The following is a 57671-nucleotide window of genomic DNA, read 5'->3' on the forward strand; positions in this document are numbered from 1 at the left end:
CCCACGACATCGTCACGATGCTCGAGCGCGAATGCGCAGAGGCCGGTGTCCGCATCATCCTCGGCGCCAAAGCCATCTCCGTCGAGCGTACCGACCATCTCGAGGTTCATACCCCGGAGGCAGTCTTTCAATCCGAGTCCGTAGTCGTAGCCACCGGGGGCCTCTCCATCCCGAAGATGGGCGCAACCGCATCCGGCTACACACTGGCCGAGCAGTTTGGTCTACGCATCGTACCGTGCAGACCGGGCCTCGTCCCCCTCGTCTTCAGCGCCGAGGATCGCGAACAGTGGTGCGACCTGGCAGGTGTTTCAGCCGAGGTGGTCGCTCAAGCGGGAGCCCGCCACCGACAGGGAAGCTTCCGCGAAAAGATGTTGATCACACATCGCGGGCTGAGCGGACCAGCGATCCTGCAGACATCGTCGTACTGGCAGCCGGGCGAGACCATGACTGTAGACCTCGCGCCAGATCTGAACGTCCTTGCCCCATTGCTGGCAAGAAACGCGCGAAGAGATGCCTCCGCAGCGGCGAATGCGATGCGCACGGTCTTGCCGGCCCGCATGGCAGAGCGATGGGTTGTGCTCCACGAGCCAGTCGACTGGACAAACGCATCCTTAGCCCAGATGGAACAGCATATCCATGAATGGCACCTGACTCCCGCCGGCACCGAAGGTTATGCCAAGGCCGAGGTCACCGTGGGTGGCGTGAATACCGCAGAACTGGACGCAAAGACAATGCAGAGCCGCAAGGTACCTGGCCTTTATTTTATTGGCGAGGTCGTCGATGTAACCGGATGGCTGGGAGGCTACAACTTCCAATGGGCATGGGCCTCTGGAGTAAGCGCCGGACAGTCAGCCTGAACATGTACAGCATCGAAGCCCTACGATTCACTGAACGATCAGCGTGAGATTGACACTTCGCGTCAAGCCAGCGCTCGTCGCCGTCGTTACGACAGTGTAAGTCCCCGCCGTCGTCACCGGGCCTGACGGGCCGCCCGGATTCGATCCACTCGTTAAAGGAATCTCCCGTCCCACACCGCAACCGCTCGCAGCAAGCAGGAAACAAAGCAGAGCAAAACCGGCCACACTTGAGCGGCGCGCTGGACGCAGCACCAGCAAACCAAGCGGGAACAAAGTCGCAAATAAAATAACGTCCGAGCGATTGATGAAAGGACGGCTGGACAAAGCAGAGGCTACGCCAGTCAACACGGTTACAGAAACGGTAGTCGTACTACCAAGTGGAATGCTGGAAGGCGTGACATTACAGGTCGAGTTTGCGGGCATTCCCGCGCAGGTGAAAGTTACCGTGCCGGAGACATTGGACGCCGAACTGAGCAGCAATGGAAAGACAGCATTCTGACCACTTGTGATACTGACGCTGGTGATCCCATTGGTGGTGAGCGCAAAGTCCACACCCGGTCCGGTAAGCGAGAGTGTCTGAGGCGAGTTACCCGCGCTATCTGTCACCATAAGCGATCCAGTACGCGGCCCACCAACTGTCGGCGCAAAGGCGATCTGCAACACGCAAGCAGCATCAGGCGCAACGTTTGCTCCGCAGGTGCTGCTATTCGGCAAAATCACAAAGTCTCCGGTAAGCGAGATGCCTTGTATCGAGAGCGGAGCGCCAACATTGTTGGTCAACGTAATGGCTTGTGAAGCAGACTGAAGCCCAACGCCTGTAGGAGGGAACACAACCGTTGAGAAGGGTGCCAATGACACACCGGGCGGTGCGATGCCGATGCCGTTTAGCGCCACCGTCTGGGTTCGATACTGGTCCGCTACCGACAGTGTGCCCCTGAGAGGGCCAACGTTCTTTGGAGCGAAGGCGACGTTCATGGAGCAAGTGGAGTGCGGGTTCAGCGAGTTACCGCAGGCATTCACAACTGTGAAGTCTCCGCTTGTGATCTGTGCCGCAATGAGAGTCAACGGCAGATCGCCCGTATTTGACAAAGTAATCTGCTGTGGAGCGCTCGCAGTATCTACCTGCTGTGCCCCAAACGTGAGTGTCAGCGGCGAGAGTGCGTCCGTTGCGGGAGATGTTCCGATTCCGCTCAGCGAAGCCGTCTGGATTCCCACATCATCGGTCACGGTTAAGGTTCCGGTTCGAGTTCCAGACGCACTAGGCGTGAACACAATCCCAACCGTGCATCCGACCCCTGGCCCGAGGGTCGGACCACAGGTATCGACGGTGATTCTGAAATCTCCCCCGTTTATGATCGCCCCTTGCAAGCCCACAGCGTTATTACTCGTATTGGAAATAGTAATGTTTTGAACCGGGCTGGTTGCGTTGAGAGTTGTTGAAGGAAAAGTAAGCACAACGGGATCGAGAACAATCGCCGCAGCAGCCAGTCCAGTACCCGTCAATGTCGCGGTTGCCTGCCCACCGGCAACATTACCGTAAATAGTAAGGATCCCGCTTCGACCCCCCGTCGCGGTAGGTAGAAAGCTGATCTGAATCGTGCACGTCAAGTTGATAGCAATAAGTGCTGCCGTACAGTTATCAGTCTCATTGAAATCGCCCGTAACTGCCACCAGGCTGACCGTGAGCGGAGCAAGCCCTGTATTTGTAACTGTAATAGTTTGTGCCGCACTCGCGGTACCGATCGACTCACCGTTGAAGGTAAGCGCAATGGGGTTCAAACTAATGACCGGCTGTGCTGCAATAGCTGCCGTAACCAGGGGAATCTGCCATAACCCGCGACCGTAAGTTCCAGCGCGCAACTCACCAGTGCGTCCATCACCAGTAGCCATGGCTGGTGCGGCCGCAAGTTCTACAACAGGAGCATTCGGCAAGCCGGTGCCGTAGACACTCCAGCAATTAGCAGTGGTGCACGTCGTAACCCCGGTCGTAACGTACACACCCGTATCCATCGCAACGTAAATCGTATTGGCATCGTTCGGGTCGACGACGACGCTGTTGGCCGGAGCGTCAGGCAGGTTGCTGCTAATGTTGCTCCAATGAGCACCAGCATCAATGGAGCGATAGAGATGAGCTGCGTTGACCCCGTTTCCCGCAAAGCCCATCACTGTCGCATAGACAGTCTTCCCGGTCGCATCATGAGGATCTGCTGCGACCGCCGAAAGGTCGAACCCCCCGGAGTTGAAACTAGTCCCTTGGCCGTTTGTAACAGGAGACGTTGCAATATCCGTCCAGGTCGTTGTGCTATTTGCGGTGCCCGCCGTAGTGATGGAGTAGAGATGGCCTCCAACGCTGCCGCCCCCATCAAGTTTCCCCGCCATACCGGCATACAGAACCGGAGAATCAGAGTCTCGCACAGTCGATGCATTGTTTAGGAGTCCGCCTGCAGCCAGAGATCGCAGAACTGGATTTTTACTAACACAGGATGTACCTAGAGGGCCGGCCAGAAGACTGCTGATTGCGTTCGAGGAAGGCCACGATGACCCACCGCTCACTGGTCCGCGCCACACCCTGCAAGTCCCGATAAGAACATTGGAAGGGAGGACGGGATCAAGCAGCCAGGGAGCATCGATGACCGAATCATCTTCATCCACCTGCGCAGGGCCAATCGTCGGCGTGCCCACAAAGTCCGCAGAAGAGCAGGCAGCCCCCTTGGAACATTGACGGATACTCACACCGGCGGCAGTGGACACGTACCACAAGGAAGGATTCGTCTGGTCGATTCCAACGGTACCGCCTTCGCCCGTTGAAAGCTGCGGCCACGAGCTTAGACCCAGAGATGTCGTTGCCGCGGTGCCATTCGCACCAAGACCGACAAGCACGGTACCGGCATCGGAGGGATGCTGCGCAAAGCTGACGACCTCCGCCAGCGAGCCAAGGCCGCCGTTGAGATTTTGGAAGTGAGTCGCATCATCGGTGGAGCATGGAGTTGACTGCTCGTTCACACCGTCGGTCGACCGCCAGAGGCCGCCATCGTTGCCAAGGTAAATCAGCGGTTGCGAGGCCGTAGCCAGCGTGGCAATCGCATGTTGAGCCGGCGCCACCTGTGCGGGCGCAGCACATCCATTCAACGCATTGGTAGTGTTGCGCAGCGCACATCCCGCGGAAACAGCGCAGCGGAAAAGATCGGCCGTCCCGACATACAGAATCGTGCCCTGAGTCGAGCCGCTCGGTCCCGATGGCGCAGCCGCAAGCGCCAGGTTATAGTCTGCCTGTGGCACGACAGTGCTGCCATTGCCAATCTCCAGCGCAGCCGATGGCAACTGCTTCCCGAAGGTGATTGTTCCGTTGCCGCAGTTCCCTCCGGAAAGACCACATACATCCTGCCACAGCCCTTGATCGAGATTGTTTTGATCAACCGTCAGCGCAAACGTATCGCCCGTATTGGGCTGCACGGCCAACGCCCCGCGAAAGATCGGACACGATGTGCTTCCCAACGATGTTGGATCCGGTGGACAGTTCATCGCAGTAAGTCCCTGTCCAGGCTGATTCGCCAGCCGGGTCCAGGTCACGCCATCTGCCGACTCGTAGTAACCGTGATAACGAATCGCACCATAGAAACGGTGGCGAACGGGATTCCAGACAACTGCCGTCGCCGCTCGGCCACCGAGAAGTTGACTGGGAGATTGTGGGCTCTGCACCGACTGACTGCCGTCCATGATCGTGGACATCTGCCAGGTCACGCCGGCGTCGGTCGAGTAGTAAAACCCCATCACGCTGTTCGTCGCATCCGGCGCATTGACTAGAACACCCTCCGCCGCCTGTGAAACTGCTGCAACGACAGTGCCCGGAGTAGCCGTACTCCATGCAAAACCTGCGAAGCCTAGTCCACTGAAGAGGTGGTTGCCTGCAACGCCATCCTGAGAGTTTTGAATAAGCGTCCACGTCACGCCGTTATCTGCCGAGCGCAACAGTCCGCTTCCGTAAAAGGAATCGGAGGCGTCGTTAGGATCCCCTGTCCCTGCAAGGATCACGCCAGATTGAACACTGATTGCACCGATACTGAGCGACGGAATCGCGGCGGTTCCCGCATTCGCGCTGAAGACCGGCAGCGTATCCGTGAGCGGGACGAAGGTGACGGTGGCCGATGGTCCAGCCGCATTGATCGACTTCCAAACTCCACCGCCTATCGTCCCAAGATAGACCGTATTGCCAGTTGGATCAGCAGGGTCGATCGCAATCGCTGTGACCCGACCGGTCACATTGCCATAGGCGATGCTGGCAACCTGATGCGGCCCAACTGCCTGCCACGGCGCGCTCAAACTCGACAGTTGCGCTGAAGCAGCTTGCTCCACCAACATCGCCGCGTGCTTCTGCCGAGCGGAGTCCATGACTTGTGCAGCCGGTACATCTCCGGCAAGAGTACGGCCATCGACAAAGCGACGCGACCTGACCGTGTGCGACGAGAGGGAATTAGCCGAAGGCACGCTGCCTTCATGCTGCGCAGCGGTCGGTACGGGGGACAGCTGACCGAAGACAAGAACGGGCACCGTCAACGCGAGAAAGAAAATGACTGCAGAAAAGAAGCGACTCGCCCAGTAGGGGAGATGCTCTGCGAGACGCTCGTGTTGTGAGGATAGAACCAGGCCCATAGCGTGTGATCCGCGACGTAAAAGACAGCTAACATTGATGCTGCAAGCTGACATCGGATGAGTCAACGCTAGAGCAGGAGAAGGTACGACAGACAGTGCCAGAACGGGATGAGAAATCTCTCATGAACGTTCGACGTTTGGGCGTTACCGGGGCTCTGTGGCCACCTCTTCAAAGCTTTCCAAATAGCAATATAGTGGAGGTCAAGCAAAGTCCGCTATTTCTCGAATCTACCATTAGCTGCAACAGCGCCACAATCTCATCATAGTTGTAGGCTTTCCTCGAGGACAGCAGCAGGTAAGACTTTATGGGAATTCTTAAAACGCCAGCGAACCCTGCTGTGGAAGGATCTTCATCTGCCGCATGTACTCTTTCGAATCGAACTTCTTCCCCGTCGACGCGCCGGACATATATCGAATCTTGCCGAAGATGGGCCGCGTTCCCCAGGCACGATCGAACTTCCCCAGTATCGCCCAGGCAATCCCCGCGTAGCCATTCGGGTCCCTGCCATCCAGAAAATACTTGTCGTTGAGATAGATGGAATACTTCATCGCGGTAGCCACGTCAGGCGTCCACTCCAGAATCTTCTTCGCCCAGTACATCCGCAGATAATTGTGCATCCAGCCATATCGAACCATTTGAATCTGGGCTGCGTTCCAAAGATCGTCATGAGTATGCGCGTTCTCTAGTTGCTGAAGCGTATACAAATGCTCCCGCTCATCTCGGGCGTGTTCGGCAATCGTCGTCCTTGCCCACTGCTCTGCACAATCAGGCGAATCATAGTTCGGCGTGTAGCGCACGAAGTTGACGGCGAGTTCGCGCCAGGCGATCAGTTCATTGAAGTAGCTGTCGCGCGCAGGCTTTAACTTCGGGTTCGCCTTCGCAGCCGCTTCTACGGCAAGCGCAATCGTGATGGGACCAACATGCCCGTAATGTAGATAGGGCGACATGCAGGAAGTTCCATCCGTCTCTGGATGATTGCGCTGCGTGTCGTAGTCTTTCAAAAGCTTTCGCGTAAAAAGTTCAAGACGCCGAAGTCCAGCATGGGTCCCCCCCTTCCATGCTTCCACCGGAGGAACGCTACGATCGAGCTCCTTCCAGTCGCGTGTCATGTCCTCATGGACGGAGTCGGCATAAAATCCTCGAGGCCGTTTCCATTCTCGCTCCACGTGAATATTTTCGTAGGGATGCAGGTACTCCGGCAAGAGGCGATACAAGCGCGGCCGGATTGTGTACGCCCCATACTGGGCCTTTTCCATCAGCTTCGAAGGAACCACGACATCCGTATCCACAGTCCAGAACGGAATCTTAATCTTCGATGCCAACGCCCCACGCCACTGTTCTGGCACGCGCATAGGATTTTCATCCCCAATCAAAAACGCCGCACGAACGTCAGCAAGGAACTGCTTGTGCGATTCGCGCGGAGCACGACGCATCACAAACGAGATATTTCGAGCCGCAAGATCGACCTCGATATCCGGCAACCCTTGATTGAGAAAAACATAGTGGCGCAGATTCGCGTGGGGAAAGTTAGAAATCCCCGCAAAATAAACTACAAGCGGAAGGCCAAGCAGGTTCGCTAAGTTAGCGGCGAGATCGACCGCATGATTATCGATACCTCTCTGCGCCCTTTGCATCCAGTAAACGACGCATCTTCCGTCCGGATCCGGAGGTGCGTCTCGTCGCACCTTCACACGGGGATCTTCCGACCACTCACGCAACTTTTCCGAGGAAGCAGAACTCACTTGAGACATATCTCGAGTGTACGAGGCGGTGCTATAGTGATTTGACCGCAACAAAAAATGCGACCCGAAGGCCGCATCCTTGTAAAAACCATCTGCGCTACCAGAGTCCCCACGCCCGGCTGATGTAGTCGCTCATCGTCATCGTAATCAATACCAAAAACGTGAAAAATCCTGCGGCAACCGTCAGCTTGATCAGATTGGACTGATATTTGACGTGCATAAAAAACAGAATCACTACAACAGCCTTAAAGCTTGCAATAGCCAGCGCTACGACTGGATTGAAAATCCCCAGATCGACATAGGCCGCGCCTACCGTAATCCCGGTAAAGACCAGCAATGTGGCAAAAACAATTCCATAGGTCACCGGCGTGATGATGTGGTGATCGGCGTGTTCTGGATTAATTACATTCGACGGATCGTGATACTCGGACATGGGTCTTCTCCTTCCAGCCAAAACGGCGTTATGCAGTCGCGGCTAGTAGCCGGGGTGTCGGTTGATCAGATAAAGCAAGGGGAAAAGAAAGAGCCAGACGATATCCACAAAGTGCCAATACAATCCGAAGTTTTCGATAGGCGCGACATACCCCGAGGAGAACTCCCCTCGATTGGCACGCCATGTAAGCCAGAATAGAAGCCCGATTCCGAGGACCATGTGGAACGCATGCATTCCCGTCATCGCAAAGTAGAGGAAGAAGAAGACCTGTGTCTTCTGCGCCATATCAGGTGCGAGCGGCTTCTCCTTCAATCCATACGCCTGAGGATTGATGAATTGAGATACATCAAAGTGCGCACCTGGGATGTGATGCTTCTCCCACTTCTCGTGGTACTCAACCGCTTTGATACCGAGAAAGGCGACCCCGAAGAAGGTCGTGAGCACCAGAAAAAGAACAAGAAGCCCTTTCTTCTGCACCTCCGCAGCCCACACCCCTAACGCCATAAAAAATCCCGAGGTAATCAGAATGGCGGTGTTAGCCGCCCCCAGAGGAATGCTGAGCTGATTGGAGGACACGACGAACGCATCATGGTACCAGTTGCGGTACAGCAGATAGGCGAAGAACAACCCGCCAAAGAACATGATCTCAGTCAGCAGGAAAAGCCACATGCCAAACGTGGCAGCCTCGCGCTGCTGCTCCTTCGTCTCGAAGTGATGGCGGTGTTGTGGCAGAACGACATGCTCATGTTCCGCCGCAACCGCAGTCTCGTGCGTGTGTGGATGCGTAGCTACGATCGCATTATCCAACGGTCGTCACCTCTTGTGCAGTCTTGTGGGCGAGCCATTCGTAGTCATAAGCTTCATGATCAACGACTGGCGTCTCGATAAAGTTTTCGGTCAGCGGTGGCGACTGAATCTGCCACTCAAGCCCGGTGGCCTGCCATGGGTTATTGCCTGCAATCGCGCCATACTTCAGCGACCAACCCAGGTACAGCAGCGGTAACATATAACCAACGCCGAGCACCGTAGCTCCCGCGGTTGATAGTACGTTCAGCACCTGGAACTCCGGCGGATAAGCATGGTAGCGCCGTGGCATTCCCAGGTAGCCAAGAATGAACTGCGGCAGGAAGGTCAGGTTGAATCCGATAAAGGTCGTAACCGCTGCAAGCTTGGAGAGCGACTCAGGATACATACGCCCGGTCATCTTCGGCCACCAGAAATGAATGCCCGCCAGGAACGCCATCAACATCCCACCCACCATCACAAAGTGAAAGTGAGCGACGATGAAGTACGTCTCCGTCAGATGAATGTCCATGCCCAGCGCGCCCAGGAACACTCCCGTCATACCGCCAATCGTGAACAGTCCCAGAAACCCAAACGCATAGAGCATCGGCGTCTCGAACGTAATCGACCCCTTCTGCAGCGTAAACGCCCAGTTGAAGATCTTGATCGCCGAAGGAACCGCCACAAGCATCGTCAGCAGCGAGAACACGAGCGCCGAGTAGTTGGACACACCCATGATGAACATATGATGGGCCCAGACAAAGAACCCAAACAGAGCAATCGCCACCGACGAGAATGCGACCGCCGTATAACCGAACACCCGCTTGCGGCTGAAGGTACTAATCACCTCAGAGATCACACCCATGCCTGGAAGAATCATGATGTAAACCGCGGGGTGAGAGTAGAACCAGAAGAGATGCTGGAACAGCAGCGGATCGCCGCCCTTGGTCGGATCGAAGACGCCAATTCCAACCAGCCTCTCGAGAGCAACCAGGACCAGCGTGATTGCCAGAACCGGCGTTCCAAGCACCATCAAAATCGACGCGGCGTAATTTGACCAGCAGAACAGCGGCATACGGAACCACGTCATGCCAGGCGCCCGCATCCGGTGGATCGTAACGATGAAATTCAATCCGGTAAAGATCGACGAAAATCCAATGATGAAGACTCCCGTAGCGGCCGTCACCACATGGGTATTCAAATAATGTGTCGACAGAGGAGTCGTGAAGGTCCAGCCCGTATCGACGCCACCCAGAACCAACGCGGCCATCGTAAAGAGACCGCCGATCCAGTACAGATACCAGCTCAGCAGATTCACCTTGGGAAAGGCCAGGTCCTTCGCGCCAACCATGATCGGAATCAGGAAATTTCCCAGAGTCGCCGGCACCGATGGCACAAGAAACAGGAAGACCATGATGATGCCATGCATGGAGAAAAACTTGTTGTAGGTGTCGGAGGCAACCAGATCGGGCTGTGGTGTCAGCAGTTCCAACCTGATGAGACCCGCAAACGCACCCCCGATGAAAAAGAAGAACGTAATCGAGATCAGATACAGGATTGCAATGCGCTTGTGGTCGCCAGTAAACAACCAGCTGAGCAGCCCATCCTCATTGTTCAGATAGTTACGCTTCGGAATCGTAGCCGTTCTCTGATCCGGCAGGTTGACGATTGTGTGGGTTGCACTCATGGCTTCACCGTCCCTGGCGTTGTCGGCGCCGTTTGGTTCGACTGTGACGTGGTCAGCGTCTGCTGCACACGGTAGTTGGTCTGCATAGCTTTGATGTACTCGACCAGATCGATCAGGCCGTCTTCGCTGATCTGTCCTTGATAGGTCGGCATAATCGGCGCATATCCAGCCGTAATATGTTGCGAAGGATTCAGGATCGCGTCACGCAGATAGGCGTCGTTGACCAGAACCTGGGACCCGCTGGCCAGTTGCAGCTTCGATCCGTAAACACCCGCAAGATTTGGCCCGCGCGCCGCCGCACTTCCCGAATGGCATGCGTTGCATCCCATGCTGGCAAAGAGTCTCTCGCCATTCTGAGCCAGCGACATTCCGCTGGTGGACTCCTGTGTCCATTTGTCGTAGTCATCCGGGCTCAACACCGTAACTTCGCCGATCATCGCCGAGTGATTCGTCCCGCAATATTGCGTGCAGAAGATGTGGTAGGTCCCCGGAGTCGTGGCCTGGAACCAGACCGTCGAGTAGCGTCCCGGAATCACCTCGCGCTTGACGCGAAAATCAGGAATAGAAAAGCTGTGAAACACATCCTGCGAGATCATCGTCAGCTGCACAGGACGGCCAGTCGGCACATGCAGCGCGTTGATCTCATGCTGTCCGCCAGGGTGCTCCGCCTTCCACATCCACTGCTTGCCGACAACATAGATATTCATCGCATTGGTCGGAGGATTGTAGATGCGGAAGTACAGCAACGCGCCCCAGACAAACACAATCAGGAAGAGAGCGAGAGGAATAATGGTCCAGGTCGCCTCAAGCAAGGTCGAGCCTTCCACCTGGACCGCGACCGGGTGCTTCTCCTTGCGGTAGCGAATCGAGAAGCCAAAGACCAAGACGCCTACCAGCACCAGACCGACTACCGTGATCAACAGCAGGAAGAAGTAGAGCGCGTCAGCGTAGGGCGCAATGGTCGACGCCTCGCGCGGAAAGAGCGCCGAAGCGTTGAGCCACTTCACCAAAAATTGCCACAGGACTGGACTGATATGCATCGTTACCCTTTATCCGTTCTCTTTCTTAGTCAGGTCGTGTTCGCGCGCGGAGTTGACATCTCGTCGAAACATCAAAAACATGAAGCCGCCTAATCCTGCCACCGTCACCATGCCGCCAAACTGCACCACACGCGCAATGATCAGCGAGTGCCTATTCGTCTGCGGATCGTAGTGATAGCAGTAGGTCAAAATGTTCGCAACCGGAGAACCAATCTTGTTGCCCGAAGCGTCGATCAACCCCAACAGCATGTCCTTCGGCGAGTACTCCACTCCGAGGTAATACTGCGCCAGCTTGCCGTCCGTTGTAACAATCTCAATTGAGCTGGCATGAGCGAACTGCGTCAGCTTGCCATCGGGTCCAGGAACCTTGACATATCCAAAACCGACCGCGCTCGTCACCGCATCAATAGCCGGCCGCTGTCCAGTAAGGAAATGCCAACCGGAAGCGGTCTCCGGGCGCCCATACCGCTTTACATAAAAAGCCTTCTTCGCAGCCGCGGTCTCTGGCGTCTCGCTCGGATCGATGCTGATAATGACCACATCGAAATCCTTCCCAGGTGTCAGCTTCACCATCTCCAGCGCACCGGTCAATCCGTCCAGTTCCTCAGAGCACAGCATGGGACAGTTGTAATAAACCAGCGAAAGAATCGCGGGGTGCTTCCCAAAGTAGTCCCCCAGCTTCACAGTCTTCCCTGCGTCGTCCACAAACGAAGCGTCCAATGGAAGCTGTTGGTTCAGATGCTGCGAAACGCCAACCTTCTGCAGCACCTGCGGCAGTTGGTCGCCAGAGTTGTCGCCACTCTGCTTATCGCCGTAGCTTGAGACCTGGCCAAACAGAGGACCGCCCAGCAGCGCGCAGCAGAGAATCGCCGCCTGCCACCCACCCCGAATTGTCCGCCCGTATCTCATATCTCTCTCTATGCTAAATCTGCCTGATCAAATTCTTTACTTCGTTGGAGTAAGCTCTACCTGACTAGCTGCTTCCGCTTTGCCATAGCTCATCTTTTGTTCCCGCGCTTCGATGACCTCAAGCTCATATCCAGTTCTCGCAAATCCAGAGGTCAACGGAGCCAAAACCACTGGCTTCTCGTCGCCAGCCATCTCGACAGTAGTCGCTGCCGCCTGGCTGTTGACCGGCAAGCCACGTTGCGCGATCAACTCCATCGCACGAGTGATCGGAATCCGGATCGAACCATTCTCGGTGGGAGTCACACTGTAGTTGTCGAGCAACAGATCCTCGCGCGCATGCATATCCGCCGTCGCCTGGTTGCCGTCATCTATATCCAATCGCGGCTCAGGAAAGGTCGACGTCATCTGCTGAAATTCTCTCTGCTGCATCTCCGGGTTGCTGGCCAAATCTTGACGCTTGCCGTTGGTCGTCTCAGCACCAGCAAAGTCCGAAAGTTTGTTCCACTTGGTCGTCGGCCCATCCGATTTTTCAATCGCCGAGTTGATGACCTTACCCATCACAAAGCAGAAGACGAAGAAGACCAACACAAACCCAAACAAGCCAGCTAAAAACACCGCGACTCCACCGGCGTTGACGTCTGTCGTTTCATACCCGGGCGAGTCGTCATTGCGGACATGAGCGTCATGCGGTCCCGGAGTTTGATGCATCTCGTGATCGTTAGTGGGCATGTTCAGGCTCCAACATCTCTTCAACGTGAGGATCGTTCACGTTGAGCAAAGGACGTGCTTGCATCTCTCTCATATAAAACCAGCTCCACAGCGAGATCACAGCTACAGGCACAGTGATGTAGGCAAGAATTCCAACATTACCGGCGAGGTGCAAATTACCCGCAGCATCTGCGAAGTTCGGCTCGATCAACCAGAACATATCCAGGCAGCGCGCGAAGAGCATGAAGCAAGTCAGCCAGATCATCTTCTGCTTGTTCCGCTTCAAATCGCGCGACAGCAGCAGGCAGAAGGGAATCAGCCAGTGGCAGATGAAGTCCGCCGAGCAGACATACCACCATCCACCGTGAATCCGATTCAGGTACCAGGGAATCTCGTCCGGCACGTTGCCCGACCAGATGATCAAAAATTCGGCGAAGCAAAGGTAGATATTGAGCATAGTGAAGGCGAATGCCAGCTTGCCCAAATCATGCTGCTCCGTCGCCCTCAGCATCGTCTTCATCGGCTCAAACCGCGACAGCAGGATCACCGTCAGAATGCTGAGCGCGAGTACCGCGTAGCCTTGCCCCACCAGGAACTGCAGCCCCCAGATCGACGAGTACCATGTGATGTCCAGTGACTTGATCCAGACGATCGCACCATCCGTGAGCAGAATGACGTAGATAAGAATTCCGATGCCGCTCAGGTTTTCAAACTTCACCCGCCAGCGGTCAAAGCTTGGCTCGGTCCCGCGCTCCGGATCGGCATCACGCTGAAGCGACCACTTATTCAGAAGAAACGCGAACAGGCCGAGGATCGCAAAGATCACAACCGTCTGAAAGATCGCGGCAGCCGGATTCAACATGGCCCGCTTGGCATTCAGCGTCATCGCCTGTTCAAGCGATACCGCGTGATTCGACAACGCCTGAGCCACCGCTCCAGCAGTCGGAAACGCCGCCCACTGGTACAGATGCTTCCACAGGAAGATGATCGGCACAAACATCAGGCCTACCAGCCAGATGGTGCGCGTCATCGCCTCAAGTGGTCGGCGAAGCAACAGGCCCCACTTGCCGCCGCTGACATATTGCAGCATCAACATCGCCAGTCCACCGCCGGCGAAGGTGAAGCAGATCATGTAGCCCAACAGATAGGCACGAAGGATATGGTTGCGTCCCTCATGACTCCACGAGAAAGCAAGCAGGGAGACAATCGTGGCGACCGCAAATACGATCAGCGCGCGCATCCGCCACGCCGAGAGAATCTCCGGCGCAGCGAGCGACGCAGGCAGTACTCGCGGCCCGTGGTGGGAGTGATCGTGTTGCCCGCCGTTATGTTCGTGTCCAGATGACATGCGTTTCAAGCCTTCGTTCGGAAGCTTCCGAGGTTACTGCTTCGGTGCGGTTTGTCCGGCAGACGCCGCCGGCGCAGCTGCATTGTTTCGTGATGGTGCAGCCGCCGGCGTTCCAGCAGCACCGGCTCCCGCAACAGGGAGCACATAAAGTCCATTGTCAGGCGTGCCCGTCACAGCAGTCGGAGGCAGCACCCACTCATCAGCGAAAGAGGCCGGCAAGCCCTCCCGTTCGGCTATGCTTGCAAGCGGCTCAACATGAGCGCCCGATGCGACGTCAGCCTGCGTCGCCTTCTGGCTCAGCTGCAGTGCCTTGATATAAGCGACAATCGCCCAGCGGTCCGCCGGCACAATCTGCGCCGAATAGTCAGGCATGGAACCGTACCCATTCGAGATCACATGAAAGAAATGCCCCAGCGGCGCAGTCTCGAGCCGAGCCGAATGAAAACTCCCGGCCTTCGAGTACCCTCGCTGCACAATCATGCCAATCCCATTTCCTACACGCGAGTGGCACGGCGTGCAGTAGACGTTGTAACGCTCCTGCCCGCGCTCAAGCACCTGCATCGTCGCCGGGAAGGGCATACCGTCGCCCTCTTTCCCATTCACCAGCCCGGTATAGAAATAGCCATCTTCATGCAGCTGATTTCGCGCAACCGTATTCTCAACCTGCGGGCGAACAGAGCGGCCGTCCGCATAGAAATCAGTGCCACGCTGAGGAAAGAACTTCGGCTGATTATGCATATCCTGACGGCAGCCCGTCACAGCCAGCAGAGACAACGCTGCGGTGGCGAGGCCAAGACGTCGGAATGTCAATCTCACTTGCGTATTAATGATCCACCTCCACCACGGAGACCGCAGGGAACTGCTCGAGGAAAGCCCGCGTCTCGCTCAGCGAGAACTTCGGATCGACGGCCTCGAGACACAGAAAAAACTTATCGGTCGTCGCGCCATTTCTGAAGTTCGGCGCGTTGAACACAGGATGATAAAGCTGCGGCAAACCATTCAGCGCAATCATTCCGAGAGCAGCCGAGAAGCCTGCGAACAAAATCGTCCACTCGTAGGCCGGAATGATGAACGCAGGCCAGGAAAACAACGGCCGCCCGGCAATGTTCAACGGATACGCCCACACATTGATCCACGTCTCCATCAAAAACGCCGTCGTTACCCCCATCAATCCACCAATCAGGCACACCAGCGGGACGCGCGTCTTATGGAAGTGCAGCGCCTCAGCCGCCTCTTCCACCGGATAGGGCGTATAGCACTCCATGCGTCGATAGCCCGCACGGTGCGCCTCCTCCGTGGCATGAACTAACTCACTGGGCGTATTGAACTCGGCCAGTAATCCGTAAACTCCTTCGCGCGGCGGCATCAGGCGGTCTCCTCAGTGGCTGTCTCGGCATCGACACCGCGTGTGACCTTGGTCTGCGGCAGCATCATTCGAATCTCGGACATCGGAATCATCGGCAGAAAGCGAACAAACAGGAAGAACAGGAAGGTAAACAGACCCATCGTTCCCACGTAGATCATGTAGTCCCACTTCGTCGCGCGGTAGGTACCCCAGCTCGAAGGAAGATACTCGCGGTAGAGGCTGGTAACGACGATGACGAACCGCTCAAACCACATACCCGTATTGACGATGAGCGACAGAATAAACAAGAAAGTCACGTTCACTCGCAGCTTGCGCGACCAGAGCGTCGTCAGCGGAATCGCGATGTTGGTCAGGATCAGGATCCAGTAAGCCCAGCCCATCGGGCCGAACATACGGTTCCACATCATGAAGAACTCCCAGTGGCTGGCCGAAAACCATGCCATGAAGACCTCCATGCCATACCCGTAAGCCACGATAGAGCCCGTCGCCAGCATCACCTTGGCCATGTTGTCCAAATGCCGCAGCGTCACCAGATCTTCCATGTGGTAGAACTTCCGGATCGGAATCGCCAGCGTCAGCACCATGGCAAAACCCGAGTACACAGCTCCAGCAACGAAGTAAGGCGGGAAGATCGTCGTATGCCAGCCCGCCAGTGCCGCCACCGCGAAGTCGAAGCTGATGACCGTGTGCACCGAGAGCACCAGAGGCGTTGAAAGACCCGCCAGCAGCAGGGAAGCCGACTCATAGCGAATCCAGTGCCGAGTTGATCCGCGCCACCCCAGCGACAGCATCCCGTAGAAGTACTTCGCGGCCGGCATCGTAGCCCGGTCGCGCAGCGTCCCAAAGTCGGGAATCATTCCGATATACCAGAAGATGATCGAGATCGAGGCATACGTCGAAACCGCGAAGACGTCCCATGCCAGCGGGCTGCGGAACTGCGGCCAAACGTTCATCGTGTTCGGGTAAGGGAAGAGCCAGTACGCGAGCCACGGACGGCCAACGTGAATCAGCGGAAACGTTCCCGCGCAGACCACCGCGAAGATGGTCATGGCCTCGGCAAACCGGTTGATCGAGTTACGCCAGGTCTGCTTGAACAGCAGCAGAATCGCCGAGATCAGCGTACCCGCGTGGCCGATACCGATCCACCACACAAAGTTGATGATCGCGAATCCCCACGCGCCCGGAATCGTAACGCCCCAGATTCCGACGCCTTTCAGGAACAGCCAGGTACAGCCGATCACCAGACCCATGGCGACACCGGCGGCCACGATCAGGCCAAAGAACCAGCCCAGTGGAGTGTTCGACGTCAGCACGATGCCCGCAATCTTCTGCGTCACCGACTTGAAGTTATGGCCCGGCGCGATAACCGCGTATTCGCCAGTACGCGGGTCGATCATGGGATCAATCACGGGATCAACGCTCGGGTCCTGCATGGGTCCTTTAGTCGCCATTATGCCAGCTCCGGATGCGGGTTGATGACTCCGGCCGTATAGGTCGTGCGCGGACGGAAGTTGAGGTCAGCGAGTACCTGGTAGTCGCGCTCCTCAGCCTTGGCCTTTGCCACCTTGCTCGCCTTGTCGTTGATATTGCCGAAGGTGATAGCGCTGGTCGGGCAGGCCTGCTGGCATGCCGTCACAATCTCGCCGTCACGAATCTCGCGGTTTTCCTTATCCGCCGTAATCTTTGCCGCCTCGATGCGCTGCACGCAGTAGCTGCACTTCTCCATCACTCCGCGCGAACGAACCGAGACGTCGGGATTCCGCATGAACTTCAGGCTCTCCGTGTCGTAGTCCGAGTACAGCAGGAAGTTGAACCGGCGAACTTTATACGGGCAGTTGTTCGAGCAATAACGAGTCCCCACGCAACGGTTGTAAACCATCGTGTTCAGGCCCTCCGGCGTATGCACCGTCGCACCTACCGGGCAGACCTGTTCGCAACCCGCATTCTCGCAGTGTTGGCAGGCCATCGGCTGGAAGTGCGCCTTCGGCGCATGCAGATCGCCTTCAAAGTAAGTATCGATGCGCAGCCACTGCATGTTGCGCCCAACCTTCACCTGCTCACGGCCGACGACGGGGATATTGTTCTCCGCATAGCAGCTGACGATGCAGGCATTGCAGCCAATGCAGCTGTTCAGGTCGATCGCCATGCCCCAGGCATTCTGAATCTTCAGCGTCGACGGGTCCTGCTTCTCGTAGTTCCAGTTATCCGGGAAGAACGAGTTGTCGTGCGGCACCTTCTCACCCTGCGGCGAGTAACCCACTTTGTCGATCAGCGTCCCGCTCGCCCCGCCTTCATGAGCGAAGTTCGGATTCTTCTTGACCTCATCGACCGTCGCGTAGCGGATGATTGAACGCTCCTCCGCCTCATGTCCAGCCAGAGAGTACACACCGTCTTTATCCGAGAGCGGCTTCTCCAGATCGTGCTGCGCAAAGCTGCCGCGATGCTCGATGTTGTGGACCTTCGTGATGCAAAGATCGTACGTTCCAGGAACCTTCTTTGCAGTCGCGCCTGAAACCGACAACAGCCCATCGGTGGTGCGAATCTGGTACGCATCAAACCCGACGCCCTCGCCAACACGCCCCGACTCAACGCCGCGGCCAAAGCCGAGATGAACCGTGATCACGCCATCGGGATGCCCTGGAATCATCATCGCCGGCGCAATCACCTCGCGGCCGTTCAACGAAATCTTCACCGGGTCCGACTCATCGAGCTTCAAATCGGCGAGCGTGTTGATGCTCATGATGGCCGCGTTATCCCAGCTCAGGTTCGTCACCTGTTTGGGTAGCTCCTGCAGCCAGCCAACGTTTGCGAACCGCCCGTCGTAGATCGAAGGATCAGGCCGGAACGAGATCTCAAGCCCACTCGGAGCAGCAGCCGCGGGGAATGACGCCACAGCGCTCTTACCCGCACCACCAGCCTTCGCGGTAAACGCGGTTCCTTCCACCCAGCCATCGTGCAGCGCCTTACGCCACGAGGTAGCAAAGTCGCCCTTGATGTAAATCTTCGCATTCGCAACCACCACGTCGTAAGCCGACTGCTGCGGATCCGCCAGCAACGCCTGCAGCACATCGTGCGCCGACTTGCCGCCGTACATCGGATCGATCATCGGCTGAATAATCGAGATCGTTCCGTCATACGCGCGCGCATCCGACCAGCTCTCGAGGTAGTGCGCTTTATTGATATGCCAGTTCGAGATAGCGCCCGTCTCATCCACATGCGACGCAAGCTGTGCCGTCACCGGAACATTCGCGAATGCGTCTCTGAAACCAAGATCCCACGGTGCCGAATAGATCGGATTGACGCCAAGCATCACCAGCCACTGCACCTTGCCGCCCTTCATATCGGCCACCAGCGACTTCAGGTCAGCGACCTGTTCGCTCGGCATCGGGTTCACCGTCTCGGTGTAGATAACCGTCTTGCCCACAGCACCCAGCGAAGAGTTCAGCGCATAAGCCGCCGCATGAACCGCCGGCGAAGCCTGCTCGCCAGGAATCACAACGCACTTTCCGCCGCTGTTCTTCAGGTCGGCGCTCAAAGCCGCAAAAAACTTCTGCTGCTCCGCGGTAGCGCCCTGCGGAGCCGAGCCACTCGCCAGCGCCTGCGCAAACGTCGCAATCTCGCTAGGCTTGAGCGCCAGCCGATGCTCCGCCTTGAACCCTGTCACCGTCGGCATGGTCTCGACGACGTACAGCCGGTTCATTGTCTTACCCTCTTCATACCGATGGCGTTCCGCATAGTCCGAAGCCAGCGGCAGGAACCCCGGATGCGCAATCCCACCCAGGAAATCCGCATCGAGCGACAGAATGACGTCTGCCTCTTCCAACTTGTACTGCGCATCGGTATAGCTGCCGAACGCCGCCTTCGAAGCCGCACGCGAGGAGTCCTGATTCACCGGCTCCCACTGCACCATCTTCGCCTGCGGATATGCCGCCTGCACCTGCTTCCACTGCGCCGCCAGCGTCGGAGACGTAATCGTCTCGCTCAGGAAATAGATCCCCTGCCCACCAGAGCTCTTCTTCGCAGCGGTAGCAAAGGCCTGCTGAAACTCGCCCCACGACGCAACTTCGCCGCGATGCAACACATGCTGCGATCGGTCGGGGTCATACAGATCAAGCAGCGTCGCCTGCGTAAACGCGTCCGACTTGCCCTTTGACATCGGATGCTCAGGATTGCCATCGACCTTGATTGGCCGGAACGAATCCGACTTCACCAGCACCGGAATCGCGCCGGTCGGGAACGGATACGCCGTCGCAAAGTACATCGGCTTGCCGAGGACCAGGTCCTCCGGCTGCTTGATGTACGGAAAGATCGGCTCATCCGGCTGCTTCGTACAACCCGCCAGTCCAGCCAGCGCCAATGAGGCGCCCATCACCTTCAGGAAGCCGCGCCGGCTCACCGCATCGACCCACTCGCCAGCCCCAGCCTGCCGCGGAAACTCTTCCCGCATCAACTCGTGGAACGCCGGCGTATCCGCCAACTCATCCAGATTCTTCCAGAAGCGTCGCCCCGTCTTGCCATCCAACTTGGCATGGACCTCTGCCAGCGTCATCTTCGCCGGGGCAATCTGCGTCACCACTACGGGTTGTCCTGCCGGTGCTTTCATCTCAGCCATCGTCTCGTCTGTTCCAGTCTTGTTCCCAATCTTCATCATCGGTGGCACGTCTCACAGCTCGACAGCTGCTCCGGATTGCGGATGTGGTACTGAGCCGTCAGATACTTGCCCAGGTCCATCTGGCTCGTAAACTTCTGATAGCTCGCCGGCATCGTAATCCCCAGCGGAGGCACATCGCTCGACGTCGGCCCATTTGCCTCGGTGTTCATCTGCAGCATCGCCACCTCCGGCCCTTTGCCCGAAGGATTCATCGTCGTGCAGCTAACATTCTGTGCCGTAGCCCCGCCGGTCACCGTGCTCGTACACCACACCGGCCTCTCACTCGAAGGCCCAGCCCACGCCATGTTGTAGATCTCGCTGGTCGGCCGCAGATTCACCGCCGGATTACGATGGCAGTTCAAACACCACTCCATCTGCAGCGTGTTCTGCTGATACATCAGCGGCATCTCATCCACGCGTCCATGACAGCTCGCGCAGCCGATGCCCTTGTTCACGTGAATCTCGTGATTGAAGTAAACATAGTCCGGCAGGTCATGCACCCGGATCCACTGAATCGAAGCGCCCGTCGCCCAGCTCTGCCGCACCGGCTCCAGCAGCTCGGCGTTGGTCCAGATCTGCGCATGGCAGTTGATACAGGTCTTCGTCGGAGGAATCCCTGCATACGCAGCCTTCTCCACCTGCGTGTGACAGTACTGGCACTGCAGGCCAAGTCCCTCAACGTGGTGCTTGTGGCTGAACGGTATCGGCTGATCCGGCCGCTGGCCCTGCCGCGTCACCCACGGTGATCGCTGTAGCTGGTCCAGCGTAACGCCGAGCGCGATGACGATTACGCCCGTCAAGACAAGGCTGAATCGAGCCAGCGCGTTCGAACTGCGGTCAAAAACTTGCGCCATGAGTGCGTTCCTGCTTCCTCTGCATTACCTGAGCTAAGGGTTGAGAAGTTGCTGTCAAGATTTAAATACTGCGCCGTCTACTTTGCCGCGCAAATCAGACGCGGCGGCCGGAGCGTCTGCAATTGACCGCCCCGAAAAATTTCTGTCTTCGAAACTCAGAGTATAGCAGTGGAAAACCCCACCTCAACTCATCCACAACAACTCGCAACTGTTTTTACTGCTGCAACATCCGATTATCGAACCCGCTTTAAATCCCACGCACAACATCTCGTGCATGCCTGTTCATCGGCTGAAACTGACCACTACATCTACCCTGCCCGAAACGTATCGGACTTGTAAATGCAAACCAACTTAGTCCGAATTCTGCTAATCGCGCAAGACTTCCGCGCCTCTCCTGCTATACCGTCAGTCTCATGCCGCGTCCACACCACATTCCGCGCTCTCCCCGCTACGATGCCGCCCAGGCCTTAATGGATCTATCCGCCGCCGATCCCAACCTAGGCAAGCTCATCGAACGCGCCGGCCCCTTCACCCTCCGCGTCTCCAGCACCCAATCGCCCTTCGAAGCCTTAGTCGAGAGCATCATCTATCAGCAACTCCACGGCAAAGCAGCCGCCACCATCCACCGCCGCCTGCTCGAAAGCTTCTACCCCGTCACCGCCAACGAGCACTTCGCCGCTCAGCACCTCCTCGACTGCCCCAACGAGCAGCTCCGCGCCGCCGGCCTCTCTCACAATAAGTCCCTCGCCCTCCGCGACCTCGCCGCCAAAACCATCGACGGCACCGTCCCCACCCTCATCCGCATCCGTCGCATGCCCGATGAAGCCATCATCGAGCACCTCACCCAGGTCCGCGGCATCGGTCGCTGGACAGTCGAGATGCTCCTCATCTTCCGTCTCGGCCGACCCAACGTCCTGCCCGTCGACGATTATGGCGTCCGCAAAGGCTTTGCCCTCACCTTCGGAAAACTCAAACCTACTGACAAGGTCACCCCCGCCGATCTTCCCAAGCCCGACGTCATGCATCGCCGCGCAAAGAAATGGCAGCCCTGGTGCTCAGTCGCCAGCTGGTATCTCTGGCGAGCCTGCGACCTCGCAGCCGGAAAACTCACTCTTCCTCCCAACTCCAACACCTGAACCGCATCCAACACCTTGTCCCGGTAAAATGAGCACGATGAGTTGAATGTGCCGACCAACGGGAGGCCCAATACAGCTAGAACCGCCCAGAAAAGGTACACAAGTCACGAAGTGACCGCTCTCCGCGCAGGAGGCCCGTCCGGCAGACAAAGCAGTACAAAAAAGGATCAATGGCAAAGTCGAAGACATCCGCAAAGAGCAAACCCTCCGCCGCCGAAGCCCCACGCTTTGTCTGCATTCACGGCCACTTCTACCAGCCGCCCCGCGAGAACCCCTGGCTCGAAACGGTCGAAGTCCAGGACTCCGCCGCCCCCTATCACGACTGGAACGACCGCATCACCGCCGAGTGCTACGCCCCCAACGGAGCCTCCCGCATCACCAACAAGAAAAACGAAATCATCCGCATCATGAACAACTACGCCCGGATGAGCTTTAACTTCGGCCCCACCCTCCTCAGCTGGCTCGCAGACAAAGCCCCCCGCGCCTACCGCATGATCGTCGATGCCGACAAAGTCAGCGCCCAGCGCTACAGCGGCCACGGATCCGCCGTCGCCCAGGTCTACAACCACATCATCATGCCCCTCGCCAACCGCCGCGACGCCCTCACCCAGATCCGCTGGGGCATCGCCGACTTCCAATCCCGCTTCGGCCGCAAACCCGAAGGCATGTGGCTCGCCGAGACCGCAGTCAACCGCAGCGTACTCGACCTCATGGCGCAGGAGGGCATCAAGTTCACCATCCTCGCTCCCGTCCAGTGCGCCCGCGTTCGCCGCCTCGATCCCCCCGCGGGCACCACCTCCAAACCAAACCTCGACCCCGTCGCCGCAGCCACCGCCCCAGCCGAAGAACCCTGGAACCAGACCCCCAGCGCCAACGTCGATCCCACCCATCCCTACCTCGTCAAACTCGATGAAGGCCGCAGCATCGCCGTCTTCTTCTACGATGGCCCCGGCTCCCGCGCCATCGCCTTCGAAGGACTCCTCAACAGCGGCGAAAACTTCGGCAGCCGGCTCCTCGGAGGCTTCCACCCAGCCTCTCCCGGCGATCCCGAGATCGCCCAGCTCTCCCACGTCGCCACCGACGGCGAGAGCTACGGCCACCACCACAAACACGGTGAGATGGCCCTCTCCTACGCCATGCACTGGATCGAAGAAGGCAAGCAGGCCAAGCTCACCAACTACGGCGAGTTCCTCGAAAAGTTCCCACCCAAGTGGGAGGCACAGGTCGCCGAAGACACCTCCTGGTCCTGCGCCCACGGCGTCGAACGATGGCGTTCCAACTGCGGCTGCAACGGCGGCAAGGCCGGCTGGAATCAAGAGTGGCGCGCTCCCCTGCGGGAATCCCTCGACTACCTCCGCGACGCCACCGCGCCCTTAGCCGAACAGCTCTCCCAATCCCTCTTCAAAGATCTCTGGGTCGCCCGCGACGCCTACATTCAGGTCGTCCTCGATCGCTCCCCCGCCTCCATCATCCGTTTCTTCGCCGACCACACCATCCGCCACCTCACCGAAGACGAGCGTGTCATCGCACTCGAACTCATGGAGCTCGAACGCCACACCCAACTCATGTACACCAGCTGCGGCTGGTTCTTCGACGAGATCTCCGGCATCGAAACCATCCAGATCATCGCCTACGCCGGCCGCGTCCTCCAGCTCGCCGCCAAACTCTTCGGCCCTCCAGGCGCAGCCCTCGAAGCCGAGTTCCTCACCCGCCTAGCCCGCGCCAAAAGCAACGTACCCGAGATGGGCGACGGCGCCGAAGTCTATCGCCGCTACGTTACCAACATGAAGATCGGCCTCGAACAGGTCGGCGCCCACTACGCCATTAGCTCCATCTTCCGCGCCTATCCCGAGCACGGCGAGCTCTTCTGCTTCGACGTCCACCGCGAAAGCCAGGAGGTCTTCAACTCCGGCCGTGGCCGCGTCGCCCTCGGTCGCGCCCTCCTCTACTCCCGCATCACCGAAGAGAGCGAAGAACTCTGCTTCGCCGTCCTCCATCTCGGCGACCAGAACCTCTCCGCCGCCGTCAAAGCCTACAACTCCACCAACCCAGCCGAGGTCGAAGCCTTCGCCACCTTCTCCACCGACATCAGCACCGCCATCCGCCGCGCCAACCTACCCGAGGTCATCCGCCTCATCGACCGCTTCTTCGGCGAGACCGCCTACTCCCTTACCTCTCTCTTCGCCGACGAGCAGCACCGCATCCTCAGCACCATCCTCAACCAGACCGTCTCCGAGATGGAGCACTCCCTCCGCAAGATCTACGAGGACCACGCCTCCCTCATGCACTTCCTCACCGAGTCCGGCATGACCGCCCCGCCCGCCCTCGCCACCGCCGCACGCTTCGCTATCAACGCCAGCCTCCGTCAGGCTATCGAATCCGAAACCTTCGACACCGCCGAAATAGAAGCACTAATCGCCCGTGCTGAGGCCGACCAGATCCCCCTCGATACGTCGCTCCTCAGCTACACCACCGGCCAGCGCATGAAGCGCGCCATGATCCGCCTCGAAGCCGCAGCCGCCGGCGATCCCCAGGCCGCTGATGCTCTCGCCGCAGCCATCGAAGTTGCAGAGGCCACCCACAGGATGCCCTTCGAAGTAAACATCTGGCAGGCCCAGAACATCTGGAACGACCTGCTCCGCCGCAGCGACACCAACTACTGGACCGACGAGTGGAAGGAAGGCTTCAAAAAACTAGGCGAGACCATGAACATCAAGGTCGACCAGCTAGTCATAGAAGAAGGCGTCAGCGCGTTCTAGAAGACCGCACAGGCGTCAATACCTTGAAAGCTCATGCTCTCCTGACGGAAAACTCAGGCTGTGATTGTCGAAAACGGGGTTTTGAGTTGGCTACAAGAGGTTAAGATCAGCCGCAGTAAGTAGCGGTTCAATAGGACGTCCCCTTGCAATTCGGACCTTATCGACCGTAAGCATCTGTGACCGGCGTCGTTACATAACGCTGCAGCACAATTACCAGACCCAATTCCAGCATGATGATAAGGATAGTGAGGAAGTCGGCAAAGAACATGAAGGTTATACATCCCAGGAGCACCCCTGAAGCTAAGAAGTTCCTGGTAATTCTGTTGCCTGCGTTGAGGAACGCGGAGATTAGACCCCATACATAGTTGATTCCAATGACACCGAAGTACCAGAAGTCAAGGAAGTACTTCGCCATGTACGTGTGCACTCCGTCGATGATCTTCTCACTTCCAAGGTCGCCTATCGCCTCAAGAGACTTCGGAGACCAGAAACCTGGCAACGCGGAGTAGATGAAATTCCAAGAAGAATGCTCGTACGGATACACACGCACGATCCAGCACATGTTGGAAATCGGTGTAGATATGTAGGAGATCAGCCACAGGTAAGCAGCTGGCCAATCATAATAGGCCGGTTTGATCTGCAAATATCCCAGCAGTGCATCTACACCAAGGCTGCTGCGGCCATTGCCAATGGCATTGGAAGCCAGAAGCGCAACCGCGAACGTCGCTCCCGCAATGACATAGATCTTCGTCTTACTCAATGGGGTGCGAAGTGAAAAAACTGCGAGAGCCTGGAAGAACATGATGAGCAGGTAACCCCGCGAGGCGTAGATCAGAAAACATGCCGGACTGAAGAGATACAAAGCCCAGCGCCTCCAGAAAGAGCTCTCCAGCGGAGCCGACACAAAGAGCACCATGATCGCGGTAAAGAGCGGCTGACGCAGTGAACCATATTCTTGATAGGTCAGTGTGTCCACCCCCGCAAATCCGAAGATGGGTGGCAATCCATACAGCTTTAGGTTCATCAGCATGATGGATAGCACCAGAATCACACTCGCGAAGTGTATTCGTCGCAACCGCGTGACATTGATGCTATAGGCATCATCACTCCAGGGCCTGTAACGCATTGCCTTGTACACCAGGGAGAGTGTCCAGAACCCTGCTACGTAAGAGATCGCGGCAAGAGCAAATAGAAAAAGGCCCACCGAGAAATCCGGGAAAGAAGAATAAGAGATCCTGAGCAGTAGCGTCGATAGCATCAGAGCCCATTCAACAAAGAACAAGTGAACGGGGCTGCAATAAAAAGGAGTGTCCTTCGGATTGCGAAAATGCCATAGCTTCGTCGGCTGCACGTATTTCCTCTTTGGACAAGCTATCGAGCTTAGGTTCTATGCCAGGTAAGTTGAGTTCGCAGGCGGTTCAGCTTCGATGCGACTGCGGGTGTCTGCCGCGCCTGCTCCATGGTGTAAGTCAAAAAGACCCAACCATAAGCAAGAAGGAAGCCGCAGACAGCAAAACCAATCATGATCAGCAGGCGAGGAGGACCAGACTTATGGTCTGGCGGGATGGCCCTATCGATTACCTGAATGATCGGTGCAGCTTTAGCCTCGTCGACCCGGGCCGCTTCGTACTGGCGTGAGAGCACCTCAAACAGAATCTCGTGATACTTCACATCCCGTAGTCTTCGAACGTAGTCGAGACTACCTGCAGGAAATTGAGTTGCGCCGATTTGAGTGTCGCCGGGAGCCATGCGCCGCTGATTATCTTCCAGCGTTGAAAGCTGGCGCTGCTGTGTCGCAATCTCCTCCTTGAGACGAACTACGTCCGGATTATCCTCGGTTCCATACGCACGTATTGCCTGCAGCTGAATCTCTTTGCTGGCGATTTGCGCTTCAGTTTGAGCAATCGTCTGCACTGCCAGTTGCGCCTGGCCGGTTACAGTAATAATCCCCGTTTTTTGCTGGGTATTCTTCAGCTCCACCTCTGCGGACTCTAGTGCGCTCTTCTCGTTGCTTAGCTGCTGCTCGAAGAAAAGACGCCGCTGGGAAGCTTCGGAGATGGCTAATGTCGAATTCATCTGGTACAAAGCGTCAACGTAAAAGTTTGCCAGATCGCTCGTCTTTTGGGGATTATCGTCTTTGGCTGTGATCTCGATCAGACCATTCTTGGCGGCCTCAAACTGGATGTGACCCTCCAGGCGTTTGCGCGTCTCATACATGCTTTTTGTGTGCCACCGGTCCTGCAAATGGAAAGTGCTGATCGCCTGGTTGGCGATGGTTTCGCTCTGAAGTATGCCTACATACAGATCTGCCGGATTCTTGAGGAGGCTGCTCGCGCCTCCCCCAAGCGAAGACAAGGAGCCAAGTTGCCCCAGTAGCGACGACAGCGAGGATTGAGGGGCCTGGGGCGGCATAATTAACGCCCTCGCCGAATAGGTTGGCTTGATGAAAAAAGCGAGGAAGACACCGAGCAGAGTAAAAACTATCGTGATCGCAACGAGCTTCGTCTTGCTTTCGGCGGCAATCAGCAGCATATCCAGGAGCCGAATGCCCGGAGTTGTTGCTTCCGCCCTTGTTGGTGGGTGTTGCGGAGCACCAACGAAATCTTCAGAATTTCCAGACAAACTAGTACCAAGCATAGAACAAGCTTATCGCACCCTGGCTAAGTTCATCATCTCTTCCTCCTACTCCAAAACCACGTCCAAAACGAAAGATATCCTACCTTCGATAACCTTTCCGACATCACATTAATTGCGTTGTGAGACTGGCGCGCAGCTAAGTCTCGCATTGGTGAATCGAAGCCATCATTCTCCTCTACACTTAACTCAGCGAAACCAACTCTTATCGAGGCGAATCCCATCTCCTCGCATCGAATCACCAGTGAAAGCCACCCGCCGGCCAACGGAAGGCCCAAAGCCGATCCCGCACCCAGAAAAGGTATACACACCACGAAGTGACCTCCCGAACCGGGGCCCCCGCAAACAGGTCTTCGGGTGGCCGAGCGCAGGGAGCCCGTCCGGCAGGACACCGGCCTTACCCGGCCTGCCTGAGCAGCCCGTCAACTCCGCCAGTGCAGCGTCATTGGCCCACTCAGCGGATGCTCTCCCATCCCCTTCAGCCTCGCCTGCTTCAACGCGAAGTACCACTTCGCCGGCTTATCCGCGTCATCGATCAGCATCAGCCCCGGATGAAACCTCAACCCCTCCGCCTGCTCGATCATCGTCTCCTGATCCTGCCGCACAAACCGCGCCCCAAAAAAAGTAGCAATAGAAGTTACAAATGGAACCCAGTAAAAAACATTCCACGCCGCAACCACATCAATCCGGCAGGTCGAAGCAGTCACCGGCGTAATCGTAGTCAAGCTCGAAAACCACTTCTCCCCCGCGCGAATCGTCTCGTACCGCCGATTCGGCAGCACAAAATCAATCGTCGTCGTAATCGGCTCGCCATAAACTCCCAGCAATTTATAAGGCGCCGAGTTCGCGCTCGGAGCATGCGACGACATACGGAACCCAGCATTCCGCCCGTTATTCTCCCGGTCCTCCAGCGGCTCAAAGTGCTTCGTCTTCTCATGAATACTAGCCGCCGAACGCCACCACCACGCCTGGTGCACAAACGGCCCATGCGCCGGATCCATCAACCCGATAATCCCGTGGTCCACATTGCACGGCAGCTCCGCCTCCAGGTGCGCGCTCCGAAATCTCGCCGAAAACTTCGGCACCTCCGGCACCGGCGGCAGCGCCTCCACCCCCTGCACTCGCCCCGCACCAGCCTCCGGCAGATACACCCACGCAAACCCATCGCGCTCCTCACAAGGAAACGCCCCCGCATAAATCTTCGTCGGGTCCAGCGTCTCATGGCTCGTCAGCGAAGGAATCTCCCTGCACTGCCCGCTGCAAGGCTCAAACTTCCACCCGTGATACTTGCATGTCACCGTCTCCCCATCGAACCACCCAGCCGACAGCGGAATCCCCCGATGCGGACAGAGATCCCGCATCGCAAACAGCTTCCCGCCCGTCTTCCGTCCCAGCAGCAGCGGAATCCCCAGCAGCAGCGCCTTCGCCGTCTTGCCTGGACGCAGCTCCCAGGCACGCAGCGCCGGATACCAATCCCCAAAGATCAGCTCCGTCGGCGGACCAGAAGCCCCACTCATTTGTGCAGGTTCACTCATCATCAGTCAGCCTGAGTCTACGACAAACCCATCCACCCACATAAAAGTCGACCGCGGACGCACGACACACAACGCAATCTCCCGATTCGAACAGCAACACAGACGAAAACAATCCGCCTTCTCTCTTCTCAATTCGCTTTGATCCGTCGCTACCGCCGATCGACGTTAAACCCTGCCTTTATCCGCGCTCCTCCGCCTCAATCCGCGGTCGCTCTCATACACTGTTCACGTGACCAGCCCAGCCACAGAGACATCCCCGGAGACATTCCTAGGGACGCACCGCAATCGCCTCATCCTCTTCGTCCTCTGGCTCCTCTTCTACGCAACTCTCACCCTCTTCGTCCCCCCGCTGCTCGACGACGCCGACTCCGTCCACGCCGAAGTCGCCCGCGAGATGCTCCTCCGCCACGACTGGGTCACCCTCTACGCCAACGGCATCCGCTACCTCGAAAAGGCCCCCATCCTCTACTGGAGCATGGCCCTCAGCTTCAAGCTCTTCGGCGTCAACACCGCCGCCGCGCGCCTTCCCATCGCCCTTACCGTCCTCTCGCTCGCCCTCCTCCTCGAAGCCTTCGCCCGCCGCGCCTTCAGCAGCCCTGAGCAACCTGAATCCCCCCGAGCCGGCCTCTACGCCGGCCTCATGCTTCTCTCCAGCTTCGGCATCTTCATCTTCACCCGCATCCTCCTGCCCGACGCCGACGTCTGCCTCTGGCTCACCCTCGCCCTCTTTTTCTACTGGGCCACCGAATCCAACCCAGTCCAGCAAGCCGACGCAAGCATCACCCTCTGCTGGCTCTTCGCCGCCGCCTGCGCCATCAACGTCCTCACCAAGGGCCTCATCGGCATCGTCTTCCCCCTCCTCATCGTCCTCGCCCACCTCATCCTCACCCGCCGCAGCCTCCCCGCCGTCCTAACCCGCATCCGCCAGCTCCACCCCATCTCAAGCACTATCGTCTTCCTCGCCATCGCCGCCCCGTGGCACATCCTCATCGCCCTCGCCAACCCCACCCAGGGCCACCCCGGCGCACTCACCTTCGCGCGCGGCCACTGGTCCGTCCCCCTCCCCACCGACGGCAACGTCCACGGCTGGCTCTGGTTCTACTTCGTCAACGAGCAGCTCCTCCGCTACCTCAACCTCCGCGTCCCCCGCGACTACGACACCGTCCCACTCCCCCTCTTCTGGGCCCTCATCCTCCTCTGGATCATGCCCTGGAGCGGCTTCCTCTACCGCGCCCTCGCCACTGTCCCCTGGCGCAAAGCCCTCCGACCGCGAGTCTCCATCCGCACCCTCACCCAGCGCGAAAACACCTACCTCCTCCTCGGCCTCTGGGCCATCATTCCCGTCCTCTTCTTCTCCCTCTCAACCCGCCAGGAGTACTACGTCCTCCCCGCCCTTCCCGCCATGATCCTCCTCATCGCCGCCTGGCTCGACCGCGAAGCCACCGAAGCCGAATCCTTCACCGTCCCCAATCCCCTCGTCCGCTCCGGCCAGCGCATCTCCGTCGTCCTTCTCGTCCTGGGCTCCGTCGCCGCCCTCACCGCAGGCTTCTTCCTCCTGCACTCAGCCCCACCCAACCCCGCCATCGACCTCGCCTCCCTCCTCAAACAAAACCCCGGCGCCTACGCCCTCTCCTTCGGCCACTTCCTCGACCTCAACGCCCAGGCCATGGGAGCCTTCCGCGACCCGCTCCTGCTCACCGCCATCGCGCTCTTCTCCGGCACCCTCGCCAACTGGCTCCTCCGCCGCGCCTACCAGCCCCACGCCGCAAACCTCTGCCTCGCCGCCGCCACCCTGGCCTTCGTCCTCGCCGCCCACGTCGGCCTGCAGATCTTCTCCCCGGTCCTGAGCTCCCGCCAACTAGCCACCGCCATCGAGCCCGAACTAAAGCCCAGCGACATCATCGTCATCCACGGCGAATACGAGAGCGCCAGCACCCTCGGCTTCTATCTCCAACGAGATGACCTCCACATCCTCAACGGCCGCAGCTCCAATCTCTGGTACGGCTCCTTCTTCCCCGACGCCCCACCCATCTTCGAAGACGCTCTCTCCCTCAAAGTCCGTTGGCTTGAACCTCGCCGCATCTTCCTCTGGCAAAATCTCTCCGACCCGGTGCCTTCACTCCCCGGCAAGACCTTCTTCATCGCTCAGAGCGGCGGCAAAGAGATCCTGAGCAACCAGCCCAACCCCTATTGAAGTCCTGCCGGACGGGCTCCCTGCGCGGGAAGCGGGCGTTCACACGCCGTTTTAGAGCTTCGCGTGATCCTCCCGTTGGTCGGCACAACCTACCTCGCGACCAACGGGAGCGCCAACCGAAGGGGTATACAAGTCACGAAGTGACCGCCGCCCGCGCAGGGCGCCCGTCCGGCAGGACATCATCTTTTGAAAAGGGGGTTCCTACAGACCAGCCTTACTAATCCGTCTTCCAAACAAACAAAAACTCCTCATTACTAGACGTAGCCAGACTGATCTGCTGCTGCCGGGCAGCCCGGCTCAACGCCGATCGGATGTTCTCCTTCGAATCCGGAAGCTGTGCCAGCGGAATCTTCAACGCGCTCCCAGGCGCAAGCTGCGCAATATCACCCAACAGCTGTGAAATGATCTCTTTGTGTTTCCCATCCCGACCCTTGGGGACATTGACCTGCAACACCGACTCGAACTTCATAACCTTCGACGCAAACTCGCCATCGTCACTTCCCATCATCCTCTCCCTTATCGTGATCTGAAACTGACGTGACGCTAACGTAACACTAAACACAAACAGATGCACCACCAAGTTGACAGGTTGCTTTTCTCAACAGACCTCAACACGCCCTAAACTCCCCCATAACTGACAGATTTAAAAGAGTTAACCCGTATCAACCAAACAGGTCTACGGTCAAAGTAGAAGGTGAAACCCATGACCGCCACAAACGTAAAGCTGCAGATTGAAGTCGTCCCAGTCGCAGAAGTCCCCACCGAAGACATAGTCGCCGTCCCCAAAAGAACCAGGCCAGTCGTCCTCATCGTCGACGACGAGCGAGTCATCGCCGACACTCTCGCCATGATCCTCTCCCGCAGCGGCTTCTCCACCCTCACCGCCTACGACGGCCTCACCGGACTAGAAACCGCCCAGGACGCCCTCCCCGACCTCCTCATCTCCGACGTCGTCATGCCCGTAATGACCGGCGTCGAACTCGCCATCGCCGTCACCCAGATGATTCCCACCTGCAAGATCCTCTTATTCTCCGGCCAGGCCGCCGCCGTCGATCTCCTAAAAGAGGCACGCAACGCCGGCCACAACTTCACCACCCTTACCAAACCCGTTCATCCCACCGACATGCTCCAGCGCATCTCCGAGTGCCTTGCGACACCAAAGACCACCTTCCCGCATACACAAAGCACCGACGACTCCTTAGACCCCGCAATCGTCCTCGTCCACTAACCTGTCGAACGCCCGGAGAGCCGCCGACCCACTTCGTGGTGTATACCGGCTTCGCCCCAGGCCTCCCGATGGTGGACGGAAGATATCTCATCGCGACCAACGGGAGCGCCAGCCGAAGGGGTATACAAGTCACGAAGTGACCGCCCTCCGCGCAGGAGGCCCGTCCGGCAGGACATAATTCTTGTCCGCTTGCTTCACAAAGTCCTCCAGCCTCTGCCCCTTCTTCTGCACAAACTCCCGCCCCAGCACATCTACCTCCTGCATCCGGTCAATCCGAAACACCCTGAAGTCCTTCCGCAGCTCGCACCACGCCGCCAGCGTCCACGCCCCACCCCAGAAGTACAGCGCCAGCGGCCTCACCGCGCGCTCGCTGCTCTGCCCATCCTCCTTCGCATAGCAAAACGCCACCGCCCGCCTGCCCACGCAAGCATCATGCAGCAGATCCAGCCGCTCCTTCAAAGACTGCACCATCCGAAACCCCGGCGCATACATCAGGATGGAATCCAGCCGCTCCCGCAGATCCGCCGGCAGCACCGCCTCAATCCGCTGCAGCGCCTGATCCACCGAAGCCACGCTCGCAGCCCCGCCCCACGCCTGCACCATCCGTGCCCCCAGCACCAGCGCCGTCAGCTCATCCCGCGTAAACATCAGCGGAGGCAAGTCCATATCCCGCCGCAGCGTATATCCAACCCCGGCCTCCCCCTCAATCGGCATCCCCGAGATCTGCAGATCGCGCACATCCCGATAGATTGTCCGCTCCGACACCTCGAGCTTCTCCGCCAGCATCCGCGCCGTCTGCAACCTGCCGCCGCGCAGCACCCGTACGATCCGGAAGAGTCGATCAGCCCGTCGCATGCACCTATCCTAGTTTGCGCGCCATACCAAAGAGAAACGTCTTGTTGGCACCCAGAAAATGACTCCCCGCGACCAACGGGAGCGCCAACCGAAGGGGTATACCCGTCACGAAGTGACCGCGCGCCGCGCAGGCGGCCCGTCCGGCAGGACGCTCAAGCAGGACACTCAAATCGAAGTATGCAGACCAATATGATTCCCCTCCGTATCCTTCAAGCAAGCAAACGCGCCATGCCCCCCGGGAATCACAGTACGCGGCATCAGCATCAACCCACCAGCCTCGCGAACCCGAGCGATCACAGCATCCAGCTCGCCATCGCAGTTTAGATAGACCATGGTCCCGCCCCCACCAGGCTTCCTGAACGGCCGCTTCACCAGCGCGCCAGCCACACCGCCCGCAGCCACCGGAAACACCCGCATCGGATCGCCAAAGTCGCCAAAATCATCCTTCTGCATCCTGCGATCGAGAATCGTCTCGTAGAACCTCGCTGCCCGCTCCAGATCGGCACACGGAATCTCGAACCAAACCGCCCCTGACTTCGGCTGTTCCTTCATATTGCCTCCTCTGACATTACGAACACAGACGAAGCATACTGACACCCTACTGACACCGTACTGTCAGGAGCCTTTACCGAATCTCATCAAAATCCACCCACCCGGTATCCCCTCAGGCACCTATTTCCTAAGCAGATTCCCGCACAGTACAAGCCTCCAGGTAAGCGCACACCAGAAACACCAGCTCCTGACGCAAACCCTCAAAATGCTTCTCCGGATCACCGGACTCCAGCAATCTCCGGCTCACCCCGGCCATTGCACTCATCAACATCGAAGCCACAATCTGCGGATCCTTCGTCAGCCGATCGCGCGCCGTTATCAGCATCCCAACAAGCGCCTTATTCGTCTCTACGCCGTTTCTCAGCGCAATCTTCGCTCCATCTACATCCGAGCTCACCGAGTACAACGCCACACTCGTCTTCGCATCCCTCATCTTCGCCTCAAGAAACGCGTTGATCAGGGCCGTCGCCATCTCCTTCAGACCCTTTCCCCGCTCCTCTCTGCACACCCTGCGCATCGCCCCGGCCACCTCATCGAGATGTCGTATCAACGCCGCCTGCAACAACGAGCTCTTATTCGGAAAGTATTGATACAACGTCCCCACCGACACCCCCGCCCGCGACGCAACCCGCGTCGTCGTCAACCGTTCCTTCCCCACACTCAACAAAACCTGAATGGTCGCCTCCAGAATCGCATCCACGCTCGCAGCCGAACGCGCCTGAACCGGCGATTTACGCGGCTCCAGCAGCACCTGGGAACGTTGCGTCAAATGCGAACTCCTAACCTGAGGCTTTCTTCATCTAACCACAGGTAACCGCGACAGCGACAGCAGCGCACAGACAAGAGCAAGCAGCGCACCGACAAACCGCACCCGCGCACAGACAAAAAAGGAGCAACAGCATGACGCAACAGACCAATCTAGCCGGAACCTTCACCTTCCCCGGCACCTCGATGACCGTGAACCGCATGGGCTACGGCGCCATGCAACTCGCCGGCCCCCACGTCTTCGGCCCGCCGAAAGACAGAGACGTCGCCCTCGCCGTCCTCCGCGAAGCCATCGCCGACGGCGTCAACCACATCGACACCAGCGACTTCTACGGACCCCACGTCACCAACCAGATCATCAAAGAAGCCCTCCACCCCTACCCCGACGGCCTCGTCATCGTAACCAAAGTAGGCGCCCGCCGCGGCGCAGACGCTTCCTGGAACCCAGCCCTCTCCCGCCAGGACATCATCGACGCCGTCCACGACAACCTACGCAACCTCGCCCTCGACCAACTCGACGTCGTCAACCTCCGCGTCGGAGGACTTGCCGGCCCAACCAAAGGCTCCATCGAAGCCCCCCTCACCGTCCTCGCCGAACTCAAAGCCCAGGGCCTCATCCGCCACCTCGGCCTCAGCAACGTCTCCCCCGGTCAGCTCGCCGAAGCGCAAAAAATAACCCCCATCGTCTGCATCCAGAACCTCTACAACGTAGCCCACCGCACCGACGACGCCTTCCTCGACGACCTCGCCAGGCAAGGCATAGCCTACGTCCCCTTCTTCCCCCTCGGAGGCTTCACACCCCTGCAATCCGCGGTACTCGATTCAGCCGCAGCCTCCCTCCAATCCACCCCCATGCAGGTAGCCCAAGCCTGGCTCCTCCAGCGCTCCCCCAACATGCTCCTCATCCCCGGCACCTCATCCCTCAACCACCTGCGCGAGAACCTCAAAGCCGCAACCCTCGAACTCCCACCCGCAACCATCACCAGCCTCAACGCAATCGCTACAGCGCCGAAGCCCTAGCGCGATAACCAGGCACGATAACCAAGCGCGTCTCAACTCGTCTATAGGCATGAGCGCCACTGGCAGTCACAGTGGCGTTCTGTGCTCTACTATCCGCACCGCAGTTGCGTGTGGCGATACGGGCCGGTATGCGCCGACCGGAAGCGGAAATCCGTATTCTGGAGAACTCCATGCCGAAGAACGTGATCTGTCTTCTCGCCCTCGTATGTTTTGTGGCGGTTGCCTTGCCCGGCGGAACCCGGCAGGTACAAGCGCAGGGGCCACCGGCTCCCTATCCAGCCGCCGCTCCTCTCGACCAGTACCTCATCCCGGACAAAGCTGCAGAGATCGACCTCGCTCGCAGCGCCGCTCCCGCATCTATCTCCGACCAGGCCGAGGTGCTCGTGTTCACCAGGGACGGATACGTCACCGCAGCGAAGGGCGGAAATGGCTTTGTCTGTCTGGTCGAGCGGTCATGGGCCAAGTCCACCGACGATCCCGAGTTCTGGAGCCCCAAAATCAGGGCACCCCACTGCCTGAATGCGCCAGCCGCAAAGACCTATCTGCCCATCGTCCTCAGGAAGACCACCCTCGTGCTCGCGGGAAAGTCAAACATCGAGATCGCGCAGACTCTCCAAGCGTCATGGGAGAAAAAAGAGTTCCCGGCGCTCGAGCCGAATGCGATGTGCTACATGATGTCGAAGCAGCAGTACCTCAGCGACAATGATGTGCACTGGCATCCGCACATGATGTGGTACGTTCCGGGCGACTCGGCTAAGAGTTGGGAAGCCAATCTGCCGGGCGTGCCGGTGATTGCGGGCAATGTCCCCGAAGACCGGATGACCATCTTCATGATAGTTGTTGACCACTGGTCCGACGGCACGCAGTTTACCCACTAAAAGACGCTGCCCTGCCGGACGGGCTCCCTACGCGGGAAGCGGGCGTTCACACGCCTCTTTAAAGCTTCGCGTGGTCCTCCCGTTGGTCGGCACAATCTTCCTCGCGACCAACGGGAGCGCCAACCGAAGGGGTATACCCATCACGAAGTGATCGCTCCACGCGCAGTGGGCCCGTCCGGCAGGACACGCTCTTTCTAATCCCCGCTATGCGACAGATTCTCGAACCGCGTATAGTCCGACAGATACGCCAGCTGAATACTCCCTGTCGGACCGTTTCTCTGCTTCGCAATGATGATCTCCGCCTTCCCCTTCAGATCCTCATTCTCCCGGTCGTAGTACTCCTCGCGATGGATAAAGCACACCACGTCCGCATCCTGCTCAATCGAACCCGACTCCCGCAGATCGCTAAGCAACGGCTTCTTATCCCCACCCCTCTGCTCACTCGCACGCGACAGCTGGCTCAGCGCCACCACCGGCACCTTCATCTCCTTCGCCAGCGCCTTCAGCCCACGCGAGATCGCCGAGACCTCCTGCGTCCGATTTTCAAACCCCTTCTGCGACCCCGAGGACCCCGTCATCAGCTGCAGATAATCGATCACGATCAGATCAAGCTGCCCATGCTGCTGCTTCAACCGCCGCGCCTTCGCCCGCATCTCCGCCAGCGTAATCCCCGGCGTATCGTCGATAAACATCTTCGACTCCATCAGCCGCTCAAGGCCTGCAATCAGCTTGTCGCGGTCGGTGCGCATCAGCATTCCAGTCTGAATCGCCTTCGAGTTCACCAGCGCCTGCGACGCCAGCATTCTGCGCAGCAGACTCGCCTTGCTCATTTCAAGCGAGAACACCGCCACCACCTTGCCCCCGCGCACCGCAGCATTCTCCGCAATGTTGATCGCCCACGCCGTCTTGCCCATCGAAGGCCGCGCCGCAATAATCGTCAGTTCCGACTCCTGCAACCCGCTCGTCATCCGGTCGAACTCGATGTAGTGCGTCGCCAGCCCCGTAACCTCGCGCCCCTGCTCATACAGCGCATCAATCGACCCGAACGACTCCTTCACAATCGTCGCGATATCCGAAAACCCATACTGAATCGCGCTATCGGCCACCTCCGACAGCTTGGCCTCCACGTCACTCAGAACATGAATCGCCTCATCCGACTGATCGGACGCCCTCGTCACCCCATCCGCAAAGATGCCCATCAACTGCCGCAGCAGGCTCTTGTCCTTCACAATCCGGACATAGCTCTCAATGTTGAAATTCCGCGGAATCCCCTCCGTCAAAAACGCGATATATCCAGGACCCCCTATAGAGTCAAGCTCTCTCTTCCGTACCAGCTCCTCTCGCAGAGTTAGGGAGTCCACGCCGCGACCCGCCGCCAATAAATCGGTGATGCACCGATAGATGCGCTGATGCGAATCGAGCGAAAAATCTTCCGCCCTGAGCCTTCCCGTCGCATCGTTGACCGCAAGCGCATCCAGAAGCATCGCCCCTAAAACAGCAACTTCGATATGAACCGACGCGGGGAGACCTTCTTCCGAAACTTTTAGTTGGGCGAATGATGCCATAATGACTCATTGTCCGCTGTCGCATGGGCCGTTGCAACCCACGCTTTCCTCACGTTATTAACGGCTTTCCCAGAGTTTATTCACAGAAGGAGCAGTACCCTGGACAAGTACATTCCAGAGTTTGACGAAGACGAAGCACGAAGCAAACTCTCCGATCTCACACGCGAACAACTTCTGGAGATGATCTCTGTCCTTTGCCGTTGTTCGTTCTTCTATCCCCGCCCCAAACATCACCGAGTTTTTGCACGATCTCGCCCTACCAGCTTTGGGGAGCGCTCAACCAAACCTCGTCATCTCGAGCTTTGGGAACCACCCACCAAACCTCGTCATCTCGACCGAAGCGACAGACAGTCTCACCGTCTGTCGCGCAGTGGAGAGACCCCCGCATTTCGCCCGTGCCACCCACCAGGCCAAATTAATCCCGAAAACCTGGCACACTCTTAGCAGCCGGGAAACTAACCGAAGACACAAAGAAAAGAGACACTTCATGGGAGCAGAAAAGACATTAGCAATCCCCGAAGTGGCCCAGCGCGACAAAGCCTCCTTCGAGGTTCTCCGCGTCTGGATCGCCGAACAGAACCAGCACGTCAGCATCCGCAGCGGAGCCTGGGAGGATCCCTTCGCCTGGGGCATCGTCCTCGCCGACCTCGCCCGCCACATCGCCCTCGCCCACCAGCTTCAAAACAAAGACACCAACCCCGAAGCCTTCCTCAACCGCCTCCTCGAGGGCTTCGAGGCCGAGATCGAAAACCCCACCGACGAACCCGAAGGCGAAGTCACCCAATAACCGCGCTTTAGCACCACTTTTTTTGAAGCCGTCATCCTGAACGCAGTGAAGGATCCCCGCATTTCGCCTTTGCCGTTGTTAGTTCTTCTGCCCACCCACCAAACATCGTCATCTCGACCGAAGTCACGCAGTCTCATCGCGTGACGCAGCGGATGCGGCCACATCTCTCAGTTGCAGCGAACCGATGCATTCTGCGGTATCCGTCAAGACCCCGCATTTCGCCCCTTGCCGTTCTTTGCTCTTCTGTCCCCCGACAAAAAAATCGTCATCTCGGCCGAAGCGGACCACAGTCTTATCGTGGACCGCGCAGTGGAGAGACCCCCGCATTTCACCCGAACCCCCACCCAGCCAAAATACATCTCAAAACCCTGGCGTATTTTTAAGCGCCGAAATGTGTGGTGCCAGAACACCACATTCACCACACATCCCACCACATCCAGCCACACAAAACACCACAAACAAACACCACGTTTTCGCGAAAACCCCCGCAAAAACGCCCCTCCACCGGCCGAAAATTATTTGTGCTTGTAATCCTGAAAAAGATCAGGAAACTGCTGCTTCAAAGCCGCCATCTTCGGCACATCGCAAACCTGAATGTACGGATTGTTAGGATTCTTCTCCGCATAGTCCTGGTGATAGTCCTCGCCATCATAAAAAGCCTTCAGCGGCGTAACCTCTGTCACAATCGGCTTGGGAAACACATGCGCCGCATCCAGCTGAGCAATATAGGCCTTAGCCACCTTCTCCTGCTCAGGCGACGTATAAAAGATCACCGACCGGTAAGAAGTCCCCACATCCGGTCCCTGTCGATTCAGCTGCGTAGGATCATGCACCACCGAAAAGAAGATCCGCAGCAGCGTTCCATAGCTAACCCTCGCCGAATCAAACACAATCTTCACCGACTCCGCATGCCCCGTCCCCTCCGAAGAAACCTGGTCATAAGTAGCGGTAGACGCAGATCCACCCGAATACCCCGCAGTCGTAGCCGTAACCCCCTTCACCCGCTGAAACACCGTCTGCACGCCCCAGAAGCAGCCACCCGCAAACACGGCAGTCTCATGCGTTGCCGCAACATGCGGCTCATCCATCGCAGGAGCCGGAATCGGCTCTTTCCTCTCTGCCCCCATCACCATGCTCTTCCCCCTTCCAAACAAGATCAAAGCAACCACCACCACAGCCAGCACAATCAAACCTGTCTTCAAAGTAGAACTCATCCTGCACCAACCCTTCCCACCTTGGACGCCCAAACCCCACCAGCGGTTACATTTCAATGCAGCCGACCAACGGGAGGCCCGACCGAAGGGGTATACCCGTCACGAAGTCACCGCCGCCCGCGCAGGGCGCCCGTCCGGCAGGACCAGCCTTGACGGACTAAAAAGAAAAAACTAAGCCACCCGAGCCCTACCCTGAATCTCGATATAGACATGAATCAAACTAACCGCAGCAGGCGTAACCCCAGCAATCCGGCTAGCCTGCCCAATCGTCTGCGGCCGCACCCGCGAAAGAATCTCCTTCATCTCGCTCGAAAGCCCGCTCACCGACGAGTAATCGAACCACCCCGGAATCGCCCGCTTCTCAGCCCGCCGCATCTTCTCCATCGACCGCCGCTGCTGGTCCAGATACCCCGAGTACTTGATCTCCGTCTCCACCGTCTTCATCTCATTCCGAACCCACGCTGGCAGCTTCGAATCCCCAGCAGCATCCATCGCCGCCACCCAACCCCCAAGCGCCTCATCCCCATCCCGCAATCTCTCCCGAAGCACCGGGGCAACCTCTTCGATCGGCACCTCAGGCCGCTTCAAAAGCTGCGCAAACGTCTGTCCACTAACCCCAGCCGCATCGCCATCCAGCCTCTCCCGCAACGCAGTCGGCAACTCCTCCGCCCGCACATGCGCCGAACCCAACAGCCTCTCAAACGCCGCCCCCCGAGCCTGCTTCGCCTCATACTCCGCCCACGCCGCATCATCGATCAGCCCCATCCGCCTTCCATGCGGAGTCAACCTGCTATCCGCGTTATCGATCCGCAGGTGCAGCCGAAACTCAGCTCGCGAAGTAAACATCCGGTAAGGCTCATTCGTACCCTTGCTGATCAGATCGTCGATCAAAATCCCCGTGTAAGCCTCCGTCCGATCGAGCGTAAAGCCATCCTCACCCCGCACTGCCAGAGCTGCATTGATCCCCGCCATCAAACCCTGACACGCAGCCTCTTCATATCCGCTCGTGCCATTGATCTGCCCCGCAAGATAAAGCCCGGCAAACGACTTCACTCGCAGCGTACGATCCAGCTCCGTCGGATCGATCGCGTCATACTCAATCGCATATCCCGGCCGCAACATCTCCGCGTTCTCAAGCCCCGGTATCGACCGCACCATCGCCGCCTGAATCTCCATCGGCAGGCTCGTGCTCATGCCGTTGATGTAGACCTCATGCGTATTCAACCCCTCCGGCTCCAGAAAAAACTGGTGCCGCGTCTTCTCCGGAAACCGCACAATCTTATCTTCAATCGACGGACAGTACCGCGGCCCAATCGCCTCAATCTGCCCCGTATACATCGGCGACCGATGCACATTCTCCCGTATCAGCCGCAGCGTGTCCGGCGTCGTATGCGCGATATGGCAGTTGATCTGCCGCAGCGGAATCTCTTTCGTGCGAAAGCTGAACGGCGTCGGATCTTCATCTCCCGGCTGCTCCTGAAACTGACTCCAGTCAATCGTGCGGCCGTCGAGCCGCGGCGGCGTCCCCGTCTTCAACCTGCACTCCCGCAGCCCAAGCCGCTTCAACGCCTCCCCCAGCAACACACTAGCCGGCTCGCCACTCCGCCCCGCCGTATACTGCTGCTCCCCGCAATGAATCAACCCATTCAGAAACGTTCCAGTCGTAACAATCGTCGCCGCAGCATGAATCGTCCGCCCATCCCGCAGCCTCAACCCCCGCACCACCCTTCGCGGAGATCCTATTGACCTTTTGTTGTCATTCCGCAGCGCAGCGGAGGGATCTGCTTCTGTCTCTCTCTCGTCGGAGGCGACGCTGTCCTCCACAATCAGGTCCACCACCTCAGCCTGCTTGATGAACAGATTCTTCTGCCCCTCCAGCACCTCACGCATCTTCACGCGATACAGCGCCTTATCGCACTGCGCCCTCGGCGACCACACCGCCGGCCCACGCGAAGTATTCAGCAGCCGAAACTGAATCCCTGTAGCATCGGCAACCTCGCCCATCACCCCGCCCAGCGCATCCACCTCGCGCACCAGGTGACCCTTCGCAATCCCGCCAATCGCAGGGTTGCAACTCATCTGCGCAATCAAATCCAGATTCAACGTAAAGATCGCTGTGCGCAGCCCCATCCGTGCAGCCGCCATCGCCGCCTCGCACCCAGCGTGCCCCGCACCCACCACCACCACATCAAACTTCTCGGTAAACATCATCAGCACTCCATTGCAGCCTTATCGGCCCTGCGTATGCGAAGAACCAATAACGTTGCTCTTTCCGTCACCGGCCACCAGCGCCGGAGTACGCTCCAGACTCACAAGGCTTCAGACTCCCGAGAGACCTCCTTAACTTCAATCGAGAAGCCTCCGCCATCTTCAATGATATCGCCGCATCTACCTCCACGCACCAAAGCTCTACCCACCAAAGCCACCGCGGGGATTTCACCTCCAATTCAACATCCGCTCAACCCATAGTCATCCACCACTGCTACCGTCCGCATGTCGCTCAGACAATCCCGTAACTCAGAAAGAAGGACTCATCATGCTTCGACCCCGATCAAGCACCCTCCTATGCGCCGTACTTATTCTGTCCTCCTCGGCACTCGCACAGAATCAGACGGTCCCCAACCAGACCATCCCCGGCCCCGGAAACGCTCAGGCCGTCAAAACCGCCCAGGCCTCCCCTCTCGTCCAAAGCGCCTACGACTTTCTCATCGGCCAGACCTTCCTCCTGAAGGACTCGAACCTGCGCTACCAGACACTGGACGCCCTCGCCAACCCCAACACCTGCATCCTCCACCGCGCCAACCTCAAGCTCGCTGATAAGCAGAACATCGTCGCTGAACTCCTCGCCCAGGGCCTCCTCAACCGCGCCGACGACACTACCTTCCCCGGCGGACTTCTCGCCGGAGTCTTTCCGCCAGTCCTTCACGACCCCAGCGCCTGCCCCCAGCTCCCCCAGTCCTTTTGGTCCGCTCCCGGAAGCGCCTTCGGCAGCCACCACTCCTACCCAGGCGGTCTACCCGTTCATGAGTCCAATAACGACACCGCCGACATCAACCTCGGCGAGGAGTACGCCCACGTCTACGGCAGCACCGACCCTGCCACCGGTACCGCCGCCCTCAACATCCTCGGCATCTACCTGCCTCACCCCGACAACCCCTCCCCGAACGCCCTGAAGCTCGACCACGACCTCCTCCTCGGCGCACCCCTCTGGCACGACTGGGCCAAAAGCATCGTCTTCCAATGGAACGCCGACGGCTCCGAGTTTCTTGAGCTTTCCATCGGCGGCAGCGGCGCTGGCCTCGACAACTACGGTGCAGCCGGCGACGCCCGCACCGGCGGCCACCACATCCTCTCCATCGCCGAATCCATGCTCCGCGGCTTCTCCCCAGCCTTCATCATCACCCAAGCCTCAGCCCACTCCGCCCCTACCAGCGGAAATGAGTTCAAGGTCGTCAACTGGATCCGCGCCGCTGCTATCATCGCCCGCCTCGACCTCGTCGCCAAGGGTTACCTCATCACCGACAGCCACGGCAACCTTCGCCTTCCCGCCCTCCGCCAGACCGGTCAGGTCGACCTCCTCGCGGCAGGCCAGACCAACATCCTCACCGAATACGAGCTCCACAATCTATCCGACGCCGACTTCACCTTCTCCGGTCCGGCAGTCGCTGCCGACCAGCTCGTCCTCGCCCAGCTAGCCCCAGCCTTCGGCTATGACCCCACCCAGACAGCCGTCTACAACAACCGCTTCCGTAACGTAGTCCTCAGCAACTACTCCGCCGAACGCCTTTACACCATCTACTCCCACTCCGGTCTGGACGGTGTTCGCAACGAGATCGCCAAACTCCACGCCGCCGGTAAACTCTGACCCACATTCTCTAATAATCAAACCCCATGCGGATAGGCTGAGCATCATCCGCATGGGTGCATCTCTCTCCCCTCGAATCTCTTCTCTTCGCAACCAAATTCAACCTTCTTCCCTACACGCCCACCGCCATACAATCACCGCATGACATTGCGACAACTTGTACTCTCGACCTTTCTACTTGCCTCCCTCCCGGCGTGCGCTCAAACGACCGCAACCGCGAGCCAAAACAGCCGGGGTCTCTACTCAGCCATCACCACGGATCCCGCGCCGGACAAAACCAACCCGTCAGCCTTTGCCACCTTTCAGATCCCCAGCCACGGCGCGCTCCTCAATGCACTCGCCTACATCGCGCCCGGACCCGCCCCACATCCCGTAGTCCTTCTCCTTCACGGCTTCCCCGGCAACGAGAAGAATCTCGATCTCGCCCAGGCCATCCGCCGCGACGGCTGGGACGTCGTCTACTTCGACTACCGCGGCTCCTGGGGTTCCCCCGGCGACTTCTCCTTCACCCACTCCATAGAAGACACCCAATCCGCCATCGCCTACCTGCGCGACCCCGCAAACGCAAAGAAGCTACATGCCGACCCATCGTCCATCGTTCTGGTGGGCCACAGCATGGGCGGCTTCCTAGCCCGCTACGTCGCCGCGCAAGATCCCGCCATCAAAGCCGTCGGCCTCATCTCCGCAGCCGATATGGGCGTCGACAGAGCTCAATCCATCAAATCCGACCAGAGAGACGCAGCCATCTCCGCGCTCGCCGCACACCTTGCCGCCGAAGGCATGGCCCCGCTCGCCGGATGCACCCCCGAAAGCCTCGCCAAAGAGGTCGTCGTCAACGCAACCGCATGGAACATCCCCGCGCTCGCTCCAAAGCTAGCCACCCGACCCATGCTCGTCATCACCTCCGATGACGGCCTCGCACCCTCCAACGACGCCTTCGTCGAGGCCCTCCGCAAAACCGGCAACCAGGAGATCACCGTCATCCACATGGCAACCGACCACTCCTACTCCGACCAGCGCATCGCCCTCGAAAAGGCAGTCCTCGACGGCCTCGACTACCTTCAACATAAATAGTGCCGTTACACGCCGCCGAGCCACCGGATATTAAACTGCCCTCAGCTTCGTTGCATCTAAACAGCGAAGCAGACGGAGCAACCTTGAACCAACTCGCGCTCAGCCCGGCCAGCCTCACGATCCCAAATGCATGTCTACTCGCGCTGGATTTTCCTCACTTCCGCCACACTTGGTTCTTCGTCATCTTCCTGTTCTGCGCTGCGATCGTGCTCTCAAATGTAATCCACTATGCCCTCTTTCGCCTTCTGCGCCGCAAAGAAGAGGAGAGCAAAAGCCTCGGCTGGGGCCTTCAGCGTTACCTCGGCAAACCCGCCCGCGCCATCTTCTTCCTCACCTGCCTCCTCCTCATCCTCCCCGCCGTACCCAGCCTACCCGACAAGGTCGAAGACACCATCCGCCAAGGCCTCATCATGGCGATGGTCGCCTCCATCGGCTGGTTCGCCGTAGGCTGCATCTACGTCCTACAGTCCATCATGTTGCGGCGCTACGACCTCAACGCCGAAAACAACATCCAGGCCCGCCGGGTCCACACCCAGTTCCAGCTCTTCCGCCGCATGCTTATCAGCTTCGTCGTCATCATCGACATCGGCGCCCTCCTCTGGACCTTCAACGACCCGCGCATCTGGCACTACGGCTCCGGCCTTCTCGCCTCCGCCGGCATCGCCTCACTCATCATCGCGACCGCCGCCAAATCCACCGCCGCAAACTTCTTCGCCGGCCTGCAGATCGCCGTCACCGAGCCCCTCCGCATCGACGACGTCGTCGTAGTCCAGGGCGAGTGGGGCCGCGTCGAAGAGATCAACTCCGCCTACGTCGTCATCCGCATCTGGGACCTCCGCCGCCTCATCGTCCCCTTGAGCTACTTCATCGAAAACTCCTTCCAGAACTGGACCCGCGAGTCCTCTGACATCCTCGGCACCGCCTTCCTCTACGTCGACTACTCCATCCCCGTCGAGGCCCTCCGCCAGCAACTCGAGTCCATCGTCCACCCCTCGCCGCTCTGGAACAAACAAGTCTGCGGCCTCCAGGTCACCAACCTCACCGACCGCTCGATGGAGCTACGCTGCCTCATGAGCTCGCGCAACTCCAGCGAAAACTTCGACCTCCGCTGTCTCGTCCGCGAAAAGATGACCGCCTGGATCCAGCAGAACTATCCCGCCGCCTTCCCCACCACCCGCTTCGCCTCCCGTCCAGACAGCTCTGCCCAACCGCAGGAAGGTCAGAGGCTCGCAAATCCCCTTCAACAAACCGACCACCACTAACCCAACTCTCCCATACGACCAATGGGAGGGCCCACGCGAAGCAATCACAAGTCACGAAGTGACCGCCTCCCGCGCAGGGAGCCCGTCCGGCAGGACATATCTTTCACCCACCGCAACGCAAAATCGCTATAAACTAGCCATCCATCGAGGTTCCCCATGCTAGGCCAAACTCCCATCATCGCCTTCATCCCCACCCGCGACGCCGCTCAGTCCCGCAGCTTCTACGAGGGCCTCCTCGGTCTGCGCTTCATCGACGACGACAAATTCGCGCTCGTCATGGAAGCCAACGGCACCATGATCCGTATCGTTCGCGTCGGCAACTTTACTCCCGCGCCCTTCACCATCTTCGGCTGGGAGGTCCAGGACATCCACCAGTCCGTAGCCGACCTCACCGCCAAAGGCCTGACATTCACCCGTTACCCTCACTTCGAGCAAAGTCCCGACGGCGTCTGGACCGCGCCCGGCGGCGCCGCAAAAGTAGCCTGGTTCGCCGACCCCGACGGCAACACCCTCTCCCTCTCACAGCACTAGGTCCAACTCCGACCAACGGGAGGACCGAAGCAGCTCGCCTCGCCCAAACAAGGTACACAACTCACGAAGTGACCGCCTGAACCTGGGTCCCCACAAACAGGTCTTCGTTTGTGGGGTGGCCGAGCGCAGTGGGCACGTCCGGCGGGACATCTCTTCTAAAGCCCCATCAAAACTCCACCCTCAACCCCAACTGCACCTGCCGCTCCGGCGACTGTCCCGTCGACGCCGCCGTAAACGTCCCGAACGGCCGCACATTCAGCCCCTCCGCCGCAACCGTTGCAGCATTCTGAAACACCAGCGGCGTAACCCCATTCACCTCCGTGCCCACAAGATACGCGCGCTGCATAATCGCCGAGTAGTTCTCCCGGTTCGTCAAATTGAACGCCTCCGCAACCCCACGCACCTTCACGCCCTCGCTCACCCGCACCGCCTTGGTCAATCGCAGATCGACGCGCCCCGTATCCGGCAGCCGCAGCGTATTTCTCCCCACCGTCGGCAGATACGTCGCCCCGCCCGCGCCGTTGATGCTCTCATGTCCCCCGGTCAGCCGCGTGCCGCCAAAGATATCCGGGCTGTAAGGCCTCCCACTCGTCTCCGTAAAAATAGGCGCCACTGCCCAGCCATTCACCGTGCTCCTCAGCCAGTGCTGCTCGATCGTAAACCTCGGCTCCCACACCACGCTGGCCACAAACTTATGCGGATAGTTCAGCGCCGAGAGCCCCTTGTCATACCGCACATCGAACGGATCGAACTGCGCATTCGTCCGCGGAATCGCGCCACCGCTCTGTCCATAATCAATCGCCTTGGCCCAGGTCCAGCTCGCACTGAACTCCACGCCCCCACGGCTCCGGCGCCGCCCCTCCAGCACCAGCGCGTTATAACTCGCGTTTGCATTTGAAACAATATCGGTTACAGGTCCAAAGTTCGTATTCAGCCTCTGCGAATAGACCGGAACCACAAACGTCTCACCATCCCGAACCCCCACTGCGCCCGTCCCGCCCTGCAGCTGAAACTCCTTCGTCGCAACCGCCGGCGCAATATTAATATCTACCGAGTTCGGCAGCTGCCGGTCAAGATTCAACAGATACGTCGCACTCGCAATCATCCCCGCGCCCACCTCGCGCTCAATCGAAAAGCTCCCCTGCTGCACCGCTGGCAGCCGAAATCTCCGATCGAAGACCATCGCCGAAGTCGTCTTCCCCACAGCTGCCGGTGGCGTCGTCACATACGAGCAGGCATAGCCAAACCCCTGATTCGCAATCTGCGGACAATTTGTAACCGTCGTCGGTAAGATCAAAACGCTGGCCGTAGAAGAGGGCAGCGCAGTCCTGGTCAACGCGCTGCTCAAGGTGGCGCCGGGCAGCCTGCCATAAAACAGGCCGTACCCAATCCGCACCGTCCCCCGGCCCGAGCCGAACGGCTCCCAGGACACCCCCACTCTCGGGCCAAAGTTATTGCGATCCTCCGGGAACACACTCGTTGCGCCCTTCTGTCCAAACACCGCGTCGAGCGTCGCATTGGGCTGCTGCGGCAGCGGAGAAAGCTCATATTCGTAACGCAATCCGGCACTTATTGTCAGCCCTCGCCTTACCCTCCAGTCATCCTGCAAAAATCCCGCCCACTCCTGCGTGTCGAACGTCACCGCCTTTTGCCCAAAGCTCTGCGTAAAAGAGCGAAAGCAGAAATCATGCACCGCCGCCGTGATCGACGGACAACCGCCATTCGGATACGCGTTCACGTCGAAGGTGTAGTCCGTAATCCAATCCACCAGCCCGCCCGCGCGTCCCGAAGTGATCCCGCTGTCGTAGTGAAACGCTCCCTGCGGATTATTGAGACTCGAAATATCGTCATGAACAAAGCTGACATCGACCCCCGCCTGGATCTGATGACGCCCCCGCACGACCGTCAACAGATCGGCCAATTGAACCTTGTTCTCATCCGGATACGCCGTGCGCCCCAGCGAGGTCGAAGTGCCGAACGTAAATCCATCCGGTCCAATCGCAATCACGGGAGCATATCCATCGGGACCCACCGCCGGCTCCTGCGGCAGCGGCTTCGAAGCCGTCTCATACTGAAGGTCTCGCCCATACTGCACGCGCAGCTCGTGGCTCAGCTTCGGCGACACCGTCCACATCCATCGCCCCAGCACCGAATCCACCTTCGCATAACGGCTCCCCAGGCTTCCGGCTCCCAGATCCACCACCGGCGCAGATCGCGCCCCGGACGGAGAACTCGATCGCGCCCGGTCATACTGCACACTCAACCGATGTCGCGCCGCTGCCTGCCAATCCACTTTGCCGAAGTTGATCGTCTGATCTTGCCGCCGCGCCACAGTTCCCGTCAGGCTGTCGAGATAGTTCAACGCAGCATCTACCTTCGCCGGTGTCACGCCCCGATTGCCCAGCAGTGCACTCTGCATAGGCGTCAGCAGATAAAAGTTCGGATCAGCGGGAGTCGAGACCGCCGGAAACGACCGCACCTGCTGATCGTAGGTATAAAAGTAGAAGAGTTTGTCCCTCACCGCAGCCCCGCCGACGCTGCCTCCAAACTGCTGCCGAAGGTCGCTTGGCTTCACCGCCGTGCTCGTGCTCACACCGCCCACATAGGTCGTCGCAATCGAAAAGGGATTCGTCGCGCCAAACGCACTCGACCGAACCAGGTAAAAACCCGTCCCATGCAAAGTATTCGCTCCACTCTTCGACACGGTCGTAATAATTCCTCCCGCCGCATGCCCATACAGCGCCGAGTAGTTCTGCCCACTCACACGAAACTCCTTTATCGCCTCCTGAGAAAACGTGTAAGCCGCACCCGCATGACGCCCGTACCCGCCGCCCCCATCCACACTGCCCGCACTCACTCGCTTTGACGATCCAGTCTCCGCCGCGTCTTCTATCTCCGCGGCACTCTCTCCGCCCGTCCCACGCGGCACCGCGCCAAAGCTCTGGTCGTCATCTCCGCCATCGACTCGACTGCTGTTCTGCGTCGAAGCAACCCCGCGAAAACTCAACAACCCATCCCCCTCGGGATCGGCGTTGACCGTCGGCGTCAACAGCGCAAAGTCCTGCCATCGCCGCCCATTCACCGGCGTTCGCTCCATCTCCTCCTGGGTCACGACGCTGGCCGTAGCCGTTGATGCCACCTCGTCGACGCTCACCGTAGCCGGCTCCGGCATCGCGGCCACGTTCACCGAACTAACAACCCCGGCAACCTTGAGCCTGGCCTCCACCGAGGTCACCCCGCCAATCTCCACCACCACCGGCTCCAGCGTCAGATTCGCAAATTGCTCATAGCCCACCACCACCCGGTACTCTCCCGCTGGCAGGTGCGTCACCACAAACTCTCCCCTGTCCTCGGTCTTCGCAACCGCAGTCAATCCGTTGGCGAGATTCTGCACCTGCACCACTGCGCCCTTGAGTGCAGCGCCCGTCGCATCCACCACATATCCGCTGACCTCGCCATCGACCGCCGTCTGTCCCCACGCGCACCCCCCCAAGGCAGCAGCGGCACTACACCACAGCAAGCAGGCCCGGACCACGTTCCTCACACCCGCGCTCAACCTCGCGCGTCCCAGACAGAACGACATGCACTCTCCGCGGATTCTGTACCGCTCTACGCCGCAACCACGGGAAGATGGAAAAGTAAGCTCGCCATGCCCTCTCGCTGTCCAGGCAAAGCGTCGCAGCCACAAGCTGTTCCACACCACGCAAAAAAAAAACGGAACACTATGAGATTAGCCGGAGACGCCGCAATTATGAAAGGCCACTTCCGTGTTAACCCCAAAAAGGGCGACAGCCGAAGCCGCCGCCCTCACAAAGTGACACTAGGGTTAGAACTGCGCCCGAACCGACAACTGAACCTGGCGGGGAGTGTAAGTAAACCCGCTGGCATTCGAGTTCGTCACGGAACCAAACAATGGCAACGCCGAGTTCGCGCTGCTCGTGTTGAACGTCAGCAGGTTCCCCGTCACTTGTTTTGCCGCATTGGTCGTAGTTCCGATGAAGTACCCAGTCGTATTCACCGATGTGACGTTCTGACGGTTCAAAATGTTGAAGCTCTCGCCAAGCAACTCCAGCTTCAACCGCTCAGCAACTGTAAACCTCTTCGACAGCCGAAGATCCAGCACATTCGTACTCGGCAGCCGAAGCCCATTGCGCTCAAACCCCGGCAGCCGGAAATTTCCGTTGCCAGTACCAGTTCCACCCGATCCGTTCACACCGCTGCCCACAGCATTCAACTGCGCGCCATTAATAAGACCGGTCGACAGTGTCCCGCTGGTAGCCAGCGAATAAGGCAACCCGCTCTGCGCCGAGAAGTTTGGCGAAACTTCATAGTCGTTCAGCAGATAACTCTTCCAACCCGTAAAGCGCCACGGCGACGTCGCCACCGCAGTCAGCACAAATCGGTTCGGAACATTCTGATTGGAGTTTCCATACTCCCCGCGAAGATTCGTCGGATCCACCAGCGCATTTGCAGAGGTACCAGTCTGGTTGTTTTCGCCGTAATCCAAGGCATGCGACCACGTATAGTTCGCGCTGAACTGCAGGTTGTGCGTAAGACGGTGCGAGATCTGACCAACTAGACCCTGGTAGTTCGAGTTCACTCCGCTGAAGATGTTCGTCTTCGATCCGAAGTTGCAATCCGTACGCTGACTCGGACAGATCTTGGAAGACACCGTGCTCTTCGCAAAGAAGTTCGACGTAAAAGTAGAGCCATTCGGCAGCGGCCCCTTCCCCGACGTATCCACCACAGTGTAGGTCACTCTGGTCGGAGCAGGCAGGTTCAGGTCGACAAAACTCGGCAGACGCCGCCCAAACGACCCCAACCAGGTCACGCTCAACACCGTGTTCCAGCCAAGGTCCTGCTCAACCGTCAGGTCAGCCTGGTGAATCTCGGGCAGTTTGAAGTTCTTGTCGAAGAACGTCGAGTTCGGGGGCGTCCCCGTGTTGACCAATGCCGGAATCACCTCTGGAAACACCGGCGCACCCGCCGCAGTCGACGTGTAGCTAAAGCTCGGCTGCCCGTTGAGTGAGCCCGTATTGATCAGCGCGTTATAGATCGTCGAGTTGATCACGCGAGCGAAGAACTCTCCATAACCTCCTCGCAGAATCGTCTTGCCGCTTCCGAACACATCATAGGCAAAGCCAACTCGCGGACCGATGTTGCTCTTGTTGCTAGGCAGCGACCCCGTCTGCGGAATCGAGGAAACAATAAGATTGCTGACTGGCGACGGCAACTGTTCATACTCATACCGAATGCCGCCGGTCAAGCTCAGCCGTGGATTCAGCTTCCACTCATCCTGCAGGAAGAACCCATAGTCGCCCGTCGTGAAGTTGAGGCCAGGAATACCGAAGCCCTGCGTATACGAGCTGTAGTTATGAGCCTGCGGAACCGTCGCAGGATTCTGCGAGAGGTATAGGTCCGTTAGATAATTCGTCAGCGTGGAATAGCTATATCCGCCATACTGTGCGAAAAGGTTGTTGATCAGGTCGTACGTGTGGATGTAGTCGCCGCCAAATTTGATGCTGTGGTTTCCACGATTCCAGTTCACCGTATCGGCAACCTGATTGCGGCGCTCGTCCGGCAGCGCAGCACGCTGCAGAAACGTCTGCGTCCCAAACGTAAAGCCGTTAGTAATTGCAACACTGGGTGGAAGCCCCCCAAAGGGATTGGTATAGCCGCCCGACGTCGGGCCCACCAGGTTCGACGTCTCGTACGTCGACGGATCCTGCGCAAACTCGAACTCAAAGTCGCGCCCATACTGATAGCGGACTTCGTTGCTGATGTTGTTCGTAATTACCGTATCCAGCTTCGCGATGCCGAACGTATCGCGCACATAATCGTTGCCAAAGCTATGCGAACCATCGAAGACCGTCGCGCCAGTCTGAATTCCAGCCGGCGAGATCCACCGCAGCCGGTTCACTTCAAACGAAGCATGATTCTTTCCGTTGATCTGCCAGTCCACCTTAGGAAAGAAAATCGTCTGATCGCCCGCACGTGGCACATTGCCGAGCAGCGTATTCAATCCTGAAAGACCATTGACGTAGTCCGTCGCCGCAGCGCCATAGCTGGCCAGCTTCAGGTTGGTCTGTAGCGTACACGCCGCCGCGTCGATCGTGCTTGGCGCCGTCGCTCCTTTTCCGCCGCACACCTGACCCGCCGGAAGCGCCGCATCAGGAGTGGCAAAGAAGCTTGTGGGGTTGCTTGCCGCCGCGACCGCCGGGAAGTTCCTTTGAAAACGATCAGCCGCAAAGAAGAAGAACAGCTTGTCTCGAAAGATCGGACCGCCAACAGCCCCTCCCCACTGCTTGCGTCGATCGGTCGGCTTGAAGTTCACCGACGTAAAAGGCCCATTCGGAACCAGCTGCTCGGTCTTTGTCGTAAACGCGTTCGCAGCGCCCCACTCCGCATCGCGATCGTAAAAGTACGCCTCGCCGTGAAACTGGTTGCCGCCTGACTTCGTGATCGAATTCACAACGCCGCCGGCGGACCGGCCATACTCCACCGTGTAGTTCGAAGTATTGACTTGGAACTCCTGAATCGAAGCCTTCGCCGTCGAATAGCCTGCGCGTGTGCGTCCACGCTCTTCAGAGAAGTAGGCCTGATTGTCATCTGCTCCGTCGATGGTTACATTATTCAGCAAAGTACTCTGCCCGCGAAAACTCAAAAGCCCGAACCCGCTCGAGTCGGCAACCACTCCCGGCGTGAGCAAAGCGTAAGCCGACCAACGGTAGTTGTTCACCGGAAGATCCTGCAACTGTTTCTGATCGATCACTCCGGAAAAATCAGGAGACGTCGTATTCAGCGCTGGTGCCTCACTGGTCACCTCAATCGTCTCACTCGCCTTGCCCAGAGGAAGTTTGGGAGAGATGTCGGTCAGCAAGCCAACCTCAACGATCACCTCGCCAGACCGATAGGACTGGAATCCAGGCGCAGTAATCGTAACCGTGTAGGTTGCGGGTTGCAGATGGATCGCCCGAAAGACGCCCGAATCATCGGCCTTTATATTCTGCTCAGCGTTCGTCTTGTTCGAACGCACCACCACCACCGCGCCGCTAATCGCCGAACCGCTCGCATCCTCTACTGTTCCGCCAATCGCACCATCGACTGCCGACTGCCCGTAACCCTGCAACCCTGTAACCGCACAGAACGTCGCAATCAGCGCGCCCCGCAACATCCATCTCGAAATCTTCATCTGGTCTCCTGAATTTTGTTTCGCCCTGCAGACTGCACATCGTTCCGCGTCTGCTGCGAGCCAAGTTCTGCTTGTGTCGCAAGTTCTCTCAGACTCGCATAGCGCCGTTAACATGGGATTACGATTTGTAAAATGCTGTTTTTACAAGCTCCTGCGCGACCACCCGTGGATCATCACATCCCCTCGCGCTCGCCCGCACCATCCGCGCCACGCGCGAAAACTTGTACACTGTTAATAGAAATGTTTATTGATGAAGCAAGAATTCGTATCAAGGCCGGCGACGGCGGCAACGGCTGCATGGCCTTCCGCCGCGAAAAGTTCGTCCCCAAGGGCGGCCCCTCCGGCGGCGACGGCGGCCACGGAGGCGACGTCCTCATGTCCTCCTCCCTCAGCCACAACACCCTGGTCCACTTCCGCTTCAACCCCGAGCACAAGGCTCAGCGCGGCGGCCACGGCCTCGGCTCCAACTGCTCCGGTTATGCCGGCGAAAGTATCACCCTCAAGGTTCCAGTAGGCACCCTCGTATACGACGACGCCACCGGCGAGCTCATCCACGACTTTGCCCGCCCCAACGAGACCATCGTCATCGCCAAAGGCGGGCGCGGCGGGCGCGGCAACCAGCACTTCGCGACATCCACCCATCAAGCACCCCGAGAGCATGAGCTCGGCCGCGCCGGCGAAGAGCGCACCTACCGCCTCGAGCTCCGTCTCCTAGCCGACGCCGGTCTCGTAGGCTACCCCAACGTCGGCAAGTCCACCCTCATCTCGCGACTCTCCGCCGCCAAACCCAAGATCGCCAACTACGCCTTCACCACCCTCGAGCCCAACCTCGGCGTCGTCCAGGTCGGCGACTTCCCCCACACCGAATCCTTCACCGTCGCCGATCTCCCCGGCCTCATCGAAGGCGCACACCTCGGCGCTGGCCTCGGCATCCAGTTCCTCAAACACATCGAGCGCACCAGCGTCATCGTCCACCTCGTCGACGTCTCCGACGCTGGCGCCGCAGAAGGCACCGCCCGTCCCGACCCCGTCGCCGACTACAAGGTCATTACCGACGAACTCAAGAGCTTCGACCCCGCGCTCGCCGCCAAGCCGACCATCCTCGTAGCCGCCAAAGCCGACGTCGCCAATCCCGACAAGCTCAAAAAACTCACCGCCATGGCCAAGCGCCGCAAGCTGCCCTTCTTCGTCATCTCCGCCGTCACCGGCGAGGGCATCGAGCCGCTAAAATTCGCCATCGCCGAGCTGGTCGCCGCCCACCGCCCCATCGCCCTCGAACCCGAGATCGTCGAACCCGTAAAACTCAAGCCCAACTACCCCCCACCCCCAGGCTCCGCCCGCGGCCGCGCCTGAATACGACTTCGAAATCTTCAAACAGCCTGCAATGATCGGGTGCCCCATCCTTCGAGACTTTGCGAAGGGTGGGACGCGATACCGCTGCCTGCTCGTTGGTTGTCCTTCCCAGCCTGCTTGATTTCATACTGACCCACAACCCGAGCTTGCCGCAGGGGAAGAACCCGGCTGTTCTCATTTCTTCCTCTCCTCACCCCCATAACTCTTCCCCCACAAATGGATGTCAAGCCCCCATCCCAACCAAACCACCTGCAATCAGAAACTTACCCCTTGCGCATTAGTTTCACCTAAACCGCTACAATTGAAACGGTCAGATTGTGTGGGATGTTCCGACACCCCGCAAGTGCCGAAAACACTCTAACCCTTTGTTTCCAATTATCTGCGGATAACCCGTTTAGGATGATATATTTGCGAGGGATAATCTCCCGTAAACCGTTGATAATAAAAGGGTTACACGCGGGTAATATGGGGGGACCTCCCGAGTACACGGCAGCGACCCATCACCCTCTTGCCATCCTACCTACAAGACGCGTAAGGTTTAAGCCGCCCCAGGCATCTGCTGGGACAGGTGGTATCCAGCCAAAGTCGCCTCTCACGAGACGAAGCGCGGCGGAGCTGCACTGGAGATTGCAATGAGTCTGACCACGTTCTCAACGGAACGAGCCGGCGCCCAAGGTGGGCGACAGGCCGATTCCACCCCCAAAGTCACCGTCCCCTCCCTCCTCGAAAAGAAACTCCTCCGCCGGCCCATCAGCGCCATCACAGCCTACGACTACGCCAGCGCCCGGCTCGTCGACGAGGCTGGCCTCGACGTCGTCCTCGTAGGCGACTCGCTCGCCATGGTCATGCAGGGACACGAAAACACCCTCGCCGTCACCATGGACGAGATGCTTCTCTACACCCGCGGCGTGCGACGTGCCGTAAGACGCGCCCTGCTGGTGGCCGACATGCCCTTCGGCAGCTACCACACCGACGACCGCGAGGCCCTAGCCAACGCAATCCGCTTCGTCAAGGAGTCCGGAGCCGAAGCCGTCAAGCTCGAAGGTGGCCGCGAACGCGCCGAGCTCATCCGCAGAATCACCGCCGCCGAGATCCCTGTCATGGGACACATCGGACTTACTCCCCAGAGCGTCCACCGCATGGGAGGCTACAAAGTACAGGGCAAGACGATGCAGGCGATCGACGAGCTGCGCACCGACGCGCTCGCTCTCGAGGAGGCAGGCTGCTTCGCCATCGTCCTCGAGGGTGTGCCCCGCGAACTCGCCCACATTATCACCGAAGAGCTCCGCATCCCCACCATCGGAATCGGTGCCGGCCCCGACTGCGACGGACAGATCCTCGTCCTCCACGACATGATGAGCATGACCTTCTCGCCTCCGGCAAAGTTTGTTCGACGGTACGCCGACGTGGCAGGAGTCATGCGCAAGGCGTTGGAGGAGTACCGGCACGACGTCGAAGCCCGAACCTTCCCTGCGGACGCCGAAAGCTACCACTTCTCGCGCGAGGTCCGCGAACTGATGAATGAATCGACCGAATCAGCCGAGCCGGCCGAACCGATCGAAGCAGTGGGGTAACCGCCAGACCGCATCGCCAGACAAGAACGATCTCGATGTCGAATCGAGCCCATCGGTTCGAGACTATCGGTGGTGGTGCGCGTCTGTCTGAAGAAGATCAGAAGATTTAGAGAACCCGCAGCAATGCGGCCAAGAGGAGCTGTCATTCAATGAAGATCGTGAAGAGTGTTGCGGAGATGCAAAGCATCTGCCGCGAACTCCGGACGCAAAGCGTCTCAATAGGCTTTGTGCCGACGATGGGTGCGCTTCACAAAGGTCATCTCTCCCTGGTCCAGCGAGCCCGCTCTGAATGCCAGACTGTCGTGGCGTCCATCTTCGTCAATCCCCTCCAGTTCGCGCCCGGAGAAGACTTCGCCCAGTATCCACGAACCTTCGAGGAAGACTGCAGACAGCTCGAGGCGGAAGGAGTAGCCATCCTGTTCGCCCCCGAGGCAAAGGAGATGTACCCCAGCGGCGCTGTAACAACCATTACCGTATCCGGCATCGGCGACCGCTTGGACGGAGCCTCCCGCCCAGGACACTTCACCGGGGTAGCCACCGTTGTTGCCAAGCTCTTTCATATCGTCGCCCCGCATCGCGCCTACTTTGGTCAGAAAGATGCCGCGCAGATCGCTGTTCTGCGACAGATGGTTCAGGACCTCAACTTCGACTTGGAGCTGGTGAGTTGCC

At 58.7% G+C, this 57671-nt stretch carries 41 protein-coding genes (2 of these 41 cut by a window edge); 15 read left to right on the forward strand and 26 right to left on the reverse strand.

Features of this window, described 5'->3' with window-relative positions:
* Positions 1-857 carry the 3' portion of a BaiN/RdsA family NAD(P)/FAD-dependent oxidoreductase gene (locus tag HDF10_RS13050; RefSeq protein WP_183814098.1) on the forward strand. 337 nt of this gene lie to the left of the window's left edge, so 857 of the gene's 1194 nt are visible here — the last part of the coding sequence; its start codon lies beyond the left edge, outside the window; its stop codon occupies positions 855-857.
* Positions 858-884: 27 nt separating this feature from the next.
* Here the strand turns inward: HDF10_RS13050 and HDF10_RS13055 are convergent, their stop codons facing one another.
* The 14 genes from HDF10_RS13055 to HDF10_RS13120 form a co-directional block, all read right to left on the reverse strand.
* Positions 885-5507: a choice-of-anchor D domain-containing protein gene (locus tag HDF10_RS13055; RefSeq protein WP_183814100.1), complete on the reverse strand. Its 4623-nt coding sequence runs from the start codon at positions 5505-5507 to the stop codon at positions 885-887.
* 315 nt (positions 5508-5822) lie between these two features.
* The gene (locus HDF10_RS13060; RefSeq protein WP_406706315.1) at positions 5823-7250 is read right to left on the reverse strand and encodes a deoxyribodipyrimidine photo-lyase; all 1428 of its coding nucleotides are present in this window, start codon (positions 7248-7250) and stop codon (positions 5823-5825) included.
* 97 nt (positions 7251-7347) lie between these two features.
* Entirely contained in the window at positions 7348-7683 is a 336-nt protein-coding gene (locus HDF10_RS13065) for a cytochrome C oxidase subunit IV family protein (RefSeq protein ID WP_179640344.1), read from the reverse strand.
* Between the two features lie 42 nt (positions 7684-7725).
* Positions 7726-8490, reverse strand: coding sequence for a cytochrome c oxidase subunit 3 (locus tag HDF10_RS13070; protein ID WP_183814104.1), 765 nt, complete (start codon positions 8488-8490; stop codon positions 7726-7728).
* Positions 8483-10153 (reverse strand): cytochrome c oxidase subunit I, encoded by a 1671-nt coding sequence (locus HDF10_RS13075; RefSeq protein ID WP_183814107.1) that lies wholly within the window; start codon positions 10151-10153, stop codon positions 8483-8485. The genes HDF10_RS13070 and HDF10_RS13075 overlap by 8 nt, the downstream gene beginning before the upstream one ends.
* Positions 10150-11193 carry a cytochrome c oxidase subunit II gene (coxB, locus tag HDF10_RS13080; RefSeq protein ID WP_183814109.1) on the reverse strand — a complete coding sequence of 348 codons (1044 nt, stop codon included), beginning with the start codon at positions 11191-11193 and terminating at the stop codon, positions 10150-10152. Before coxB ends, HDF10_RS13075 begins: the two co-directional genes overlap by 4 nt.
* A 9-nt stretch (positions 11194-11202) precedes the next feature.
* The gene (locus HDF10_RS13085) at positions 11203-12102 is read right to left on the reverse strand and encodes an SCO family protein (protein WP_183814111.1); all 900 of its coding nucleotides are present in this window, start codon (positions 12100-12102) and stop codon (positions 11203-11205) included.
* A 36-nt stretch (positions 12103-12138) separates the two neighbouring features.
* Complete coding sequence (locus HDF10_RS13090) at positions 12139-12831, reverse strand: hypothetical protein (RefSeq protein ID WP_183814113.1); 693 nt, start codon at positions 12829-12831, stop codon at positions 12139-12141.
* Positions 12821-14158 (reverse strand): hypothetical protein, encoded by a 1338-nt coding sequence (locus HDF10_RS13095; protein ID WP_183814115.1) that lies wholly within the window; start codon positions 14156-14158, stop codon positions 12821-12823. The genes HDF10_RS13090 and HDF10_RS13095 overlap by 11 nt, the downstream gene beginning before the upstream one ends.
* Before the next feature lie 33 nt (positions 14159-14191).
* On the reverse strand, positions 14192-14974 hold the full coding sequence (locus HDF10_RS13100) for a c-type cytochrome (RefSeq protein ID WP_311732753.1): 783 nt from the start codon (positions 14972-14974) through the stop codon (positions 14192-14194).
* A gap of 7 nt (positions 14975-14981) precedes the next feature.
* On the reverse strand, positions 14982-15524 hold the full coding sequence (locus HDF10_RS13105) for a DUF3341 domain-containing protein (protein ID WP_183814117.1): 543 nt from the start codon (positions 15522-15524) through the stop codon (positions 14982-14984).
* Positions 15524-16975 (reverse strand): NrfD/PsrC family molybdoenzyme membrane anchor subunit, encoded by a 1452-nt coding sequence (gene nrfD, locus HDF10_RS13110; protein WP_183814119.1) that lies wholly within the window; start codon positions 16973-16975, stop codon positions 15524-15526. The genes HDF10_RS13105 and nrfD overlap by 1 nt, the downstream gene beginning before the upstream one ends.
* The gene (locus HDF10_RS13115) at positions 16975-20175 is read right to left on the reverse strand and encodes a TAT-variant-translocated molybdopterin oxidoreductase (RefSeq protein WP_183814121.1); all 3201 of its coding nucleotides are present in this window, start codon (positions 20173-20175) and stop codon (positions 16975-16977) included. The genes nrfD and HDF10_RS13115 overlap by 1 nt, the downstream gene beginning before the upstream one ends.
* Positions 20172-21029 (reverse strand): cytochrome c3 family protein, encoded by an 858-nt coding sequence (locus tag HDF10_RS13120; RefSeq protein ID WP_183814123.1) that lies wholly within the window; start codon positions 21027-21029, stop codon positions 20172-20174. Before HDF10_RS13120 ends, HDF10_RS13115 begins: the two co-directional genes overlap by 4 nt.
* A gap of 413 nt (positions 21030-21442) precedes the next feature.
* On the opposite strand from HDF10_RS13120, the gene HDF10_RS13125 reads away from it, so the two are divergent.
* Together HDF10_RS13125 and HDF10_RS13130 are read left to right on the forward strand one after the other, a co-directional pair.
* Positions 21443-22165, forward strand: coding sequence for a DNA-3-methyladenine glycosylase family protein (locus tag HDF10_RS13125; RefSeq protein WP_183814125.1), 723 nt, complete (start codon positions 21443-21445; stop codon positions 22163-22165).
* Between the two features lie 170 nt (positions 22166-22335).
* On the forward strand, positions 22336-24924 hold the full coding sequence (locus tag HDF10_RS13130; RefSeq protein WP_183814131.1) for a DUF3536 domain-containing protein: 2589 nt from the start codon (positions 22336-22338) through the stop codon (positions 24922-24924).
* Positions 24925-25081: 157 nt separating this feature from the next.
* Here the strand turns inward: HDF10_RS13130 and HDF10_RS13135 are convergent, their stop codons facing one another.
* The 3 genes from HDF10_RS13135 to HDF10_RS13145 all read right to left on the reverse strand — a co-directional run bounded on the left by HDF10_RS13135 (position 25082) and on the right by HDF10_RS13145 (position 29075).
* Positions 25082-26275 carry a hypothetical protein gene (locus HDF10_RS13135; RefSeq protein WP_183814133.1) on the reverse strand — a complete coding sequence of 398 codons (1194 nt, stop codon included), beginning with the start codon at positions 26273-26275 and terminating at the stop codon, positions 25082-25084.
* Between the two features lie 29 nt (positions 26276-26304).
* Entirely contained in the window at positions 26305-27456 is a 1152-nt protein-coding gene (locus HDF10_RS13140) for a GumC family protein (protein WP_260177872.1), read from the reverse strand.
* Between the two features lie 524 nt (positions 27457-27980).
* Complete coding sequence (locus HDF10_RS13145; RefSeq protein WP_260177873.1) at positions 27981-29075, reverse strand: Rieske 2Fe-2S domain-containing protein; 1095 nt, start codon at positions 29073-29075, stop codon at positions 27981-27983.
* 247 nt (positions 29076-29322) lie between these two features.
* On the opposite strand from HDF10_RS13145, the gene HDF10_RS13150 reads away from it, so the two are divergent.
* Positions 29323-31287: an ArnT family glycosyltransferase gene (locus HDF10_RS13150; RefSeq protein WP_183814144.1), complete on the forward strand. Its 1965-nt coding sequence runs from the start codon at positions 29323-29325 to the stop codon at positions 31285-31287.
* A 217-nt stretch (positions 31288-31504) separates the two neighbouring features.
* On the opposite strand, the gene HDF10_RS13155 is transcribed toward HDF10_RS13150, so the two are convergent.
* A complete protein-coding gene (locus tag HDF10_RS13155; RefSeq protein WP_260177874.1) occupies positions 31505-31795 on the reverse strand; it encodes a hypothetical protein in 291 nt (96 codons plus the stop codon).
* Between the two features lie 195 nt (positions 31796-31990).
* Here HDF10_RS13155 and HDF10_RS13160 point away from each other — a divergent pair, with 195 nt between their 5' ends.
* A complete protein-coding gene (locus tag HDF10_RS13160; protein ID WP_183814146.1) occupies positions 31991-32515 on the forward strand; it encodes a response regulator in 525 nt (174 codons plus the stop codon).
* 129 nt (positions 32516-32644) lie between these two features.
* Here the strand turns inward: HDF10_RS13160 and HDF10_RS13165 are convergent, their stop codons facing one another.
* The 3 genes from HDF10_RS13165 to HDF10_RS13175 form a co-directional block, all read right to left on the reverse strand.
* Complete coding sequence (locus HDF10_RS13165; protein ID WP_183814148.1) at positions 32645-33370, reverse strand: helix-turn-helix transcriptional regulator; 726 nt, start codon at positions 33368-33370, stop codon at positions 32645-32647.
* Positions 33371-33535: 165 nt separating this feature from the next.
* On the reverse strand, positions 33536-33922 hold the full coding sequence (locus HDF10_RS13170) for a VOC family protein (RefSeq protein ID WP_183814150.1): 387 nt from the start codon (positions 33920-33922) through the stop codon (positions 33536-33538).
* A 127-nt stretch (positions 33923-34049) separates the two neighbouring features.
* Entirely contained in the window at positions 34050-34691 is a 642-nt protein-coding gene (locus tag HDF10_RS13175) for a TetR/AcrR family transcriptional regulator (protein ID WP_183814152.1), read from the reverse strand.
* A 131-nt stretch (positions 34692-34822) separates the two neighbouring features.
* On the opposite strand from HDF10_RS13175, the gene HDF10_RS13180 reads away from it, so the two are divergent.
* Positions 34823-35707: an aldo/keto reductase family oxidoreductase gene (locus tag HDF10_RS13180; RefSeq protein WP_183814154.1), complete on the forward strand. Its 885-nt coding sequence runs from the start codon at positions 34823-34825 to the stop codon at positions 35705-35707.
* A 170-nt stretch (positions 35708-35877) separates the two neighbouring features.
* Entirely contained in the window at positions 35878-36585 is a 708-nt protein-coding gene (locus HDF10_RS13185; protein ID WP_221271697.1) for a hypothetical protein, read from the forward strand.
* Between the two features lie 194 nt (positions 36586-36779).
* Here the strand turns inward: HDF10_RS13185 and dnaB are convergent, their stop codons facing one another.
* On the reverse strand, positions 36780-38150 hold the full coding sequence (gene dnaB / locus HDF10_RS13190) for a replicative DNA helicase (protein WP_183814156.1): 1371 nt from the start codon (positions 38148-38150) through the stop codon (positions 36780-36782).
* Positions 38151-38637: 487 nt separating this feature from the next.
* Between dnaB and HDF10_RS13195 the strand changes: the two genes are divergently transcribed.
* Complete coding sequence (locus HDF10_RS13195; RefSeq protein ID WP_183814158.1) at positions 38638-38937, forward strand: DUF5076 domain-containing protein; 300 nt, start codon at positions 38638-38640, stop codon at positions 38935-38937.
* Between the two features lie 515 nt (positions 38938-39452).
* Here the strand turns inward: HDF10_RS13195 and msrA are convergent.
* Together msrA and mnmG are read right to left on the reverse strand one after the other, a co-directional pair.
* Positions 39453-40070 carry a peptide-methionine (S)-S-oxide reductase MsrA gene (msrA, locus tag HDF10_RS13200; RefSeq protein ID WP_406706435.1) on the reverse strand — a complete coding sequence of 206 codons (618 nt, stop codon included), beginning with the start codon at positions 40068-40070 and terminating at the stop codon, positions 39453-39455.
* A gap of 252 nt (positions 40071-40322) precedes the next feature.
* Entirely contained in the window at positions 40323-42362 is a 2040-nt protein-coding gene (gene mnmG / locus HDF10_RS13205) for a tRNA uridine-5-carboxymethylaminomethyl(34) synthesis enzyme MnmG (RefSeq protein ID WP_183814160.1), read from the reverse strand.
* A 325-nt stretch (positions 42363-42687) separates the two neighbouring features.
* Between mnmG and HDF10_RS13210 the strand changes: the two genes are divergently transcribed.
* The 4 genes from HDF10_RS13210 to HDF10_RS13225 all read left to right on the forward strand — a co-directional run bounded on the left by HDF10_RS13210 (position 42688) and on the right by HDF10_RS13225 (position 46883).
* Positions 42688-44016: a hypothetical protein gene (locus HDF10_RS13210; RefSeq protein ID WP_183814162.1), complete on the forward strand. Its 1329-nt coding sequence runs from the start codon at positions 42688-42690 to the stop codon at positions 44014-44016.
* A 141-nt stretch (positions 44017-44157) separates the two neighbouring features.
* Complete coding sequence (locus tag HDF10_RS13215) at positions 44158-45090, forward strand: alpha/beta hydrolase family protein (protein ID WP_183814164.1); 933 nt, start codon at positions 44158-44160, stop codon at positions 45088-45090.
* Between the two features lie 83 nt (positions 45091-45173).
* Positions 45174-46352, forward strand: a complete 1179-nt coding sequence (locus tag HDF10_RS13220) for a mechanosensitive ion channel family protein (RefSeq protein ID WP_221271700.1) — start codon at positions 45174-45176, stop codon at positions 46350-46352.
* Between the two features lie 156 nt (positions 46353-46508).
* Entirely contained in the window at positions 46509-46883 is a 375-nt protein-coding gene (locus HDF10_RS13225) for a VOC family protein (RefSeq protein WP_183814166.1), read from the forward strand.
* A gap of 166 nt (positions 46884-47049) precedes the next feature.
* On the opposite strand, the gene HDF10_RS13230 is transcribed toward HDF10_RS13225, so the two are convergent.
* Positions 47050-50466, reverse strand: coding sequence for a TonB-dependent receptor (locus HDF10_RS13230; protein ID WP_183814167.1), 3417 nt, complete (start codon positions 50464-50466; stop codon positions 47050-47052).
* A gap of 243 nt (positions 50467-50709) precedes the next feature.
* Positions 50710-54075 (reverse strand): TonB-dependent receptor, encoded by a 3366-nt coding sequence (locus tag HDF10_RS13235; RefSeq protein WP_183814169.1) that lies wholly within the window; start codon positions 54073-54075, stop codon positions 50710-50712.
* Positions 54076-54315: 240 nt separating this feature from the next.
* Here HDF10_RS13235 and obgE point away from each other — a divergent pair, with 240 nt between their 5' ends.
* The 3 genes from obgE to panC form a co-directional block, all read left to right on the forward strand.
* Positions 54316-55428 (forward strand): GTPase ObgE, encoded by a 1113-nt coding sequence (obgE, locus tag HDF10_RS13240; protein ID WP_183814171.1) that lies wholly within the window; start codon positions 54316-54318, stop codon positions 55426-55428.
* A 632-nt stretch (positions 55429-56060) separates the two neighbouring features.
* Complete coding sequence (gene panB, locus HDF10_RS13245; protein WP_183814173.1) at positions 56061-57002, forward strand: 3-methyl-2-oxobutanoate hydroxymethyltransferase; 942 nt, start codon at positions 56061-56063, stop codon at positions 57000-57002.
* A gap of 149 nt (positions 57003-57151) precedes the next feature.
* Positions 57152-57671 carry the 5' portion of a pantoate--beta-alanine ligase gene (gene panC / locus HDF10_RS13250; RefSeq protein ID WP_183814175.1) on the forward strand. It continues 323 nt past the right edge of the window, so 520 of the gene's 843 nt are visible here — the first part of the coding sequence; its start codon is at positions 57152-57154; the stop codon falls past the right edge of the window.

Origin of the sequence: Tunturiibacter empetritectus, assembly GCF_014201375.1 — a bacterium.
GTDB lineage: Bacteria > Acidobacteriota > Terriglobia > Terriglobales > Acidobacteriaceae > Edaphobacter > Edaphobacter lichenicola_D.

Coding starts and splice junctions, on each gene's coding strand:
- HDF10_RS13095 (WP_183814115.1), bottom strand. CDS start 14,158: ATGTCATCTGGACACGAACATAACGGCGGGCAACACGATCACTCCCAC.
- msrA (WP_406706435.1), bottom strand. CDS start 40,070: ATGGTGATGGGGGCAGAGAGGAAAGAGCCGATTCCGGCTCCTGCGATG.
- HDF10_RS13215 (WP_183814164.1), top strand. CDS start 44,158: ATGACATTGCGACAACTTGTACTCTCGACCTTTCTACTTGCCTCCCTC.
- HDF10_RS13055 (WP_183814100.1), bottom strand. CDS start 5,507: ATGGGCCTGGTTCTATCCTCACAACACGAGCGTCTCGCAGAGCATCTC.
- HDF10_RS13225 (WP_183814166.1), top strand. CDS start 46,509: ATGCTAGGCCAAACTCCCATCATCGCCTTCATCCCCACCCGCGACGCC.
- HDF10_RS13115 (WP_183814121.1), bottom strand. CDS start 20,175: ATGATGAAGATTGGGAACAAGACTGGAACAGACGAGACGATGGCTGAG.
- HDF10_RS13235 (WP_183814169.1), bottom strand. CDS start 54,075: ATGAAGATTTCGAGATGGATGTTGCGGGGCGCGCTGATTGCGACGTTC.
- nrfD (WP_183814119.1), bottom strand. CDS start 16,975: ATGGCGACTAAAGGACCCATGCAGGACCCGAGCGTTGATCCCGTGATT.
- HDF10_RS13145 (WP_260177873.1), bottom strand. CDS start 29,075: ATGAGTGGGGCTTCTGGTCCGCCGACGGAGCTGATCTTTGGGGATTGG.
- HDF10_RS13210 (WP_183814162.1), top strand. CDS start 42,688: ATGCTTCGACCCCGATCAAGCACCCTCCTATGCGCCGTACTTATTCTG.
- HDF10_RS13155 (WP_260177874.1), bottom strand. CDS start 31,795: ATGATGGGAAGTGACGATGGCGAGTTTGCGTCGAAGGTTATGAAGTTC.
- dnaB (WP_183814156.1), bottom strand. CDS start 38,150: ATGGCATCATTCGCCCAACTAAAAGTTTCGGAAGAAGGTCTCCCCGCG.
- HDF10_RS13165 (WP_183814148.1), bottom strand. CDS start 33,370: ATGCGACGGGCTGATCGACTCTTCCGGATCGTACGGGTGCTGCGCGGC.
- HDF10_RS13160 (WP_183814146.1), top strand. CDS start 31,991: ATGACCGCCACAAACGTAAAGCTGCAGATTGAAGTCGTCCCAGTCGCA.
- HDF10_RS13185 (WP_221271697.1), top strand. CDS start 35,878: ATGCCGAAGAACGTGATCTGTCTTCTCGCCCTCGTATGTTTTGTGGCG.
- HDF10_RS13140 (WP_260177872.1), bottom strand. CDS start 27,456: ATGCTGCTGATTGCCGCCGAAAGCAAGACGAAGCTCGTTGCGATCACG.
- HDF10_RS13075 (WP_183814107.1), bottom strand. CDS start 10,153: ATGAGTGCAACCCACACAATCGTCAACCTGCCGGATCAGAGAACGGCT.
- HDF10_RS13120 (WP_183814123.1), bottom strand. CDS start 21,029: ATGGCGCAAGTTTTTGACCGCAGTTCGAACGCGCTGGCTCGATTCAGC.
- obgE (WP_183814171.1), top strand. CDS start 54,316: ATGTTTATTGATGAAGCAAGAATTCGTATCAAGGCCGGCGACGGCGGC.
- HDF10_RS13130 (WP_183814131.1), top strand. CDS start 22,336: ATGGCAAAGTCGAAGACATCCGCAAAGAGCAAACCCTCCGCCGCCGAA.
- HDF10_RS13180 (WP_183814154.1), top strand. CDS start 34,823: ATGACGCAACAGACCAATCTAGCCGGAACCTTCACCTTCCCCGGCACC.
- HDF10_RS13085 (WP_183814111.1), bottom strand. CDS start 12,102: ATGAGATACGGGCGGACAATTCGGGGTGGGTGGCAGGCGGCGATTCTC.
- HDF10_RS13125 (WP_183814125.1), top strand. CDS start 21,443: ATGCCGCGTCCACACCACATTCCGCGCTCTCCCCGCTACGATGCCGCC.
- HDF10_RS13170 (WP_183814150.1), bottom strand. CDS start 33,922: ATGAAGGAACAGCCGAAGTCAGGGGCGGTTTGGTTCGAGATTCCGTGT.
- HDF10_RS13090 (WP_183814113.1), bottom strand. CDS start 12,831: ATGCCCACTAACGATCACGAGATGCATCAAACTCCGGGACCGCATGAC.
- panB (WP_183814173.1), top strand. CDS start 56,061: ATGAGTCTGACCACGTTCTCAACGGAACGAGCCGGCGCCCAAGGTGGG.
- mnmG (WP_183814160.1), bottom strand. CDS start 42,362: ATGATGTTTACCGAGAAGTTTGATGTGGTGGTGGTGGGTGCGGGGCAC.
- HDF10_RS13230 (WP_183814167.1), bottom strand. CDS start 50,466: ATGTCGTTCTGTCTGGGACGCGCGAGGTTGAGCGCGGGTGTGAGGAAC.
- HDF10_RS13105 (WP_183814117.1), bottom strand. CDS start 15,524: ATGCCGCCGCGCGAAGGAGTTTACGGATTACTGGCCGAGTTCAATACG.
- HDF10_RS13065 (WP_179640344.1), bottom strand. CDS start 7,683: ATGTCCGAGTATCACGATCCGTCGAATGTAATTAATCCAGAACACGCC.
- HDF10_RS13195 (WP_183814158.1), top strand. CDS start 38,638: ATGGGAGCAGAAAAGACATTAGCAATCCCCGAAGTGGCCCAGCGCGAC.
- coxB (WP_183814109.1), bottom strand. CDS start 11,193: ATGCATATCAGTCCAGTCCTGTGGCAATTTTTGGTGAAGTGGCTCAAC.